Source organism: Streptomyces sp. NPDC005962, assembly GCF_040629205.1.
Classification (GTDB): Bacteria; Actinomycetota; Actinomycetes; order Streptomycetales; family Streptomycetaceae; genus Streptomyces.
In genome coordinates, this window is record NZ_JBEXVE010000026.1 from 1 (window position 1) to 54562 (window position 54562).

Here is a 54562-nt window from a genome sequence, read left to right on the forward strand (position 1 = left end):
CGCTGCCAACGGCGTTCCAGGCCCGGGCCCTGAGAACCGGTGCGTCATCGTCGCTGCTCTGACGCCAGCAGGGCGGCGTCGCCGGCGGGCCACCCGCACCTTCAGAACCTCCCAGCTGCGTACGAGTTCTTCATGTGCCACCGCGTACGGACTTATGTGATCAGCCGTCTGTTCGAACCGGCGGCGCGTCAGCGCCCTGGGCCGGGATGACGGCCTCGAACTCCTGAAGCCTTCGGGGGTCGCCGGTCTCCCCGGCGGCTTCTGCTGCGGCCTTCAGCAGGCGGGCGGCCAGTTCCGTAAAAGCCTGCAGGTCCGGGCCAGGCGCCGGGCTGCTGGTGTCGCGTACGAGCGGGTGCAGCCGCGCGACCGGCAGCGTGTCCGGCCCGGCCGCGGAGTGCCACGTCAACTCGACACTTCCTCCCGTCGCCGGTCATCGCCGACTGTGGCGGGGATGGCGTTGTCGATGAGGACGGCGGCGATGGCGGCGGCGGTGGGGAAGGCGTCGGCGTTGAGGACCCGGGTGCGGGCCGCGGCGCCGTCGATGAGCAGCGCGAGCTGCTCGCCGAGCTGTGCAGGGTCGGCGGCGCCGGCTTCGCGGGCGGTGTCGGCGAGCCGCGCGGCGACGGCTTTCTTGTAGTCGCACGCGTGCTGGGATGCGGGGTGCTGGGGGTCGTGGAGTTCGACGGCGGTGGCGATGTAGGGGCACAGGGGGGTGGTGGGGGGGATGTCGAAGGCGGCGAGGAGCCGTTCGCGGGGCGTGAGGTCGGTGCGGTCGAACACGCCGGACAGAACGGAGGGGTCGAACCGGCGCAGGTACTCGGCGACGAGTTCGTCCTTGCCGGTGAAGTGCTGGTAGGCCGTGCGCTTGGACACCTGGGCCGCCGCGCAAAGCTGGTCCATGCCGGTGCGGTTGATGCCCTGCTCGCGGAACAGCTGCTGGGACGCGCTGATGATGCGCTCGCGGGCGCCCCGGCCGCGGCGGCGGCCCGTGGGGCCCTTCTCCAACTCCGTCATGGGTCCATCGTACCGCAGCTAGGTAACGACCGGTGTACATAGTTTGCGCCCCGGCCGCCCGCCCAGTACCGTAAGCACACAGGACGGTGTACATAATGCCGTCACCCCAGGTACACACGGCCCCACCGACCTAAGGGAATGACTATGGGAAAGCTCGACGGCAAGGTCGCGGTCATCACCGGCGGCACCACCGGCATGGCGCTGGCAGGCGCGAAGCTGTTCGTCGACGAGGGAGCGCACGTCTTCATCACCGGCCGCCGCCAGGACGCCCTGGACGAGGCCGTGAAGCAGATCGGCCGCAACGTCACCGGCGTCCAGGGCGACGCCGCCGACCTGGACGACCTGGACCGCCTGTACGACACCGTCAAGCGGGAGAAGGGAAGCCTCGACGTGCTGTGGGCCAGCGCAGGCGGGGGCGAGCCCGCCCCGCTCGGCGAGATCACCGAGGCCCACTTCGACGCCGCGTTCCACCTCAACGCCCGCGGCACCCTGTTCACCGTCCAGAAGGCCCTTCCGCTCTTCAACGACGGCGGCTCCATCCTCATGACCGGCTCCAACGCCTCCCTCGGCGCCTTCCCCGGCTGGAGCGTCTACGCCGGCAGCAAGGCCGTCCAGCAGGCATGGGCCCGCGTCTGGCTCAACGAGCTCAAGGACCGCCACATCCGCGTCAACGTCCTGACCCCCGGCCAGGTCGCCACCGCCAAGCAGGAAGAACTCTTCGACGAGGCCACCAAGCGCCAGTTCGAGTCCCTCATCCCCCGCGGCCAGATGGGCCGCCCCGACGAAATCGCCACCGCCGCCCTCTTCCTCGCCTCCGACGACTCCAGCTACGTCAACGGCATGGAACTCGTCGCCGACGGCGGCACCACCGCCATCTGAACCGAACAACCACAACCAGGGCAGGACATCTCATGAGCAACATCAGCATCATCGGCACCGGGAACATGGCCCGCACCATCGGCGCGCGGGCGATAGCGGGCGGCAACACCGTCGAGGTCATGGGCCGCGATCAGTCCAAGGCCGCTGACCTGGCCAAGGCTCTCGGCGGCGGCGCCACGACGGGAGATTGGGGCACCGCCCCGGCCGGGGACATCGTCATCGTGGCCCTGTTGTACGACGGCGTCGTGCCGGTCGTCGCCCAGTACGGAGACGCTCTCGCGGGCAAGGTCATCGTCGACATCAGCAATCCCTTCAACTCCACGTTCGACGGGCTGGCCCACCGCGAGGAGACCTCGATCGCGCAGGAAGTCGCCAAGGCGGCCCCGGCCAGCGCCGGCGTGGTGAAGGCGTTCAACACCGTCTTCCGCCATGTCCTGGAGAAGGGGCGGCCCGATGTCTTCATCGCTGGTGACAATGCGCAGGCCAAGGCAAGTGTGGAGGCGTTCATCGAGAGCCTCGGGCTGCGCCCGCTGGACGTCGGCGGCCTGAAAATGGCGCACTGGCTGGAAGGAGCGGGCGTGGTCACGGTGGGCCTCGCCAACCACGGGGTGGGGAACTTGGACTTCGCCCTCGGCATCACCGAACTTCCCGTCTGAGTAAACGGTTGACGGATCACCGAAAGGACTCGCCAAGTGAGCCCGTGGCGAGTCGGTGGGGTAGCGGTCCTGCACGTATCCGGACGGGCTGCTCGTCAGTCGTTGAATCCGCTCAGAGCGTGTCGCCCAATGCCAGGCATTTCGACTTCTGGGGAATTCCCCGGACCGCTCGGTTCAGGTCGACCGCCGCGTCTCCGCCCTTGGGGCCGTCGCCGTCGACGGTTACTTCGACGGCGGGGTCGCGGCCGTATGTCGTGAGGACCTGCACACCGTCCTGTGCGCGTTTCTCGTCCAGGACCCAGTCGACGCCGTTGACGGTTACGCAGAGGTTGGTCGTCGGCCTCGGTACGGTGACGCCGCAGCGCAGCGTGACGGAGCCGTCGCCCCAGGCGGCGACGGCGTCGCCGGTGACCTTGTCGCGCTGCCTGTGGAGGACGGTTTCGGGGGCCCGGGAAATGACGTCCGCGCATCGCGGATTGTCGGCAAAGGGGCCGGGTTCCACGGAAACCTTCGAAAAGAAGAGGAAATACGAGGTGACCGCGGCCGCGATTCCCGCCGCGACGCACACCCCGGCGATAAGGCGGGCCCTTTTACTCCATGATCTGAACCGCATCGGACCCACTTAACTCATCCCATCGACACTCTGGCTCGCACCCTACCGTTACGACCCGGTCCGGCCTTCAGGGGTCACCCGGTAGTGATCGGCCTCCTCGGAGTACATCCGCCAGTGGAAGCGCACACGCAGGTCGTCCTCCCCGAGGCGGTAGGTGAAGCCGCCCAGCATGCCGCCCACCTTGAAGGCGATCTCCACGGCCGGTCCCTCCGTGAGGGGGACCAGCGGCGGCAGCAGGTGTTCGATCTGCTCGAAGCAGCTGCCCGCCGTCTCCCGCAGTAGTGCGTGGAAGTGGTGTTCCAGCATCTCGGGAGGGGACGGGAGGCGCCGCACCGCGACCGGTTCCAGGAGCTCCAGGAGATGCGTATGCCCCCGGTCCCGCGCGACATCCACAGCTCGCCGCCCGTCCAGGGCGCGCTGGGTGCGCCAGGCGCCGTGGGCGATCAGCCGGGAGACGACGGGGAACTCGGCGCCGTGCCAGGCCGCCTGGTGCAGTGGGGTGAAACCGCTGCGGCGCCCGGGCCGGGGGAAGTTGACCCACCCCGGCCGCTTCTCCAGCTCCTTGAACAGCCCGCTCCAGTCGGCGTCCCGGGCCGTGTCCGAGAAGCGGTCCCGCTCCTTCCGGTACCACTGGCTGAGGCGTTCGCGGTCGGCTATGCCGTCCCACTCCATCCTGGTCACGTCAGCACGCGCCTACGTGGTCCGGTAGGCGCGGAGGAAGGTCCGGACTCCCTCGACGACGAGTGGCCGGACGCGGGTGTCCTCCGCGGCGTTCGCGGAGCCGAGCCGGTCCAGGGCGACGCCGAAGGTCAGCGCGATGAACTGGTCGGCCGCGAGACGGGGGTCGGGGACGTCGAGCAGCCCGGCCGCGGCGAAGGCGGCGAACCGCTCGGCGAGTGCCTCGTCGGGGGTGTTGGCCATGGAGTTGTAGCCCCGGTGCGGCAGGTGGCCGGATTCCGCGCGGACCAGTCGTTGCAGCGTCGCGTACTCCGCCGAGTCGAGCATGTCGGTCGAGATGCGCATCGAGAACGTGACCAGGGCGTCCTCAAGATCGGCAGTCTCGGTGAGGCCGGTGAGGGTGTCGTCGAGGGTGCGCCGGATCGTGGTGATCAGTGACTGGCCGACGGCGTCGACGACTGCTTTCAGCAGCGTCTGCTTGTCACCGAAGTAGTCGTAGACCGTCCGCTTGGACACCTCGGCCCTGGCGGCGACCGCGTCGACGCTGGACCGGTCGAAGCCGTCGGCGAGGAACAGTTCCCGGGCCGCCGAGAGGATGGCGGCCCGCTTCCGCGTGGACCCCTCGCGCAGTGTCTTCGTGGGCGGCGTGTTCGTGGTCGGCATGGGGACATCGTAGCCGTCTTTCTACCTACACTGCACGGTGTAGTGTAATACTGACCCGGACGGAAAGGACGTCTCCATGACCGCAACTCTGATTCCCTCGGTCCGCATCGGGAAGGCCGCTGTCGCCGCCCTCGGCATGCTGGCAGTCGCCACCGGTGCCCTGGAGTCGGTGGTGACGCCGACGCTCCCGCTCCTCCAGCGCGAGCTGGACATGAGCCCCGCCGAAGGGGCGTTACTCAGCATCATGCTGCTCATCACCGGCGCGCTCATCACACCGGTCGCGGGCAAGTTCGGCGACCGCTACGGCGGAAAACGGGTCCTGATCCGGCTGATGGCCGTGGTCTCGGCCGGTGGCCTGGTGTCCTCCCTGGCACCGAACCTGCCGGTGCTGCTGCTCGGTCAGGTGCTGCAGGGGGCGATGGTGGGCGCGCTGCCCCTGTCGTTCATCGTGGTGCGCAAACACCTCCCCGAGGGAGAGTCGAAGGTGGCCATCGGGGTGGTCAGCGGAATGTTCGTGGGCGGCGGGATGGCCGGAACGCTGGCCGCCGGGCCCGTGGCGGAACAGCTGTCCCGGCACTGGATGTTCGCGCTGCCGACGTTCGCGGTCATCGGGTCCACCCTGCTGGTGAACAGGCTGATGCCGCATGATCCGCCGGGGCGGCCGGACGACACCGGGGTCGACTGGCCCGGCCTGGCCCTCCTGAGCGGGACGCTGGTCACGCTCATGCTCGTGCTCGCCCTGGCGCCCGACCTCGGCTCGCAGCCACTCGTACTCGGCGCCCTCGTCGTGGTGCTGGCCGCCTTCGTGACCGGATGGATCGCCGTCGAGCGCCGTGCGGCCTCGCCGATGGTCGATCTGAACATGCTGGCACGGCCCGCGGTGTGGAAGTCGTGTGTGCTGACGTTCGTGATCTGCGTCGGGACCTCGTTCGCGGTCTATCTCGTCCCGCAGCTGTTGGCGGTGCCCACCGACGCGTACGGATTCGGGGCCAGCGCCACCGCGATCGGCTTCTTCCTGCTGCCCGGCGCCGTGGCCGCGTCGCTGGCCGGGCCGATCGGTGGGATCGGGGCACGGCGGTTCGGCTCGCGTGCCGTGGTCACCGCCGGGGTCGTCATGATGGCCGCCGCCCTGCTCGCCCTTGCGGCCGTGCACACCGAGGTCTGGCACCTCGTCCTCGGCAAGATGTTCATCGCGCTGGCCAACGGCCTGTGCGTGACGGCGATGGTGACCGGCACCGCCACCTCCGTCGATCAAGGCGACACCGGCATCGCCACCAGCCTGGTCCTGGTGACGCGCGTGCTCGGCTTCGCCGTGGGGGCGCAGGTCAGTGGGGCCATGCTCACCGCCGCGACCCCTTCCGGGTCGGATGTCCCGGCCGAATCGGCCTTCGTCACCGGCTTCGTCATAGCCGCCGTCGTCACATCGCTGTCCCTGCTCGTCACCCGCACCATGAGTAAAGGAGTCAAGGAATGACCCACATCAGTCCGTCGAGACGCTCGGTCCTGATATCGGGGGCCAGCATCGCGGGGCCCGCCCTCGCGTTCTGGCTGAACCGCTACGGGTTCGCGGTCACGGTCGTCGAGAAGGCGAGCGCGCTGCGTGGCGGTGGGTACCCCATCGACGTGCGCGGCACGGCACTCGATGTCGTCCGGAGGATGGGAATCCTGCCGCGGCTGCGGGACGCGCACATCGACCTGCGCCGACTGACCTTCCTCGACGGGGACGGCGGCAAGGTGGCCTCGGTCGACCCGCACGCCCTCACCGGCGGTGTCGCGGGACGGGACTTGGAGGTACGGCGCGGGGATCTGGCCAGTGCTCTCCACGCGGCGGTCCGTGACGACGTGGAGTTCTTGTTCGACGACTCCATCGACACCCTCGACCAGACGTCCGGCCACGGGGTCGACGTCACCTTTCGCGGGGGCGGCACGCGCACGTTCGACATGGTGGTCGGCGCGGACGGTCTCCACTCACGTACCCGCGAGTTCCTCTTCGGCCCCGAAGAGCAGTTCCACCGGTACCTCGGCTACTGCTTCGCCGGGTTCACCATGCGCAACACCTTCGGGCTCTCCCACGAGCTCATGATGTGGAACACCCCGGGCAGGGCCGCGGCGCTCTACGCCGTGGGGGACAACGACGACGTGCACGCCTTCCTGAACTTCGCCCGCCCGGAACCGCCGTTCGGCGCGTTCCGGAACCCGGATGCCCAACGGGACCTGGTCGCCGAGGTCTTCGCCGACGCGGGATGGGAGGTCCCGGGCATGCTCGCCGCCCTGCGCGACGCGGACGACCTGTTCTTCGACGGGGTCAGCCAGATCCGCATGCCCCGCTGGTCCAGCGGCAGGGTCGCGCTGGTGGGCGACGCCGCGTACGCGCCCTCGTTCCTCACCGGGCAGGGCTCCAGCCTCGCGCTCGTCGGCGCGTACATGCTCGCCGGTTCGCTGGCCGACCGGGACCACGCCGCGGGCTTCGCCGCCTACGAAGACCACACCCGCGAGTTCGTGACCCTGAACCAGGACCAGGTCGGCGAGGGCGACGCCACGCTCTTCCCGACCACCGCCCGGGCCCTGGAGTGGCGCAATGAGATGCTGCGCAACCTCAGCGCCATGCCCCCCACTTCCGGGGAGGGACGATCGGCTCATTCGGCCCTCACCCTGCCCGAATTCACGCCCGAAGGCCTGCCCGAAGGCACGCCCATGAGGTGAGCCCGCGCACGGGCATACGCGGGGCCCCGGGGTCAGGCCGGTTCGGCGGCTTTGGCCCGGTCGAGGGCCACGTTGAGGACGACCAGCAGCGCGTCGCGCACCGAGACCGTCTCGCGGGCGTCGAAGACGGTCAGCGGGATGTGCTCGGAGACGTCCAGCGCCCAGCGGACCTCGTCCAGGTCGTGCTGGATCTCGCCGTCGAAGGCGTTGACCGCGACGGCGAAGGGGATGTCCTTGTGCTCGAAGTAGTCGACGGCCGCGTAGCAGTCGTCCAGGCGGCGGGTGTCGACGATGACGAGGCCACCGAGGGCGCCTTCGACCACGTCGTCCCACATGAAGCCGAACCGGTCCTGGCCCGGCGTGCCGAACAGGTACAGCTTGAGGGTCGGGTCGATGGTGATGACGCCGAAGTCCAGGGCGACCGTCGTGGTGGTCTTCCCGGGGGTGTGGGTGAGGTCGTCGACCCCCGCCGCGACCTCCGTGATGGCGGCCTCCGTGGTCAGCGGGCGGATCTCGGAGATGGCGCCCACCGCCGTGGTCTTGCCGACTCCGAAGCCGCCCGCGATGACCAGTTTGACCGGCAGCGGAGGTCGTTCGGGCTCAGCTGCTGTCGCGGAGTGTGCCCCGTGAGTCGGGGACGGACCGGAGACCATCGATAACCCTTCGCAGTACGGAGATGTCCTGGACTGTCCTGGCGTCCGGCACGTGCACGGCCAGGTGTCCGGCGGTGCACAGGTCCTCCGCCAGGACCCGGACCACGTTGAGGTGCAGCCGGAGGCGGGCGGACAGTTCCGCCACCGACTGCGGACGTCGGCAGGCGGCGACGATGTCGTGGTGTTCGAAGGTGAGCGCGCGCAGGGCGGAGAGCCCGTCCGACGTCGCCACGACCTGGGCCTCGACCGGGAGCGGGGGCGTGGTGCCGCCGCCGCCCGCCACCCGGCCCGCGGTGAGCAGGAACGGCCGGATCGCGGAGGCGCGGGCGGCCGGTTGCGGTTCTGCTTCCGGTTGCGGTTCTGCTTCCGGTTCCGGTCCGGGTCCGAGTTCCGGTTCGGGGCCGGGTTCCGGTGAGGCCGGGTCCGGGCTCGTGTCCATGGCCGCGTCGTCCGTCTCGTCCGTCTCGTGCGGCTCTGGTTCACCGGTGTCCATCACACGCCCCCCTTCTGAGTGCCCGCATGCGTCAGATGATGGAGGCGCCGGCGCTCTTCTTCAGCTCCAGCACGAGCTGGGGGGTGAGCGCGGCCCCGGCCCGGTTGGCGAAGAGGGTCATCTCGTAGGCGATGTTGCCCAGCTTCGCCTCCTTCGACGTCACCACGCCGAGGACGGCGCCGCAGCCGATGGCCGACACCAGCACATGGCCGCCCTCCAGGTCGATGATGACCTTGTTGAGGCCGCCCAGGCCGTAGTTGCCGGAGGCACCGGCGGCAAGGCTCGTGACGCCGGAGACGATCGCGGCGAGCCGTTCGGAGTCGGCCTGTTCGCGCAGCTCCGATACGGCGATCAGCAGCCCGTCGGAGGACACGGCGATGGCGTCGACGACACCGGCGGTGTGGGTGGCGAACCGGTCGAGCAGCCAGGTGAAGTCGGCCGCGGCTGCTCGCAGATCGGTGGGTTCCTGCCCAGCGGAACCACTCTTACCTGTCGGCGTGGTCACTGCCCGACTCCTTCCGGGGTTGCTGATGCGGCAATGGCGTGGGTTCGGTAGGGGTGGTGGCGCTGTCAGTGGCACTGTCCTGCTGTGCCCTGCGTACGGCGGCCTCGAACTCGTCGAGTTCGGACCGGACGGCATCGGCGTCCACGGGCGCGCGGACTTCCCCGGTGCCCCGGTCGGCCGGGGGCGTGGTCTTGTCGAGCGTCGCACCCCGTACCCGCCGTCGCAGCGGGCGGGAGGCGGACGCGGCGGACGGCTTCTCCGCGGTGGACGACGACTTCGGGGCGGGGGATGGTTCCGGTGCGGCGGAGGGGGTCTGCGTGGCGGAAAGGGTCCGCGTGGCAGAGGGAGTCCGCGTGGCAGATCGGGGCTGCTCGGCGGGTGTTGGCGTCTCGGCGGCCGTGGTCTCCGGGGAGTCCGCGCCCTTGCGGTGCGGGATGCGCCGGGGCAGGCCACCGGGTTCCGCCGGGGGCGCCGAGCGGCGTTCGGGCGCCGTGGCGGGTTTCCGTACGGGCAGCGGCGTGGCACGGGCCGGTGCGGACGAGGACGGGGACGAGGGCGAGGACGAGCCGGAAGGCGAACGCCCGGACGGCTGCGCCGGGGTGCGGGCCAGCTCCGTGACCACCGGCGACGGCGCGGGAGCGGCGTCCCCGGGGTTCGTCGCCATCAGCAGCGGGTCGGGAATCCACACGGTGGCGGTGACGCCGCCGCCGGGCGTACGGCTCAGGGCGACCCGGATGCCCCAGCGCCGGGCGAGGCTTCCGACGACGAAGAGGCCGAGCACCTTGGTGGGGACGAGGTCGAGCCGTTCGCGGCGGATGAGCCGGGCGTTCTCCTCTTCGAGGCGTTCGGCGCCCATGCCCAGGCCGTGGTCGATGACCTCGATCAGCGCGCCGCCGTCCGCGGTGATGTCGGTGCCGGGCCGGACGACGACCTCGACGGGGGTGTCGGACGGGGAGAACGCGACCGCGTTCTCCAGCAGTTCGGCGACCATCAGCGTCAGGTCGCCGATGATGTCGGGCGCGACGGTGACCACGGTCTCCGAGCGCAGCGAGACCCGCTGGAAGCCCTCGATGCGGCCGAGGCTCGCCCGGATGACGTTGGCGAGGGCGGTCGGCTGGGCGTCCAGCTCGGCTTCCCGGATTCCGGCGAGCAGCATCAGGCTGTCGGCGTTGCGCTGGAGGCGTACGGCGATGTGGTCGATGCGGTAGAGCCGCTCCAGGACGTCGGGCGCGGTCTCCTCGCGTTCGACGGCGTCGATCAGCGTGAGCTGGCGGGTGGTGAGGTTGCTGACCCGGCGTCCGACGTTGCCGAACATCTCGCCGACGTTGCGGCGGCTGAGCACCTGCCGCTCCAGCAGCGCCGCGGCGGTGATTTGGACCTGGTTGAACGCCTCGGCCAGGCCGCCGATCTCGTCGCGCACCGGTACCGGGATGGGCCGCGGCCGCAGCGGGGTGCTGTCGGGCGACTCGTCGTCCTCGACGCGGGCGAGTTCCTCCCCCGCCACCTCGACGACCTGGTGGGCGGCGCCGGTCAGGGCCGCCAGGGGGCGTACGACCGAGCGGCGGACCAGGACGGAGAAGCCGAGCCAGGCGGCGAAGCCGAGGACGGCGAGGCCGAGCAGGGCCACCGCCTTGTGCAGGGCGTCCTGGGAGAGGCTGTCGGCGCGGTCGGCGATCTGGTCGGTCAGCGTGCGGGTGATGTCGAGGCGAGTGGCGGCCTGCCCGGTGCCCGCGTCGATCGCTTTGCGCAGCGCCTCCGGTGACTGGCCCTGGAGGGAACTGGGGTCGATCTGCAGCTCCGCGAACTTGGCGTCGAAGCCGTACTCCTCGGCACTCCGCTCGATGCCGCTCAGCCGCAGGACCTGGTCGGGGGCGGCGATTCTGCCGAAACGTTCCGTCTGCTCTTCGTAGATCCGGTGGGCACCGGCCGCGCGGGTGTACTCGGTGAGCGCGTTGGCGTCCCGGGTCTGGGCCGAGAACACCCCGCTCTCGAAGGCCGCGTGGGCGGCGTCGGCGCGCAGCACCGTGTCCAGCAGCTCGACCACCGAGGACGACGAGGAGCCGGAGAGGCGGTCGAGGCCGATGCCGTCGATCAGATAGCCGACCGCGTTGGCGTACGCGGGGTCGATACCGGCGGCGGTGACCGAGCCCCGCTCGACCTTGTCCCGCAGCACACCGAGGCCGTGGACGTAGTCCAGGGCCCGCCGCTCGTCCTTCGTCAGCCCCGCGCCGAACGCGGTACGCACGGCGGTGACCTGACCGTCGGTGGCCCGCTGCATCTGGCGGTAGTCCACGGTCGACGGCAGGTCGGCGCCGGGCCGGGCCACCTCCTGCTCCACCGCCAGCAGCAGCGCCTGCCGCTGCTCGGCCTGGATGTCGTTGATCAGCCGCGTGACCTGCTCGCTGTCGCGCACCAGTTGCGCGGTCCGGTCGGCGTCCTGTGCCTGCCCCACCTCGCCGTACGCGCCGACGCCCAGCAGCACACCGACGACCACGACGGGCACGGCCACCAGGACGTTGAGCTTCCGCCGGAACGGCCACCGGTCGAGGAGGGCTTCCGTGCGCAGCAGGGCGTCCGCTTTCCGACGGAACCAGGGCTCCCGCGGGGCGCGCCCGGACGAGTCCGGTTCGCGTGGCGGGTTCTCTGTGTCCACAGACACCCGGGCCTCCTTCGATGTGCTCCTGAGCGGTGACCGAGGTGTCGTTGTTGCCGACCGCCGACGACCGGGGAGCGTGACGCCGGCGACGACCGCGCCCGCATGCGAGCGACTAGTTTGCGCCACACGTCCAACCGGCGGTGAACATTACCGGCTGTGCGCGGGCATGCAAGACATCCACCGGCAACGGTTACCGAAGATCCACGGTTGTCAGGTTTGGGCCACCGTCCCGTCGCCTCCCGCTTGCCCCAGGGGCTGCCCCGCGGGGCGTGGCCACCCGTAACCTGTCTCCTCCACCCTGGCTCGAATTCTCTGTGCCCCGCGAGGAGACCCGTGCACGCCACCCGCAAGTCGGTCCTGACAGCCGCCGCGTTCCTGGCCGTGGCCACCACCGGCTGCGAGCCCGGTTCCGGCACCGCCGCCACGCACGCGCGCTCCGAGAAGCCCGGCTGCCCGGCCACCCTCGCCAAGGCCAAGCGAGCGGTCGCGAAGGCCGAGGACGTCGACACCCCGTGGAAGGGCCCCACGACCGGGCCGAAGGCGCGTCACGGGAAGAGCATCGTCTTCATCCCCCACACCATCACCAACCCCGGGCCCGCCGGGGTCGCGCAGGGTGTCCAGGAAGCCGCCAAGCGGCTTGGCTGGAACGCTCGCACCATCAACGGCCAGGGCACGCCGAGCGGCATCCGGTCCGCCTTCAAGAAGGCCCTTGACCTCAAGCCGGACGGCATCGTCATCGGCGGCTTCGACCCCGCAACCGTCGCGGACGAGGCCGAGAAGGCCAGGGCCGCGGGCATTCAGCTGATCGGCTGGCACGCCGCCCCCTCGCCCGGCCCCAGTAAGAAGCCGGAACTCTTCACCAACGTCACCTCCCGGGTCGAGGACGTCGCGAAGATCAGCGCCGACTGGATGATCGCCCGGTCGGGCGGCCGCGCGGGCGTCGTCCTGTTCACCGACGCCACGGTGCCCTTCGCGAAGCGCAAGTCGGACCTGATCAAGAAGCAGCTCGCCACCTGCTCCGACGTCAAGCTGCTGAGCTACCAGAACATCCCCATACCCGACGTCAACCGCCGCGCCATCGGGGCGGTCCGCTCGCTGCTGTCCCGCTTCGGCGACAAGTGGACGTACTCCGCCGCCATCAACGACCTGTACTTCGGCCACACCGCCCCCGCCCTGCGCGCCGCGGGCAAGGACGGCGCGGGCGCCCCGTACACCATCGGCGCCGGTGACGGCGACCCGTCGGCCTTCGAGCGCATCAACAGCAGGCAGCACCAGTCCGCCACCGTGCCCGAGCCGCTGTCCGAGCAGGGCTGGCAGATCGTCGATGAGTTCAACCGCGCCTTCGCGGGCAGCCCAGCCAGCGGATACGTCGCCCCCGTCCACATCACCACCGCCGCCAACAGCGGCGGCGCCCTGTCGTGGGACTCCGAGGGCTACCGGCAGGCGTACCGCCAGATCTGGGGCGATTGAACCGGCCGCGTACAGCGGCGTACAACCGCGTACAGCCCGTCAGTCGCCCTTGCCGGGGAACCGGTTCCAGCTGCGCCCGCCGTCCTGTGACCGCCACAGCCCCTCGCCGTCGATGTGGTCGTAGCTGGGGATGCCGGAGTCGGCGATGCCGTAGAGGGTGTTCCCGAGAGGGAAGACCGAGGTGAGGTCGGCGGGCTCGGTGATCTTGTGGAAGGAACGGTTGGCGGGGGTGTCGGCGACCAGGGGGGTCGCGTCGTCGCCCTCGACGAGGACGCGGCCGTCATCGAGCACCCGCACCTCGATCTCGCTGAGGCCCGGCTTGAACTCGTTCAGCGGCAGTTGGTCCGAATTGCGCAGTGTCCGCCAGCTCTTCCCGTCGTCCGTCGTCACGAAGAGCCCGGAGAAGAGGGTGTCGTCCCGGCCGATGGGCTTCTCCAGGGGGACGGCCGCGGTGCCGCCATGGGCGTCGATGTCCTCGCCCAGAAGCCGGTCCGGGAGCTCCTGCGACCGCTGGGGGCGGCCGTCCTCCCGGCGCGTCACCCGGTACGGCTCGGAACCCTCCGGCTGCCGGACTCCCCAGGCGGTGCCCCGCTCGTCGAAGTCGGTGAAGGTGAGGTCCCGGGTCGTGGGCACACCCGTCGCGGGCGCCACGGTGTGGGTCGAGGTCCGCAGCAGCTTTTTCCTGCCGTCGACCAGCACATCACCGCGCCCGAAGGCGAGGGGCTTCTTCGACGACCGCACGGCGTGCCGTTCGCCCCGTACGTCGAGGAAGAACCCGTCCTTGACGGAGGGGAGGAAGACGAAGCCGTCCGGCACCGCGTAGAAGGGGCCCGGATCATCCGTTTCGTCTTCCGCCACCATGTGCTCCGCGTGCTCGGCGACGATGCCGCCGTCCGGGCCGTACAGCCGCCAGGCGTTGGCGGCGGGGCCTTCGTCGTCCTCCACGGAGGTGGCGTTGTAGCGCAGCAGCATGGAGCCGTCATCGCTGCGCAGGGCCTTGTACGGGGCTCCGGCGACGTCGATGACGTCGCGGGCGCGCGGCGTCTCGTCCTCGATGACCCGGGTGTATCTCGTCTCGCGGTCGGCCGCGGTCTGCGGCGATCCGCAGGAGGCCAGCGCCGGTGTCAGGAGCGAGACCAGAACGAGAGCGGCCCCGGAGGCCGTTCGGCGGAGCATCAATTGAATCCTACCCTCCCTGGAGGGAGGGGATTCCTGGCTCAGGCCGCCTCCTGGAGCAGCGCTCCAGGAGGTCTTCCGCCATCAGCACCAGCCGGGTTGAGACCAGCCCGGACGAGCATCACGCGTGCGGAGTTCTTGTCCCGTGGGGACACGGTTCCGCACATGGCGCAGGTGTAGGTGCGTTCACCCAGCGGCAGGCGATGCTTGGCTCTCGCATCGCAGTGCGCGCAGTCCATCGTGGTGTACGCGGGGTGTACAAGGCGGATGTCCCGCCCATGCTTGCGGCCCATCACCACCAGAGCGGCCTTGGTGGCGCCGATGGCGGCATCAGCGGCCTTGCGGGCCATGGTGGTCCTGGAAAGGAACTTCGGACGGAAGTCCTCGACAGCGATAGCGTCGTGGTCGCGGACAACCTTCTTGGCCCACTTACAGCCCCTGTCCTCGCGCTGCCTGGCGGCCTTCTTGTACGCCCTCGCCCGCAGTTTCTTCGCCTCGCGGTAGCCCTTCGACGCCGGTTGCCCCTTCTTCGGCCTGCGGCGGGCCATCATCCGGTCGTACCGGGTCAGCTTCGCCTGGGCCTTCCTGCCGTACCCGGCGTGCGGCAGGTCGTACGCGTCGGACGTGGTGGTCGCGGTCTCCCTCACACCCCAGTCGACACCGAGTACGCGACCCGTCTCCCGCATGGGCTGTACCTGGGCGGGCACAACGAAGGAGCAGTACCAGTGCCCGAGGCTGTCCCGGTACACACGCACCGAGGACGGCTCACTGGGCAGTTCCCGCGACCACACCACCACCACGACGATGCTGCCCGCCAGGTGCAACCGGCCATCCTTCAACCGGAACCCGCGCCGGGTGTAGTTGAGGCTCGGCAGTGCCTCGCGCCTGGATTTCCACTTCGGCATCCCGGCCCGGCGCGCCACGGGCAGGCCGGCGCGGATGTCCTTATGCGCCTTGGCGCGGGAACGGCCGAAGTCACGGATGATCTGCTGCTGAGGAACCGAGGAGCCCTCACGCAGCCATGGCATCGCCTGCCTGGCTTCGGTCAGCATCCTGTCGAGCTGAGCCGGGCCGCACGTGGCCTTCTGACCGGTGGACTTGTTGTGCAGGTAAACGGCCTGAGACTTTGCGACACATTCGTTCCACACCCACCGGCACCGGCCCCACTCCGCCACCAGACCGGTGCGAGCGGTGGACGACACGCGCAGCCGGTAGGTGTACCGGGCATGCCCACCCTCCGCAGCCATCCCCACGTGTGCCATCCCGCCCCCTCACAGCCCCGGCCAGGACGACATGCCGTCCCGAACCCTCTGAAGGACCATACGTACGACAGCAGCACACACATCCCCAGATCCCACGGCCGCCACCCCGACCAGCGAACAAAGGCACACGTGTTCGCATTATCTCGGCGATACCGACAGCAATACGAGCGTTCCGCGCCCTGAACCGGATGCGGCGACACTCCGCATCGCGACACCCGGATGCGATTCCTCCCCGGCGTGAATGCCGGGGCCTCCTCGCAAGAAACAGGTGATGGGGCGGAATTCCGTTTGGTATCCGGCGGACCGCCGGTCCTACAGTCCGTGGCATGGACTGGTTCGAACGGGTCGGCAATCTGCGGCAGTGGACGAACAACGGGGTGCGCGCACCGCACAAGCCGCTGCTGATGCTGTACGCCCTGGGGCGGTTCCAGCAGGGCCCCGACCAGGCGCTCCGCTACTCGGACATCGAGCGGGACCTGAAGGATCTGCTGCGCGACTACGGACCGCCCCGCGACACCTCGCCCTCGTATCCCTTCCACCACCTCACCAATGACGGGGTGTGGGAGGTGCGCACGGACGACGGGGGCTCCAGCCCCGGCGCGAGGGTCGGGGAGTTGCGGGCGAGCGGCGCGGAGGGGCGGCTGGTGGCGGGGCTGCGGTCCGCGCTGTCCAGGGAGCCGGAGCTGCTCGGACGGCTGGCGCACGTACTCCTGGACACCCACTTTCCGCCCTCGCTCCACCCCGACATCGCCGCCGCCGTCGGGCTCGGCCTGGAGTCGGCGGACGGCGCGGTGCGGACGACCGTGACGGCGCGCGACCGGCGGCGCGCGGCCGAGCTGCGGCGGCAGGTGCTGGTCGCCTACGAGTACCGGTGCGCGTTCTGCGGGTTCGACGGGGCGATCGGCCGGGTGCCGGTGGGGCTGGAGGCCGCGCACGTGCGGTGGTGGGCGTTCCGGGGCGCGGACGACCTCTCCAACGCGCTGTGCTTGTGCTCCCTGCACCACAAGCTGTTCGACAGAGGGGTGCTGGGGCTGGACGGCGGCCGGCGCATCATCGTCTCCCGGGAGTTCGTCGGCCGCGGTGCGGCGGCCCGGACGCAGGTGCTCGACCTGGTGGACCGTTCGCTCATCGGGCCGCAGGGCGGCAGCGCGCCGGTCGCCGCGGAGAACGTCGACTGGCATACGGAGCAGGTCTTCCGTGGCAAGGCGCGGGTGGCTTGAGGGGGAGAATCGTTCCCATGCGCCACTCCCCCACCGCACGTACGCGGCCCGCCGTCGCGTTAACTCTCGCCGTCCTGGCCGTCGCGGCGCTGCCCGCGTGCGGTGCGTCCGCCGCGAAGGGCGCGGAAGCGCCTGACGTGAAGTTGCCGCCGGTCGGCGCCGATTGGGACTACCAGATCGGAGGCGCCTACCCGCCGCCCAAGGGCGTCGAGATCGTGGCCCGTGACCGCGCGGACGATCCGGCGCCCGGCCTGTACAACGTCTGTTACGTCAACGCCTTTCAGACCCAGCCGGACGAGAAGTGGCCGTCCCGTCTGCTGCTGCACGACACGAAGGGCGAGGTCGTGGGCGACCCCGAGTGGGACGGGGAGTCGGTGCTCGACATCACCACGGCGGCGAAGCGCGAGGAGGCGGCCGAGAGGGTCGGGGCGTGGTTCGAGAGTTGCGCCGACAAGGGGTTCGACGCCGTCGAGCCCGACAACCTCGACACCTTCACCCGCTGGCCCGACCTGCTGACCGCCGACCAGGCCACGGCGTATGTGTCCCTGCTGTCGAAGCGCGCCCACGAACTGGGGCTCGCGATCGCGCAGAAGAACACCGGGCCGCTCGCCGCGCGCCGCGCGAAGACGGGGCTGGACTTCGCGGTCGTCGAGGAGTGCGGCCGGTACGACGAGTGCGGGGAGTTCGCGAAGGCGTACCAGGACCGGGTGGTGGTCGTCGAGTACGAGGACAAGGGGATGGCGAAGGCGTGCGACGGCTTCGGCGACCGGCTGTCCGTCGTACGGCGCGACGTGGACGTCTCCACTCCGGATGACGACGGCTACGTCCGCGAGGTCTGCTGAGGGCGCCCTCTGCCGGGGGCGCTCTGCTGACGGCTCCTCTGCTGACAGCACATCTGCCACGGGCAGAGAAACCTGTCCCGGCGGCGCCCTCGGGCCGACAGTGAAGTGACCGCGGCGAAGGCCGCCGCGGGTCACCACGGTCACCACGGGAGGCCCGATGCGAGCACCCCTTTCCCTCCACAGCCCGCGCGCCGAGGAGGGCGATACGCCGCCCTCGCGCTTCGACGACCACCTGGCCGCGCAACTCCTCACCCAGCGCATCGTCTTCCTCGGCACACAGGTCGACGAGGTCTCCGCGAACCGGGTCTGCGCCCAGCTGCTCCTGCTGTCGGCGGAGGACCCGCGGACCGACATCAGCCTCTACATCAACAGCCCGGGCGGCTCGGTGACGGCCGGGCTGGCGATCTACGACACGATGCGGCTGATCCCCAACGACGTCGCGACCCTCGCCATGGGGTTCGCCGCGAGCATGGGGCAGTTCCTGCTCACGGTCGGGACGGCGGGCAAGCGGCACGCGCTGCCCAACGCGCGGATCATGATGCACCAGCCGTCGGCGGGCATCGGCGGGACGACCGCCGACATCGCGATCCAGGCCGAGAACCTGGAGTTCACCAAGAAGGCCATCGAGCGCATCACCGCCGAGCACACCGGCCAGAGCGAGGAGACGATCTCCCGCGACGGCGACCGGGACCGGTGGTTCACCGCCGGGCAGGCGAAGGAGTACGGGATGGTCGACCACATCGTGGAGTCGCTGAGCGATGTGCGGCCGGGCGCCCCGCGACGACGGATGGGGATCTGAGGACATGAGCCAGTACACGATTCCGACCGTCGTCGAACGCACCACGCAGGGCGAGCGCGCGTACGACATCTACAGCCGGCTGCTGTCGGAGCGCATCATCTTCCTGGGCACGGAGATCGACGACGGCGTCGCCAACGTCGTCATCGCACAGCTCCTCCACCTGGAGTCGTCCGGCCCGGAGCAGGAGATCGCGATCTACATCAACTCGCCGGGCGGCTCGTACACCTCGCTCATGGCGATCTACGACACGATGACGTTCGTGACCGCGCCGATCTCGACGTTCTGCGTCGGCCAGGCGGCCTCGACGGCGGCGGTGCTGCTCGCCGGGGGCGATCCCGGGCGGCGCTTCGTCCTCGAACACTCCCGGGTCCTGCTGGGCCAGCCCGCGACCGGCGGGGCGCGCGGCACGGTGTCGGACCTCAGCCTCCAGGCCAAGGAGATGCTGCGCATCCGCTCCCAGGTCGAGGAGGTACTGTCCCGTCACACCCCGCACGACGTGGCGACGCTGCGCGCGGACATGGACCGCGACAAGGTGTTCACGGCGGCGGAGGCGGTGACGTACGGGCTGGCCGACGAGGTGCTGTCCCGGCGGCTGGTCCACGCCGCCTGACGCCTCAGGCGGCGAGCCGCAGCCGGGCCTCGCCCTGGTGGGAGTTGAGCCGCGCCTGCGGGGAGGCGGCGGCGCCGGAGCTGACCGCCCGGACCGCCGACCTCGCCCCCGTCAGCCGGATGATCTCGGCCTGGGCCAGCGCGAGCAGATCGGCCAGCCCCAGCCCGAGGGCGCGAGCGGCGGCCGCGAGGACTTCCGACGAAGCCTCCTTGCGGCCCCGCTCCAGCTCGGAGAGGTACGGCATCGAGATCCGCGCCGCGTCGGCGACGTCCTTGAGCGTCCGCCGCTGCGCCCGCCGCTCCCGCCGCAGCACGTCCCCGACGACGTCCCGCCAGAGGGGTTCCCGGCCGGTGGGGACGGGGCGCAGGGGGATGACGCGGGCTGGGTTCGGCGCGTGGCTGCTCATCCCCTCAGGGTAGAAGCGCCCCGCCCGCCCGTCAGCCAACTCCGCTCTGCCTGCGGCGAAAAAGCCCTTGACGGCGCGCACCCCGTAGCGAGACGATACGTCTCGTTCCGGTGAATCCGTCGCGTCGAGAGGACCACCCCATGCACCACACCGCCTACGTCGAAGCCGCCCCCGGTGTGCGGCTCTGGACCGAGCAGCGGGGGCCCGAGGGCGCTCCGGCGCTGCTGCTGATCATGGGTGCCCAGGCCTCCGGGCTGGGGTGGCCCGAGGAGCTGGTGGACGCGCTGGCCGAGCGCCACCGCGTCATCCGCTACGACCACCGCGACACCGGCCGCTCCACGTGGTCGTACGACAAGGACCCCTACCGGATCGCCGACCTGGCCGAGGACGTGGTCGCGGTGCTGGACGGGCTGGGGGTCGGGCGGGCGCATCTCGTCGGGATGTCGCTGGGCGGACTGCTCGCCCAGATCGTCCTCTCCGATCACCCCGAGCGGGTGCTGAGCGCCACGCTCCTGGGCACCAGCGCGTGCAGCACCACCCCCTACGTCGCGCCCGACGGGACCAGCATCCCCGTCGAGGAGCTGCCCGGGGTGGACCCGCGGATTCTGGAGGAGTGGGCGCGGCCGGTGGAGGACCACGGACTGGAGGCCGAACTCGACCGCCGCGTCCGGCACTGGAAGCTGCTGGGCGGGGACGAGATCCCCTTCGACGCCGACTGGTTCCGGGAGCTGGAGCGCCGGATCATCGAGCACACCGGGCGTTACGACGCCTCCGGCGCGCATGCCCGCGCCGATCAGTCGGGGCTGGTGCGCACCGAGGCCCTCGCCGCGAACGAGGTGCCCACCCTCGTCGTATCGCCCACCGCCGACCCGGTGTTCCCACTGCCGCACGCGCGGCATCTGGCCCAGGTCATCGGCGGCGCCCGGCTCGTGGAGATCCCGGGCATGGGCCACGCCCTGCCCCGCCGGGTGCTGGACCCGCTCGCCGACGCGATCCTGGCGCACACCCTCAAGGTGTCCTGAGCATCGCACCGTGGACCGGTCCGCGGGTCCTGCGCGATGCTGGGCCGCGTCTCGGCCGCCACCCTCAGGGAGCTGCATGTTCACCACCCGGCCCACCCTCCAGGGCACGTACGGCATGGTGTCGTCCACGCACTGGCTCGCCTCGCAGTCCGCCATGGCCGTCCTGGAGGACGGTGGCAACGCGTTCGACGCGGCCGTCGCCGCCGGGTTCGTGCTGCACGTCGTCGAGCCGCACCTCAACGGGCCCGCCGGGGAGGTGCCGGTCATCCTCGCCCCGGCGGGTTCCCCGCCCACCGTGCTGTGCGGGCAGGGCCCGGCGCCCGCCGGGGCCGGCATCGACCACTACACCGGGCTCGGCCTCGACCTGGTGCCCGGCACGGGCCCGCTGGCCGCGGCCGTCCCCGGCGCGTTCGACGCCTGGATGCTGCTGCTGCGCGACCACGGAACGCGGCACCTCGCCGACGTGCTGCGGTACGCGATCGGCTACGCCGAGCACGGACATCCCGCGGTCGAGCGGGTCGGCGAGACGGTCGAGACCGTGCGGGAGCTGTTCGAGACGGAGTGGACGTCCTCCGCCGAGCTGTATCTGCCGGGCGGCCGGTCGCCCGTCCCCGGGCGGCTGCTCACCAACCCCGCCCTGGCCGCCACCTGGCGGCGGCTCGTCGCCGAGGCGGAGGCGGCCGGTCCGGGGCGGGAGGCGCAGATCGACGCGGCCCGCCGGGTGTGGCGCGAGGGCTTCATCGCCGAGGAGCTGGCCGCCGCGGCGGCCCGGCCCGCCCTGGACTCCTCCGGCGAACGCCACGCGGGCACGCTCACCGGCGACGACCTCGCCGGGTTCGCCGCCACGTACGAGGACCCCGTCCGGTACACCTGGAACGGCTGGACCGTGTGCAAGCCCGGCCCCTGGAGCCAGGGCCCGGTCTTCCTCCAGCAACTCGCCCTGCTGCCGGACGGCCTGACCGCCGCCGACCTGGGCACGCCCGGCCTGCTGCACACCCTCATCGAGGGCAGCAAGCTGGCCATGGCCGACCGCGAGGCCTGGTACGGGGACGCCTCGGACGTACCGCTCGCCGATCTGCTCTCCCGCCCGTACGCGGAGGGGCGGCGGGCGCTGGTGGGCGAGGACGCCTCGTACGCGCTGCGCCCGGGGCACCCCGGAGGCCGCGAACCCCGGCTGAGCAAGCAGGCGCTGGCCGCCGCCGCCCGCGCGGCGTCCGGGGCCGCCGGACCGTCCGCCACGCCCGGCGGCGGGGAACCGACCGTGGGCGGCGCGCCGACCGTGGGCGGGGAACCGCCCGTCGGCGGGGAACCGACCGTCGGCGGGGACGGTGTGACGCGAGGCGACACCTGCCACCTCGACGTCGTCGACCGCTGGGGCAACATGGTCGCCGCCACCCCCAGCGGCGGCTGGCTCCAGTCCAACCCCGTCATCCCCGCGCTCGGCTTCCCGCTCGGCACCCGGCTCCAGATGGCCTGGCTCGACCCCGGCCTGCCGAACTCCCTGACCCCCGGCCGCCGCCCGCGCACCACCCTCACCCCCTCGCTCGCGCTGCGCGGCGACACCCCGGTCCTCGCCTTCGGCACCCCGGGCGGCGACCAGCAGGACCAGTGGAGCCTGCACTTCTTCCTGAACGTCGCGCTGCGCGGCCCCGTACGCTCCGGGCTCGACCTCCAGGGCGCGATCGACGCCCCCAACTGGCACCAGGAGAGCTTCCCCGGCTCCTTCCACCCCCGCACGATGACGGCGGGCCGGGTGGTCGTGGAGTCACGGATCGGCGAGACGGCGGTGGCGGAACTGCGGCGGCGCGGCCACGACGTGGTGGTGGGCGGGCCATGGTCGGAGGGACGGCTGTGCGCGGTGGGCCGCGACCCGGAGACGGGCGTACTCCTGGCCGCCGCCAACCCCCGCGGCGCCCAGGGCTACGCGACGGGCCGCTGACCCGCGCCGTTGGTCCGCGCTGTTAGTCCGCGCCGTACCCGTGGGGGTCCTCCGTGCGGAGCTTGTCGGCGCGTTGGACCGGGTCGTAGTCCGGGCCCACGCCCTCCACGAGGATCACATCCCCCTCGATGTGGTCCGTCCGCAGCGGCAGGATGTCCTGGTACGCGGGCGACGCGTACCAGGCCCGCCCCTGCTCCATGTCCGGGAACTCGATCACAACCGCGCTGCCGGCCACTCCCCCTCGGCCACCTCCAACGCGCCCCCGTGGACGACGAAGCGGCCGGCAGGTCCTCAGTCCGTGAGGCCCAGGTCCTCGCGCATGATCCGGCGCATCGTCGACAGGCGGGGTTCGGCGTCCTTCAGTTGGAGCAGGGCGACCGCGGCGGTCTCGCCCTCGCGTTCCAGGCCGCGGTCGATGCGCTTGGCCATCGCGTCGATTCCGGCGAGGACCGTGTTCAGGTCGCGGGACGCGGTGAGGACCGCCTCGGGGACGATCATCTGGGCCTCGGCGTAGCGGTCCCGGTAGTCGCGCCGGGCCTCCTCCAGGCGGTCGCGGTCGTCGTCGTTGTAGACGCCGTCGCGGATGCGGTGCAGCGCGTCCTTGAGGAGGGTGTGGAACTGCCGGGAGGCGCGGTTCATGGCGGTGTAGGCGGCCCGGCGCTCCTCGAAACGGCGGCGGCGGTCCTCGGTCAGGGCCGCCTCCGCGCGCTGACGCACCGTCAACCGCTGGTGCAGCAGGGGCGCGAGGAGCGTGCCGAGGACACCGACGACGGCGGTGATCATGGCGGCTATGACGGCGGACACCGTACGAAGGGTAGCGGCCGCCGAAATGGGCCTCACCCGCGCCGGACCAGGGGCACTAAGGTGCGGTTTCATGGCAGTTCCGCCCCCCGAGCCTTCCCAGCCCTCCCAGCCCTCCCAGCCCTCCGACGCGCGAGCCGGACGCGCCGACGACATACTCGCCCTCGCCCGGCTCTCCGCCCGGCGCGGGGCGGTGCGGGCCATGCTCGGCTGGCTCACCCGGCGCACCGGGGGCCCTGCCCTGCTCGTCGGCACCGACGGGTCCGTGCTGGCCACGGCGGACGACCCGCCGCCGCCCGCGTCGCTGCGGCGGCTCGCCGCCGAGGCGGCCGTCGCGCTGCACCGCCGCGGCGCACCGTCCGGGGTGCTCGGCGGGGGCGGGGCGCGCCCCGTCCACCTGGTCTCGCTGGTCGCGCTCGGGCCCGCGGAACCCCGGGCCCCGGCGCCGTATCTGGCCGTCGTCGCGCCCTCCGCGCCGCGCTGCGAGGTGCTGCTCGCCGACGCCTCCCGCACCCTGGGCCTGTGCTGGCGGGCCGAGGAGGCCGAACGGGCGCGCCGCCGCGTCGAGTCGGCCGAGGCGCACAGCCGGGAGGCGGTGCTGCATCTGCTCATGGTCGGCAGCCTGCCCGCGGCGCAGCGGATCGCCGCCGCGCTGCGCCCGGCGCTGCCCGCCGTGCTCCAGGTGTATGTGATCGAGTGCCCCGTCGACCGGCGGCGCGAGATCGCGGAGCGCATTCATGACGCGGTGCGCGGCCGGGCGTGGGTCGTGCCGTGTCCGGTGCGGCCCAACCACCTCATCTCGCTGGTCCCGTCCCGGGGGGAGCCGGTCGCGCCGGACGGCGAGCCGCTGGACCGGCTGATCACCCGGCAGGAGCCTCAGTGCCGGGTCGGGGTGAGCGCGGAGATCGCGCTACGGGACACCCCGGTCGGCTACGAGCAGGCGTTCCACGCCCTGGCGGTGGCCCGTAACGCCCCGCAGCGCTCCGCCGGTTTCGGCGGGCACAGCGATGTGACGGTGCTGGCCAGCCCGGAGGGGCACGCCTGGGCGAGCGGGCTGCTGGCGCCGTGTCTGGAGTACGCGCCGACCCGCCGCGCCGACCCCGGCCCGGCGGAGCTGCTCGGCACCCTCGGCTCCTGGCTCAGCTTCGGCAGCGCGGCCAGCCGCCACCTCAAGATCCACCGCAATACGCTGGCCGCGCGGGTGCGCCACCTCGACGGCCTGCTCGGTGCGGACGTCAGCCACAGCCTGGCCGCCCAGTCGGCCGCGTGGCTCGCGCTGCGGCTGCACCAGGCGCCGCGCGGCACGGCCCCGGCCGGGCACCCGGCCACCCTCGACGGTCTGCTGTCCGTGCCCACCGCCGCGCTCTGGGCGCGGGCCCAGCTGCGGCCGCTGGAGCAGGCGAAGCTGACGGCCGGTCCCGAGACGGTACGGGCCTGGCTGCGCGCCGACGCGCGGCTGCCCGCGGCCGCCTCCGCCCTCGGGATCTCGCTGCCCGGTGCGCGCAAGCGGCTGTCCAGGGCCGAGGACGCGCTCGGGCGGTCGCTGCTGAGCGCGCCGAGCGCGAAGCACGAACTGTGGCTGGCGATGCGGGCGCTGGGCGACCTGTGAGCCGCCCGCTCACCGGTCACCGGTGAGCGGTCACCGTTCGAACGGCAACCGGGTGGCGCGGTCACTGTGCAGTTCGTTCCTCGCCGCCCCGGCCGCCCGCGCCTACTGTCCTCGGTGAGCCCGGCGGCCGCTCCGGAGCCCGTCCTGCCTCCCTCCCCCGCGCCGGTCCCGCGATCCGGCCCGGCCCGTCGGGCCACCCACCGCCGCGGCCTCCCCGGCCTCCTCCGATCCGGGGCCGGACGCCACGCGACCACGGGGGTGCCGCGTGGCGTCCCGGCCCTGTCCCGGGGCGGTCCGGCCCCTCAGCCGATCACCTCGATCGCGCAGCGCGCCACGGTGCAGCGGCTCAGCCGGGCGTCGCCGGTGATCAGCGGCGCCCGGTACGCCTCGGCGGCGGCGATGTACGCGGCGTCGTAGCCGGAGACGTTGCCGCGCAGTTCCCACATCCGTATGAGCAGCGGCTGGACGCCGATCGCCTCGATCGACGCTCCCGTCAGGGCCGCCACGGCGTCCTCGGCACGGGCCGGGCTGATCTTCCCGCCGAGGAACCGGCCGCGTACGGCGTGGAAGGTCTCCACGACGAGATGGCTGGGCGCGGCCCAGTGCGGGTCCTGTGCGAGACGCGCGCGGGCCGACTTACCGGCGGCCCCGTCCCCCGTGAGCGCCTCGGTGAGCACGCTCGCGTCCACGATGATCACGTGGCCGCCCCCGGGCCGTCCGGGGCGGGACCGAGCTGGGTATCACGCACGGCACGCTCCGCGTCCCGCTCGCGCACGGTGTCCGCCATGGTGCTCGCGGCACCATCGTCGCGGTCCTCGAACCGCTGCAGCAGCGCGACGTTGCCCGCCCGTTCCGCCTCGCTCTTGACCAGTTCCAGGAGGTATCCCTGGAGCGACTGGCCGAGCTGACGCGCCCGGTCGGCCAGTATGTCGCGCACCTCGTCCGGCACGTCTCTAATCTGCAGAGCCACCATGCATGCATTTTCCATGCACGGTGGCTCCACGGGCAAGCCGGTTCCCTGGGAACGCGACCGTCACCACCCCGGAAGCGCCGTCACGCCCCCTCCTCACGACCCCAGAATCGTCGTCAGGAACTCGCCCGTCCACGCCAGCAGCTCCCGCCCCACCACCGGCTTTCCGCCGATGCGGGCCGTCGCCGGCCTGGGCACCAGGACCTGCTGGGTGGCGGGCTTGAGGATCGCCCGCGGGTGGAGCCGCTTCAGGCGCAGCTCCTGGGACTCGCGCAGCTCCACCGGCCCGAAGCGGATGTTGGAGCCCTGGAGGGTGATGTCGCCGACGCCGCAGGAGCGGGCCAGCAGGCGCAGGCCCGCGACCAGGAGCAGGTTCTCCACCGGCTCGGGCAGCGGCCCGTAGCGGTCGGTCAGCTCCTCGCGGACGGCGCGGATGTCGTCCTCGCCGTTGGCCGAGGCGATGGCGCGGTACGCCTGGAGGCGCAGCCGCTCGCCCGGCGCGTAGTCGTGCGGGACGTGCGCGTCGACCGGGAGCTCGATCTTGACCTCCAGCGGCGCCTCCTCCTCCTCGGCGCCCTCGATCGCCGCCCGGTAGTCGGCGACGGCCTCGCCGACCATCCGTACGTACAGGTCGAAGCCGACGCCCGCGATGTGGCCGGACTGCTCGCCGCCGAGCAGATTGCCCGCGCCGCGGATCTCCAGGTCCTTCATCGCCACGTACATGCCCGCGCCCATCTCGGTGTGCTGGGCGATGGTGGCCAGCCGCTCGTGGGCGGTCTCGGTGAGCGGCTTCTCCGGCGGGTAGAGGAAGTACGCGTATCCGCGCTCGCGCCCCCGCCCGACCCGGCCGCGCAGCTGGTGCAGCTGGGAGAGGCCGAAGTTGTCGCCGCGCTCGACGATGAGCGTGTTGGCGTTGGAGATGTCGATGCCGGACTCGACGATCGTCGTCGAGACCAGGACGTCGAACTTCTTCTCCCAGAAGTCGACCACGACCTGCTCCAGGGCGCCCTCCGACATCTGCCCGTGGGCGGTGGCGATGCGCGCCTCGGGGACGATCTCCCGGAGCCGGGCCGTGGCCCGGTCGATGGACTCGACCCGGTTGTGGATGTAGAAGACCTGGCCCTCGCGCAGCAGCTCACGGCGGATGGCCGCGCCGATCTGCTTCTGCTCGTACGGCCCGACGAAGGTCAGCACCGGGTGGCGCTCCTCCGGCGGGGTGGTGATCGTGGACATCTCGCGGATGCCGGTGACCGCCATCTCCAGGGTGCGCGGGATGGGCGTCGCGGACATGGTCAGCACGTCCACGTTGGCGCGGAGCTTCTTCAGCTGCTCCTTGTGCTCCACGCCGAAGCGCTGCTCCTCGTCGACGATGACCAGGCCCAGGTTCTTGAACTTGGTCTCGGAGGAGAACAGCCGGTGGGTGCCGATGACGACGTCCACCGAGCCCTCCCGCAGCCCCTCCAGGACGGCCTTCGCCTCGGTGTCCGTCTGGAACCGGGACAGCGCCTTGACCACGACCGGGAACTGCCCGTAGCGGTCGCCGAAGGTGCCCATGTGCTGCTGGACGAGCAGCGTCGTCGGCACCAGGACCGCGACCTGCTTGCCGTCCTGGACCGCCTTGAACGCGGCGCGCACCGCGATCTCGGTCTTGCCGTAGCCGACGTCGCCGCAGATCAGCCGGTCCATCGGGACCGACTTCTCCATGTCCTCCTTGACCTCGCCGATGGTGGTGAGCTGGTCGGGGGTCTCCGCGTACGGGAACGCGTCCTCCAGCTCGCGCTGCCAGGGCGTATCGGGGCCGAAGGCGTGGCCGGGGGCGGCCATCCGGGCCGAGTACAGCTTGATCAGATCGGCCGCGATCTCCTTGACGGCCTTCTTGGCGCGCGCCTTGGTCTTCGTCCAGTCGGCGCCGCCGAGCCGGTGCAGGGTCGGGGCCTCGCCGCCCACGTACTTGGTGATCTGCTCCAGCTGGTCGGTCGGGATGTAGAGCCGGTCGCCGGGCTGGCCGCGCTTGGCCGGGGCGTACTCGACGACCAGATACTCGCGGGTCGCGCCCTGCACGGTGCGCTGCACCATCTCGATGTAGCGGCCGACGCCGTGCTGCTCGTGGACGATGAAGTCGCCCGCCTCCAGGGAGAGCGGGTCGATCGTCTTACGGCGGCGCGCGGGCATCCGCGCGCCCTCCTTGCCCGCCGCCTTCTGCCCGGACAGGTCCGTCTCGGTGAGGACGGCCAGCTTCAGACCGGGGTCGACGAAGCCGAAGTCGATGGAACCGCACGCCACGTGCACCACGGACGGCTTGATCTCGCCGAGGTCCGCGTCGAGCCGCGCCGCGATCCCCTCACCGCTGAGCACCTCGACGGTCCGGGACGCCGGGCCGTGTGCCTCGGTGACGTACACCGCGCGCCAGCCCTCGGCGAGCCAGCCCTTGGTGTCGGCCAGCGCGCGGGCGGTGTCGCCCCGGTACGTCTCGGGGGCGTGCATGCCGAGCGTGAGGGTGTCCCCCGCCGCGTCAGCGGCAAGTGTCTCCGTCAGCTCCGCGTCGGCCGCGAAGGGGCTCACCGACCACCACATCATGCCCAGCTCGCGCGCCCGGTCCCGGACGTCCGCCAGCCCCCACAGCGAGGCCGCACCGACGTCGATCGGCGCCTCGCCACCACCGGCCGTGGCCGCCCACGACGCGTGGAGGAACTCCTGCGACGTGGCCACGAGGTCGGCCGACCGGGTCCGCACCCGCTCCGGGTCGCAGACCACCGTCATGCTGCCCGCGGGCAGCACGTCCAGCAGCAGTTCCATGTCGTCGACGAGCACCGGGGCCAGGGACTCCATGCCCTCGACCGCGATCCCCTCGGCGATCTTGCCCAGCAGCTCGCCCAGCTCCGGATGGGCCTCGGCGAGGGCCCGGGCCCGCTCCCGTACGTCCTCGGTCAGCAGCAGCTCACGGCAGGGCGGGGCCCACAGCCCGTGCTCGGCGACCTCCAGGGAACGCTGGTCCGCGACCTTGAAGTAGCGGATCTCCTCGATGTCGTCGCCCCAGAACTCGATCCGCAGCGGATGCTCCTCCGTCGGCGGAAAGACATCCAGGATGCCGCCGCGCACGGCGAACTCGCCGCGCTTCTCGACCAGCTCCACCCGGGAGTACGCGGCGGCCGCGAGCCCGTCCACGATCTCCCCCAGATCGGCGCTCCGCCCGGCCCGCAGACTCACCGGCTCCAGCTCGCCGAGCCCCTTGACCTGCGGCTGCAGCACCGAGCGCACCGGCGCGACCACGATCGACACCGGCCCCGCGGCCGGATCGTCCGGGCTCGGATGCGCGAGCCGCCGCAGCACGGCGAGCCGACGGCCCACCGTGTCCGACCGCGGCGAGAGCCGCTCGTGCGGCAGCGTCTCCCACGACGGATACTCCACCACCCCGTCCGGCGGCAGCAGCGACCGCAGCGCGGCCGCCAGATCCTCGGCCTCCCGGCCGGTGGCGGTCACCGCCAGCACGGGCCGCCCGGCGGAGCGCGCCAGCGCGGCGAGCGCGAAGGGCCGGGCGGCGGGCGGGCCGACCAGATCCACATGGGGCCGGTTTCCGTCGGTGGCGCCGCGCACCGCCTCGGCGAGCGCGGGGTCCCGTACGACGGCGTCGAGCAGGCCGGTGAGGCTCATAAAGGGGTATTCCATCCCGGAGACGGACAACGCGAACGACCCGACACGTCACACGGGCCGGGGGTCTTCCAGAGTACGGCCCCGCGCGGACATCCTCCGCCGGGTGCGGTTTGTCCGGTCATACGGCGCCGAGCGCCGATCCCCGCCTTCCGCGTACGCCGGAGTACGCCACGCCCGCATCTGGCCCAGCTCAGCGCGCGGGTGGGGGCGGGTTGTGAACAGACTGATGGACATGGCAGAGCGAGAGCGGCGCGCGTCCGGCGCCGAGACGGGCCGCGGCAGGACGCGGGAGCGGGAACGCGAGCCCGGGCCCGAGCAGGCGGCCGGGCACGCCTGCGAACGGCTCGCCGCGCTGATCACCCATCCCACCGAGGGGGTGTCGGCGGTGCGCCGCACCGAGGACGGCTGGCGGGTGAGCGTGGACGTGCTGGAGGTCGAGCGCATCCCCGACACGACGAGCCTGCTGGCCACGTACGAGGTGGACCTCGACCAGCGGGGCGAACTGCGCGAGTACCGGAGGGTCCGCCGCTACCGGCGCGGTGCGTCCGACGACTGCTGAGCCGACGACCGCTGAGTGGGACGACTGCTGAAAGGACCGCTCGACCATGGCCCCCACCACCTACACCGAGGAAGTCGTCTGCGTTCCGCGGGCGGGCACCCTGTACGACGTCATGGAGCTGATCCTCGACCGCGGCATGGTGATCGACGTGTTCATCAGGGTCTCCCTGGTCGGCATCGAGATCCTGAAGATCGACGCCCGGATCGTCGTCGCGAGCGTGGACACCTACCTCCGCTTCGCCGAGGCCTGCAACCGCGTGGACCTCGAACACGACCGCACCAGCCGCACCGTGCCCGAGCTGTTCGGCGCGGGCGGCGGGGGCGGCACCGGGGCGGGTTCCGTAGCCCAGGGCCTCGGCAAGCGGAAGGTCAAGAAGGCGGTCGGCGCCGTGGAGGACAAGGTCAAGCAGGCCGTCGGCGGCGGTGACGAGGACGAACCGGAAGAGGAGTCCCGGCCCCGGCGCCGCACCGGCGGCACCGCGCCCCGCACCCGCCGCCGCTCCGAGTCCGAGGAGGACTGACCTATGGCCGAGAGCGCCGCGACCGCCGCGCCCCGCAGCGTGTACGTCTACGGCGTCGTCCACGCCCGCCGCGTCCTCCCGCCCGGCCGCACCGGCGTCGGCGAACACCCCGCCCCGCTGCGTACGCTGCGCGCCGGTGAGCTGGCCGCCGTCGTCAGCGACGCCCCACAGGGGCTGCGCGCCAAGCGGCGCGACCTCCTCGCCCACCAGGAACTGGCGCTCGCGCTCGCGGCGGACGGCCCGGTGCTGCCCATGCGCTTCGGGATGGTCGCGCCCGACGAGGCGGTGGTGCGGCGCCAGCTGGTGTCCTCGCACGGCGACTGCCTCGCCGCCCTCCACCGGGTCGACGGCCGGGTCGAGATGAACGTCAAGGCGGTCCCCGCCCAGGGCGATCTGCGGTCGCTCGTCCAGGAGGACCCCGAGGTCGCCCGGCTGCGCACGGCCGCCCGCCGCAACCCCGGCTACGAGGCCAGCCTGCGACTCGGCGAGGCCGTGGCCCGGGGCCTGACCCGCCGCGCCACGGCCACCGCCACCGCCGTGCTGGCCGAGCTGTCGGCGGTGGCGGACGAACGGGTCGCCGGGCCGGAGGTGCCGGGGTGCGTGCTCAACGCCTCCTTCCTCCTCGCCCGCGACGAACTGCGGCGCTTCCGCACCGTCGTGGAGCGCCTGGCGTCCGAGCACGGCGGCCATGTCGAGCTGCGGCTGACCGGGCCGCTGCCCTGCTACAGCTTCGTGGAGCCCGCATGGGCGTGCTGAGCGAGATCGCGCTGCTCCCGCTGGCGCCCGTACGGGGCGTGGTGTGGGTCGCGGACCGCCTGCGGGACGCCGCCGAGCGGGAAACGTGCCACCCGTCCGTGGTCCGGGCCCGGCTCGCCGCCCTGAACGAGGCCCTGGAGTCCGGGGCGATCAGCGCGGAGGAGTTCGACCGCGAAGAGGACCGCCTGCTCGACCTGCTGGAACGAGGGACGACGCGCCGTGACTGAACGCGATCTGCTGTGCACTCCGCCCCCGACCACCGGCCCGCCCACCTCCGACCTGGCCGAGATCCTTGAACGCGTCCTCGACAAGGGCATCGTCATCGCCGGGGACATCAAGATCGACCTGCTGGACATCGAACTCCTCACCATCCGGCTGCGGCTGTTCGTCGCGTCCGTGGACACCGCCCGCAAGGCCGGGATCGACTGGTGGGAGACCGATCCCGCGCTGTCCTCGCGCGCCCGGCGGGACGCCCTCGCGGAGGAGAACGAGCGGCTGCGGGAGCGCCTCGACGCCTTCGAGTCCGGCGAACTGACCGCCGCGGCCCCGGCGGGAGGCGACGGCGCGTGACCGCCACCCTCGCCCTCGCTGAGGAGAACGCGCGGCTCAGGGGGCGGCTGGCCGAGTCCGCCGAGCCGGCCCCCGTACCCCAAAGGGGGAACAGCCGATGACCGTCCTCACCTACGCGTACGCCGTCTGCCACCCGTACGACGGCCCCGCGCCGACGGGGTTGACCGGACTCGACCCGGGCAGCCCCGTCCGCACCCTCCCCGTGGGCCCGCTCACCGCCGTCGTCCAGGACGTACCGGCCGCCGACTACGCCGAAGAGGCCCTGCGGCGGCGGCTGTCCGACCGCGCCGAACTCGAACGCTGCGCCCGCGCCCACCACGAGGTGATCACGGCCGTCTCGTCCGTCACCGCGACCGTCCCCCTCCCCCTCGCCACCCTCTACCGAGGCGACGCGCGGGTCCGCGAGGCGCTGCGCTCGAAACAGAACGACTTCCTCACCGCCCTCGACCGGCTCGCGAACCGCTCCGAATGGGGCGTCAAGGTCTACGCCCCCGCCGCGCCCGCCACCCCCGCGCCGGACCCCGCCCCGCTGACCGGCCGCGCCTACCTGGACCGCGTACGCAACCGCCACCAGGGCCGCGAACAGCGCCAGAACGCGGCCCTCCAGGCGGCCGAGCGCGTGGACTCCGTCGTCCAGAGCCTGGCCGTGGCCACCCGCCGCCTACGTCCCCACGGCCCCGAGGTGACCGGCCCTCACCGCACCCACATCCTCAACGCGGCCTACCTCCTCGACGCCGCCCGGACCCGCGAACTCCGCGCCGCCCTGACGTCGCTGCGCGGCGACGAGCCCGCCGTCGAGATCGAGCTGTCCGGCCCGTGGGCCCCGTACTCCTTCGCCGACGCCTTCGCCGACGCCGGGACCGCCCCATGACGACCACCCCCGCCTGGGGCACCGTCCCCGCCGAATCCCTGGGCCCGGTCGGCGTACCCCTGGTCGACCTCCTCGACCGCGTGCTCGCCGCCGGGGTCGTGGTCAGCGGCGACCTGGTCATCGCGATCGCCGAGGTCCCCCTCATCCGGCTCTCCCTGCACGCCCTGCTGTCCTCCGTCAACGAACGCGTCCCCGCCCCCTGGACCGACGGCGGCCCGCTGTGACCGACACCCGTGTCAACCTCGACACCGAGGCGATGGGCCGCGACCTGGTCGCCCTCGTCCTGACGGTGGTCGAACTCCTCCGCCAGCTGATGGAACGCCAGGCTTTGCGCCGCATCGACACGGGCGACCTCACCGACGACCAGGTCGACCGCATCGGCACGACGCTGATGCACCTGGACCAGCGGATGACCGAACTCTGCGACCAGCACGGCCTGAGCCTGGAAGACCTCAACCTGGACCTGGGCCCACTGGGCACCCTCCTCCCCCGCGACTAGGCCGCTTCGTCAACCGTTGATGTACGTGGGGGTGAAGGTGACAGGGAGGCTGGACGGGGCTCGGCACCACAGAGAGTCAATCCACTCCAGCTCCTCGGGCTCGACCGCCAGGGTCAGATCCGGAACCCGGTCGAGCAGCACCTCGATCGCCATCTCCGCGATGGTCTTGGCCAGTTCGGGCGCGCCCAACGGGCATCCATAGTCGCCGCCGGTGAAGGACAGATACGCGTTGTTCCCGGCGAAGCCCGCCGTGGTGTCGGGCCACAGCAGCGGGTCCATGTTCGCGGCGGCGAGGCTGAGGACGAGGAGGTCACCGGCGCGGATGCGCTGACCTCCGAGCATGGTGTCCCGAATGGCGAAGCGCCCGATGACGTTCGGGACGGGGGAGTCCGCCCACAGCACCTCGGTCATGGCCTCGCCGATACTCCTTCGGCCGCCCGCGAGGGTCACGGCGAACCGGGTGTCGGTGAGCATCAGCCGGACGGTGGTGCCGATCCAGTACGACGTGGCGGGCAAGCCCGCGACCATCATCACCATGATGTCTCCGACCAACTGCTCGTCGGTGAGATCTGGGGAGTTCTGGACGAACCGGGAGGTGATGTCCAGGCCCGGCGCATCGCGCTTGGCTGCCACCAGCCGCGCCACGATCTCGGCGGCCCGCTGCTGGGCCGCGATGGCGTCCTCGCTGGCGTCAAGGCTTGCCGTCAGGGCCTGCGCCAAGTCCTCGAGCTGGTGCTCGGGCAGGCCGAACATCGTGCCCATGGCGAGGGCGGGCACCGAGTAGACGTAGTCGAACACCAGGTCCGCCTTGCCGCTGCCGGCGAACTTGTCGATCAGACCGTCGGCGAAGCGCTCGCAGTGCGCACGCAACTCGGAGGGATCGACGATGGAGAGAGCGTCGCTGACGGCCGCCGAGCGCCGCCGGTGCTCGTCCCCCTCCGTGTAATGGATCATGGGGCTGTAGGCGACCCAAGGCATGAGGGACCAGTCGGGCGGAACCTCGTCCCAGCGGTTCCAGCGGCGGGGGTCACGGCCGTAAGTCTGGGTGTCGCCGAGGATCTGGCGCGTCTCGCGGTAGCCGAGGACGAGCCACGCGGGGATGTCGGCCTCGAGCAGGACCGGGGCGACCTGCCCGTGGTCGCGCCTCATCCGCTGGTAGCTCTCGGTCGGATCCCGCAGAAACCGCGGCCCGTACAACGGGGAGGCGCCGCCGTGGGCGGGGCAGCCGGGAGGCGGCACCGAGCCCGTACCATCGGGCGCGTCCTGAGGGTCCGGAATGTCCTGCGGGTCCTGGAGATTCGTCACGAGGTCTTCCTTGGAGCGGTGGATCAGCGCGGCCGCTGGTACGGCGAGGCGCACAGGCTAACCGTGGGCCCCGATCGGACCAACCGCCAGAACGTCATCCGTTCCACAACTATGCAGGTCGCTGCCAGTCCTGTGGTCGTCAGGCCGCTTCGGCCGCGTCGAAGGTGGCGGCGCGCGACGGCGTGAGCCACACCAGCCGCGCGGTGACGCCGTCCATCCGCGCGAAGTGCCAGGTGGCCCGTTCGGGCGAGGGCAAGCTGAACCGTCGCGTCCCGTCGACGCTGATCACGTCCACCCGCCCGTCCTCGTACGCGAGCCCCCACGCCGCGACTTCGGCGTCCCGCCAGCCGTCATCCAGAGCGAATTCCTGGACGACGGCGAAGAGTCGGGGTGCGGTGTCGAGGACGAGCGAGCGCACTTCCTGGGAAGTCTCCCGTCAGAAGGTGGAGTTGGTCCGGGCACTCATGTCGCAGCAGGGCAATCAGCCCGTACCAGCAGGTGATTGACACCGTAGCCATCGCATTGGACTACAGTCCATCACTCGACTTCTTTGCAGTCCAACACCACCCGATCGGGTGATACGCGAGAACAAGGAGAATGGGCACGATGGCCCGGACCAAACTCCCGCCCACCGTGCGGCAACGACGCCTCGGCGCGGAGCTGCGCCGCCTCCGCGAGAACGCGGAACTGTCGGCCACGCAGGCCGGGGAGCTGTTCGGCGCCACGCAGTCACGCATCAGCAACATCGAGGCAGGCGGCTACGCGGTGAGCGCCGACCGCGTGCGAGCCCTGGCTCGCCTCTACGGCTGCACGGATGAGGCGCTGATCGAGGCACTCACGCAGATGACCGGCGGCCGGACCCGAGGCTGGTGGGAGGAGTACCGCGAGATCCTGCCCGCTGGCATGCTCGATCTCGCCGAGCTGGAGCACCACACCCATGCGATGCGGGTGGCGTCCGTCATTCACATGCCCGGCCTTCTCCAGACGCGTGTCCATGCCCACGCGGTCATCAGCGCGGTGGAACCGCCACTCGCTCCGTATGAGGTCGAGCACCGGGTATCGCACCGAATCAAGCGGCAGGCCGTTCTCCACGGGGACCGGCCCACGCCTTTGGCCGCGACAATCCACGAGGCAGCCCTACGCATGGAATTCGGCGGCGCGAGCGTAGCCCGTGCGCAGCTGGAATACCTGCTCACCATGAGCGAGGAAGAGCACATCACCCTGCTGGTGATCCCCTTCGAGGCAGGCGCTTTCCCCAACTCCGGCCAGGGGATCATCTACCTGTGTGGGGAGGTACCTCAGATGGACACCGTGCAGCTCGATACCGACCACGGCTCCGAGTACCTGGACACGCCGCCTCAACTGACCCGCTATCGCAGCACACTGGACCGCATGGAATCCCTCGCACTGGAGCCTGCGAAGTCCCGCGACGTGATCCACCGCATCGCGCAGACTCTCTGACTAAGGTACGTCTGTGCCCACTTACGCCTGGCAGAAGTCGTCGCACAGCGGCAACGCGGCCAACTGCGTCTACGTACGTAACGACCGCGACGGCACCCTCCGACTCCGCGAGAGCGACGAACCCAGGATCGCACTCGCAGCCAGTCCTGCCGCATTCGGCACCTTCATACGTGCGGCTAAGGCAGGCGAGTTCGACTCCCTCGCCCACCCAACCGCCTCGACCTGACCAAGGAGCGCGCATGGCCACCACGCACAACTGGCGCAAGTCCTCGTACAGCGGGAACGCGGGCAACTGCGTCTACGTACGCGGCGACCGCGACGGCACCCTCCGACTCCGCGAGAGCGACGTGCCCGACACCATCCTCGCCACCCACCCCACCGCCTTCGGCGCCTTCATACGCGCCGCCAAGGCAGGCAAGCTCGACCGTCTCATCAGCTGATCCGCAAACGGGACACCTCGTCACCCTCGACCGTGAGCCACGTGCCGTCCCCAGCGCGAGCGGATTACGGCAGCGCACGAAGCTGTGCGGCCTCGTGGCGGAGCGCCGCCACGGTGGCCGTCACCTCGGGAGAGCGGTCGCGAACCGTGACGGCGACCGTGGCTCGGCCGAGCCAGGCGGGGTCATCGACGTGGACGGTACGGACACCGGTGGGGACCGCCGCGGCGGCGAGTTCGGGCAGTACGGCAATGCCAAGACCGGCGGCGACAAGACCCAGGCGGGTGGGCCATTCGCGGGCGGCGTAGGCGATCCGTGGGTGGTCGAGGGTTGGCCAGGCGCCGAACTGCGGGTCGTCGCGGAGGCCCTTGCCGATGATCCAGGCTTCATCTCTCAGCTCGGCCACCGGGATGGTTCCACGACCGGCGAACCGGTGGTTCGCGGGCACGGCGAGCAGGAGCCCGCCTTCCAGGAGCAGGTCGCGGGTCAGTCGCTCGAAATCGTAGGTGGGCAGGTCCGGCCCCACGCCGATCACCGCGACGTCGATGCGGTGAGCGCGGAGCTGGCGCAGCTGCGTGGGCGAGGACGCCTCGCTGAACTCGACGATCAGGCCCGGATGGTCGTTTCGGAGGCGGGCCAATGCCCTGGGGACGAGCACGGCGGCGGCCGAGGGGAACGCGGCGATGGCGACTCGTCCGGTGAGGTGGTCCCGCAGCCCGGCGAGGTCCGTGCTGACGGCATCGATCTCGTTGAGGGCCGTCGCGGCTCGGCGGGCGAGCATCATGCCCGCAGGGGAAGGGGCGACCCCGCGGGCGCCCCGGACGAACAGCGGTGTGCCCGCGGCGGCTTCCATCGCCGCCACCTGACGGGACACCGCTGACTGCGTGTATCCGAGCGCGTCGGCCGCGGCGGTGAATGATCCGGTGTCGACGACGGCCTGAATGACGCGCAGGCCGGTGAGGGTGAAGTCGGCCATGCCGCCATACTGACACATTCCGAAACCGCATGTCTTCTATGCAAGACACTCGCTGGTGGAATACCTCGACCGGCAGCACGATGGAGGAGCAGCACAGCAAGCAACCCATAGGGAGCACCAGACATGGCGAAGACATGGTTCATCACGGGCAGCTCGAGGGGGTTCGGCCGCGAGTGGACGGAGGCCGCGCTCGAACGCGGCGATCACGTCGTGGCGACAGCTCGGGATGTCGGCCAGCTCACCCCTTTGGCCGAGCGGTACGGCGACGCGGTATTGCCGCTTCGGCTCGACGTCACCGACCGTGCGGCCGTCCATGCGGCAGTGCGGCGGGCACACTCGCATTTCGGTTCGCTGGACATCGCGATCAACAATGCCGGCTACGGACATTTCGGCATGGTCGAGGAGCTGGACGAGGACGAACTCCGGACTCAGATGGAGACCAACTTCTTCGGCGCGGTATGGGTCACGCAGGCCGTTCTGCCCCTCATGCGGGCCCAACGATCGGGAAGGATCTTGCAGGTGACCAGCGAGGGCGGCGTACGCGCCTTCCCCGGCATCGGTGCCTACCACGCCTCCAAATGGGCTCTCGAGGGATTGTCGGAGTCCCTGGCGCAAGAAGTGGCAGCCTTCGGCATCCACATCACCAACGTCGAGCCCGGCCCCTACGCCACCGACTGGCTGGCCCGCGGGGCACAGCACAGTGAGCAGCACCCGGACTACACCGAAGTCCACGCGGCCACCGCGCCAGATTTCGAGGTCGGCGACCCGCGCGCCACCCGCGACGCGATCCTTCAGATCGTCGATGCGGACCAGCCCCCGCTGAGGATCTTCCTCGGCAAGTCCTTCACCGACGTCGCCGCGCTCTACGAGGAGCGCCTGAGCACCTGGCGCCAGTGGCAGCCGGTGTCCCTGGCCGCCTTCGGTTGAGCGGGCCGAAGGCGGCGAGCCGTTTGTGAGCGCGAGCCGGTCCGCCCCCGTGTGCGGACCCGCTCCTCGTGGGGCGGGGCTCAGGCGTTCTCGACGACCATCAGAGTGTTGCCGTCCGCGTCGCGGAAGCTGAACATCGGTGGGACCGGGGCGCCCCATCGCTGGACCTCCGGGTCGGTGTCGACGCCGCGTGAGCGCAGCGTGGCGTGGTCGGCGTCGATGTCCTCGGAGGTGAGGATGAGCCCGGTCTCCTGGCCCGCCGGGTGCCCCTCACGCGGGGTGACGAGGGCGATGCCGGTCGGGGCGTCCGCCGGGCCGACCTCGATCCAGCGCATTCCGTCGCCGAAGGGGATGTCGGCGCGCTTCTCGAAGCCGAGCGTGCCCACGTAGAAGTCCAGCGCCCGGTCCTGGTCGGCGACGGTGACGGCGACCCGGCCGATTTCGGTGAGCCGGGTGCCCTTCGCGGTGTCGGTCATGGTGACCTCCGTAAGTGGTGATGGCTTATGCCGTTATGACCTGGGGGCGGCGCGGAACTCATCGGTCCGGGGCCGCTTGACCTTCGAGCCGCTTGAAGGCCGAGCATGGCGCCCATGGACGACGACGAGCCCCTGATGGGCATCGGCACCTTCGCCCGCCGGGTCGGGCTGGCGCCGAGCGCGCTGCGGTTCTACGACGACTGCGCCGTACTGCGGCCCGCCCGGGTCGACGCGGCCACCGGATACCGGTACTACGCCCCGGAGCAGGCACCCCGCGCCGCGCTGCTGCGGCGGCTGCGGGAGGCCGGGCTGCCGCTGATCGACGCGTCGGCCGTGCTGGACGGGCCGCCCGAGGAGGCCCGCGCGGTGCTGCGGGACCAGCTGCGGCGGACCCGGGAATCGGCGACTGCCGCCCGCGCGGCGATCGAGGACGTGCTGCGCGAGCTGCCGGGCGGGGTGCGCCGCGCCGAGGCCCGGGTCGGCGGCGCCGAGCTGGCGGGCGCGGTGCGGCAGGTGGGTTCGGCGGTGGCGGTGGGCGCGGTGCGGGAGGAGTTCCCGGTGCTGGGCCGGGTGCTGATCGAGCTGGCCGAGCAGGAGCTGCGGCTGGTGGCCACCGACCGCTACCGGCTGTCCGTACGGGCCCTGCGGCCGCTCGCGATCGGCGGCGAGCCGTGCGGGCTGACCGTCGGCATCGAGGAGCTGCGGGACCTCGCGGGCTGGGCCCGGGGGCTGCCGGAGGTCGCGATCGAGGTCGAGGGGGCGGAGGTGCGTGTACGGGGTGGCGGCGAGGAGCGGGTGCTGCCCGTCGCGGACGAGGCGTTCCCCGCGTACCGCATGGTGCTGGACGGCCTCGCCCCCGCCCGGCACCGGATCATCGCCGATCGCGCGGCGCTGTGCGCGGCCGTGGCGGAGCGGGGCGGCGACGGGCCGGTCGTGCTGCGGACGGGGGATGGCGTGCTGACGGTCGAGGGCGGCCCTGAGCTGCCCGCCGTCCCGCACGACGCCCGGCTGGGCGCAGCAGGCAGCAGCACGGCAGGCGACTCCACCGCGCGGACCACCACCGCAGAGGACACCGCCACAGGAGGCACCGCCACGCGCAGCATTGCCACAGGCGGCACCGCCACGCGGGACACCCCGCTGCCCGCCGCCGCAGGCGGCAATCCGCGGCCGACCGCTGCGGACAGCGGCGCACCGCCAGCCGACGCAGGCAGCAACTCGCTGCCGACCGCAGGGGGCACCGCCGATGGCGGCTACCCGCTGCCCATCGCCGCGGATGGCGCCCCACCACCCGCCGTCGCGGAAAGTGGCTCGCTGCCCGCCCTCTGCATCGGGCCGCCGCTGCGGATCGCCTTCGAACCCGCCGTTCTGCTGCCCGCGCTGGAGGCGGGCGTGGGGCCCGATGTGCTGCTGGATGTCGCCTCGGCCGCCGAGCCCGTCGTCGTTCGCTCCGCCGACCAGGGGAGTTTCACCACCCTGGTCATGCCCGTCCATAGCCCATAGGAGAAGCCCGTGGACCCCGACAACCCCGTCGTCCGGCTGTGTGTGCAGGGCATGGCCGCCGAGGCCGAGGGGCGGGCCGACGACGCCCGTGCCCGCTTCCGGCAGGCGTGGGACGCCGCCACCGACGACTACGAACACTGCGTGGCCGCGCACTACCTGGCCCGGCACCAGCCCACCCCCGAGGAGACGCTGCGCTGGAACCAGGAGTGCCTGGACCGCGCCGACGCGGTCGGCGACGACCGGGTGCGCGGCTTCTACGCGTCGCTGCACGTCAACATGGGCTCGGCGTACCGGGCACTCGGTGACTCAGACGCTGCCCACCGGCACTTCGTACGGGCCGCCGCGCGCATCGGCGACGTACCGGCGGGGAGCTACGCGGACTGGACCCGGTTCGGGATCGCCGACGGGCTGGGTACGACCCGCGAAGGCGGGCCGCTCGCCGCGCTGGTGGGGCGGCTGTGCGCACGCGGTGAACTGCGGGCGCTCGCGGTGGTGCTGCCGCCGTACGTCGGTGACCTCGGCACGGACGAGGACCGGGAGCGGCTGGTCACCGCGTTGCGCATGGTGCACGCCGCCCGGTGGCTGGAGGCCGGGGAGCAGGAGGCGCTGGGCGCGGTGATCGACGAACTGATCAGCGGTTGACGAAGGCGAGGCTCTTCTCGTCGTAGCGGGTTCCGGCCACCTGGTCGGCCGGGGCGGCGGCGTCGATCGCGGCCAGGTCGGCGGCGGACAGCTCGACCGCGACCGCGGCGAGGTTCTCCTCCAGGTACTTCTCGCGGCGGGTGCCCGGGATCGGCACCACGTCGTCGCCCCGGTGCTGCACCCAGGCGAGGGCGAGCTGACCGGCGGTGACGCCCTTCTGCCGGGCCAGTTCGTCGAGCTTGTCGACGATGGCGAGGTTCTGTTCGAGGTTGCCGTCGGAGAAGCGGGGCTGGGTGCGGCGCATGTCCGTTTCCGGCAGGTTCTCGACCGAGGTGTAGCGGCCGGTCAGGAAGCCACGGCCGAGCGGGGAGAACGGGACGAGGCCGATGCCGAGTTCGCGGCAGACCGGGGCGGTCTCCTGCTCCAGGTCCCGGGTCCACAGCGACCATTCGCTCTGCAGCGCCGCGATGGGGTGCACCGCGTGGGCGCGGCGGATCGTCGCGGCGCTCGCCTCGGACAGCCCGAGGTGGCGCACCTTGCCCGCCCGGACCAGCTCGGCCATCGCGCCGACGGTCTCCTCGATCGGGACCTCGGGGTCGACGCGGTGCTGGTAGTAGAGGTCGATGTGGTCGACGCCGAGGCGGCGCAGCGACGCGTCGCAGGCCTGGCGGACGTAGGCGGCGTCGCCCCGGATCGCGGTGGGCTCACCCAGCCGGTTGGCGAAACCGAACTTGGTGGCCACGACGGCCTGCTCGCGGCGGCGCCCGGCCAGGGCCCGGCCGAGCAGTTCCTCGTTGTGGCCGAAGCCGTAGAAGTCGGAGGTGTCCAGCAGGGTGACGCCGAGGTCGAGCGCGCGGTGGATGGTGGCTATCGACTGGGCGTCGTCCGAGTCGCCGTAGCCGTGGCTCATCCCCATGAGCCCCAGGCCCTGTGCGCCGACGGTGAGTTCGCCCAGGTGGCGGGTGGGAAGATCGGACATCGTGGTGCCTCCTTCGCGGTCGTGACGATCACGCTAGGAGTTGGAGTGCACTCCAAGTCAACCGGTGAAAAACCGCTGGCCAGGGGTGCGCCCCCGGCTGCCAGAATCGCCCGCATGACGCACACGACGTACGAGGACGAAGAGCCCATGACGGTCGTCGCCGCCGCGATCGTCCAGCGGGGGCGGCTGCTGGTCGTGAGCAAGAAGGCGGCTCCCGAGGTCTTCTATCTGCCCGGCGGGAAGCCGGACCCGGGCGAGGGCCCGCTGGAGACCCTCGCCCGGGAGCTGGACGAGGAGCTGGGCGTGGCCCCGCTGGAGCCGCGGCTGCTGGCCGAGGTCGAGGGGGTGGCGGTCCTGGAGAAGGTGCCGATGCGGCTGACCGTGTTCGAGGCCCGGATCGACCGGGAGCCCCACCCGGCGGCCGAACTTGCCGCTATGCGCTGGATAGCGGGCGGCGAGAGTGACATCCGGCTGGCGTCGGCTATCCGGAACCACGTGGTGCCGCTGCTGCGATCCGGGGGCGCGCTCGCGGCGGCGTGAGGCGGGCTGCGGGCCGCCCGACTGCGGCGTACCAGACCAGGGCCGCACATATGAAGGCCGTCGCCGCGGAGACCAGTGACCTTGTGAGGGTGTCGTTCCGTGCGCCGGAAACGAGGGCGACGGCCAGTGCCAACGTCAGGATGATCACGGGCAGCGCACGGGGGCTCCGTGTGGCGCCTGGCGCGGCGGCTGGCGGCAGCAGCCAGGTCGCGAGGCCGTAACAGGCACAGGCCAACAGTGTGGCTCCCAGCACTTCGCTGGGCCGGTGGCCGCCCATGGTCGCGCTGGCGGCAGCGATGCAGGCGAGCCACAGCACACCGGCCGTGGCGACGTAGGGGCGGATGCGGGGGGAAACCACGAGGACGGCGGCGAGGGTCAGCGCGGCGGGGATGGCCGTGTGCCCGCTGGGGAAACCCTGATCAAGGAGATTCTCGGGCGCGCCCACCAGATCGGGGCGGGGCAGGATGGTCGATTTGAGCACCTCCTTGCCTCCGGTCGTGAGAATGACGACCCCGAGCGCCGCGCACCCCTGCCGCCAGCACCGCCGCACCAGGGTGAGGACCACGATGACGGCCAGGCCCGCCATCAGGGTGGGCTTGGCGCTCAATTCCATCGGCGGCAGGGGCGTCGAGCCGTAGGCCGCTCCTGACAGGGGGTAGATCCATGCTTCTTCGCCGCCCTGTTTACCGAGATCAAACAGGGCGTTCTCAACTCGTTGCCCCCACGGGGTGCAGATGGCGAGCAGGTAGACCGTCAGGAACCCCAGGGTGTGCAGCAGAGCCGGCATCCACGGCCGTGTCGTACGCGACGGGCTGGGGTCGTCGGGGGCCTGCCTTGAGGCCCCCGGACGGTGCGCGGGCAGAGTCGGAGAATCGTGCTGAGTCATCGATCAGTTTCTTCCGTCCGGGGGGAGTTCGGTCACGCACGTCTTGTGGCACGACGTGGACCGCCGGGCTCGGCCGGCCCACCGGGGGTCCGCTCCTACTCGACGAGTGCCTGCCCCTGTCGGCGCTGGGCGGTGATCGCCAGGGCGGGGAGGGGTGCGATCAGCAGGAGGAGGACGACCAGGTCCGGAAGGGACTGCATGAACGCGTCCGGCTGGACGACGATCGCCTGCGTGCGGACGATCGCGACCGCCGCGACGGGGATCAGCCACCGGTAGTCGCCGGTGGCCGCCGTCGCGACCCACGCGCCGAGCAGCGCGGTGGCTTCGAGGACGAACAAGCCGCGCTGGAAAGCCGGACTGACGGAGATGATGTGCAGGTCCCCGGCCATGGACATGGCGAGCACGACAGGGGCCAGCCAGCGGTACGAGCGGCGTCGCAGGCGGCTGGGACGGCAGAGCGCCAGCACGGCGCACGCGGCGCACAGTGCCCCCGAGAGCACCAGGTCACGGGCCGTTATCGGGGCGCCAAGACCGTAGTAGCTCAAGCCCGCCTTGCCCTCGTCGCCGAAGAGGGTGCGGCCGTGGGTCGTGGCGCCGGCCCAGATCATGGCTGCCGCGGCCGGCAGCGCGATCCACGGTCTGCCACGCAGCAGAGCGATCAGGCAGCCCAGCGGGAGCAGCCCGTAGGGCAGCAGCCGTATCCGCGTGGGACCTTCGGCCCACGGATACCAGCCGGAGAAGTGGAAGGCGATGGCGTGCTGTCCGGGGTCGATGCGCAGTGCCCAGTGCCACACGTCCTGCAGGTACGGAACCAGCGCCAGCGCTGCGAGGGCCAGGGCGGCCAGGTGGGTGCCGTCCAGCCACCACGGCCGGGCCGCGTCGTCGACGACGGCACGGGCGCGGGCCTGCACCCCGGCACACGCCAAGGCGGCAACTTCCCGCGGCGGGGGCCAGGAACGGCCGGGATACGCCTCGGCCAGGCAGGTCAGCAGCTCCTCTCCCTGCCGGGCACGGTAGGACTTGGGATAGGCCGCAAGCAGCAGGCGGTTCATGCCGGGGCCGCTCCGGCATCCCGCGAGCGTCCGATGACGACGGCCGCCGCCTGCTGCATCCGCAGCGCCTCCCGGCCGAGTGCCTCGGTGCCGTCCTCAGTGAGCCGGTAGTAGCGCCGCGCCCGCCCGTCCACGATCTCCTCATGGTCGGCGACCAGCAGCCCGGCCCGCTCCATCCGCTCCAGCGCACCGTAGAGAGTGCCGACAGCGATCCGGAGCCGCCCGTCGGTGGCCTGCTCGGCAGCCTTGATGATGCCGTAACCGTGCAACGGTCCATCCATGAGCGCGGCAAGGATGAAGTACTGCGGTTCCGTCAAGGACGGATTCTGTCGCGTCATACTTCAAGCATATATCGAGCTACGAAATATATCTGCCAGCCCTGGGTGGTCACCGGCAGCGCCTCCACGCCCGCGGCGAGCTGCGGGGCTGAGGCACGCTCGCGGTGTGAGGCGGGCCTCGGGACCCCGGCCGAGGGGACGACGCCCCCGGTCGTCGACTCCGACCTGCCGTCTGGGCCCCCGCCGCCACGCCGCGGGACCGGGGGCCGCAGGCCGCAGGGCCGCCCGCGCGGCACTCGCACGGCAAAAGACCGGCCCGGTGCGCTCCCCCGTCGCGCACCGGGCCGGTCATGCCGCCCCTCCCCCCAATGAAAGGGGCAGCGGCCTCTCCCCCGCTTCTTCTCCCCGGTCAGTCCGTCGCGATGGCGTTGAGGATGTTCATCCGCGCCGCCCGGAACGCCGGGATCAGGGCCGCGATCAGACCCACCACGGCCGACCCGATGAAGACCGTGATGATGGTCGGCCAGGGGATCTCCAGGGTCTTCAGACCCTCCAGCGCGAGCAGCTTCTGCGCCGTCGCGCCCCAGCCCATACCCAGGCCCAGACCGAGCAGCGCGCCGAAGAGCGCGATCACGACGGACTCCAGCCGGATCATGCGCCGCATCTGGCGCCGGGAGAGGCCGATGGCGCGCATCAGGCCGATTTCCCGGGTGCGTTCGACGACCGACAGGGCGAGGGTGTTCACCACGCCGAGGATGGCGACGATGATCGCGAGCGCCAGCAGCCCGTAGACCAGGTTGAGCAGCTGGCCGATCTGGTCCTTCATCTCCTGCTTGTAGTCGGTCTGATCCTTGACCTTCACCGACGGGTAGGGGTGGAGCTTGGACTTGAGGGAGGCGTAGGCCGCGTCCTCCTGGCCGTCCTTGGCCTGCGCCAGCATCATGACGTTCGTCGGCATCAGCGTGGCGGGCAGATAGCGCTCGACGGTGGTGATGTTGAGGTACAGCGCGCCCTTGTCGAAGCTGACGTCATCCGAGGTGATCGCGGCGACCGTGAGCTTCGCGGTCTTGCCGACCTTCTTGCCGTCCGGGAAGGCGACGGTCAGGGTGGAGCCCTTCTTCACCTTGTGGTCCTTGGCGAAGCCCTCCGGCACGGAAATGGCGTCCTTGCCGTACGCGTCGGCCAGGTTGCCCGCGACGACCGGGGTGCGCAGGTCGTCCGCGTACGTCGGGTCGGCGGCGGTCAGGTCTTTCCCGACCGTCTTGCCGTCCGGGAGAGTGAGCTCGGCGTCCGGGATGCTCTTGACGTCGCTGACGTGGGTCAGGTCCTTGGCCCGGTGCACCGCCTGTTCGGCCTGCTTGGTGATCGGCTGCGCCCCGGCCTGGATGATGAAGTCCGCGCCCACCGACTTGTCCAGCTCCTCGGTGGCCGAGGCGACCATCGAGGAGCCCACCACCGACAGGCAGGCGACCAGCGCGAGGCCGATCATCAGGGCCGCGCCGGTGGCGCCGGTGCGCCGCGGGTTGCGCAGCGCGTTGCGCTCGGCCAGCCGTCCGACCGGCCCGAACATGCGCAGCACCACGGTGGCCAGGGCCCGGACCACCAGACCGGCCAGCAGCGGGCCGATGACGATGAAGCCGATGAGGGTCAGCACCACGCCGAGGCCCAGGAACAGCGAGCCGTCGACCGCCTTGTCCGCGGTGCCCGCGACGACGAGGGCCGCCGCGCCGCCCGCGGTGAGCAGGGTGCCGATCACGCCCCGGATCACTCCGGCCCGGGTGTCCGCCGGGGTGCCCGCGTCGCGCAGGGCCGCCATCGGGGAGATCTTCCCGGCCCGGCGGGCGGGGATGTAGGCGGCGATGACGGTGACGACGATGCCGATGGTGAGGCCGACGATGGGCGTGGTGGGCTTCACCGTCAGCTGGTCGGTGCTCAGGTGCAGACCGGCGTTGCCCATGAGCTTCATCAGGCCGACCGCGAGCCCGACACCGCCGAGGACGCCGAGGATCGAGCCGACGACACCGAGCAGCAGCGCCTCGATCAGCACCGACCGGTTGATCTGCTTACGGCTCGACCCGATGGCGCGCATCAGGCCGATCTCTCGGGTGCGCTGGGCGACCAGCATGGAGAAGGTGTTGACGATCAGGAAGATGCCGACCAGGACGGCGATACCGGCGAAGCCGAGCATCGCGTACTTCATGACGTCCAGGAACGAGCCGATGTCGTCCTCGGACTCCTTGCTGGCCTCTGCCTTCGTCTGCACCTTGACGCCGGTGCCCAGGTCCGCGACGACGCTCTTCTTGAGCTGGTCGTTGCTGACGCCGGGCTGGGCGGTGAGCGAGTAGCTGGAGTACGCCCCCGGGGCGCCGAGCAGCTTGCGCTGGGCGGTGGCGGTGTCCATGTAGACGATCGTGGCGCCCGGGTTGGTCACCTGGAACGTGGCGATGCCGACGATCTTCGCGCGGAACTCGCCGGGGATGGCGATGGTCCGCAGCTCGTCGCCGAGCTTCAGCTTCTTGTTCTTGGCGGTGTCGCCGTCGATCATCACCTCGGTCGGGCCGCGCGGCGCATGGCCGGAGGTGAGCTTCACCGAACGGTGCTCAGTGCTGTCCCAGTTGGTGGCGATGGTCGGGGCGCCGGAGTCCGGGCCGATGCTGTTGTCGTTCCGGTCGGTCACCGTGACCGACTCGCTGGTGACGTCACCGATCACCGACTTGACGCCGTCGACCTGCTTCAGCTTCGCCAGCTCCGCACCGGGCAGGGTACGGACCCGGCCCTGCCGGGTGTCCTGGCCACTGGCCCCCTTCGGGCTGATCGTGACGTCGGACGCCGTGCTCGCGAAGAGCTTGTCGAACGTGGCGTTGGTGGTGTCCGTGAAGACGAGCGTGCCGCAGACGAACGCCACGGACAGCAGGACGGCGATCGCGGACAGCGCCATCCGTCCCTTGTGGGCCAGGAAGTTGCGCAGGGAGGTCTTGAGAACGGTCATGACACCCGTCCACGGGCGTCGAAGTGCTTCATCCGCTCAAGCACGAGGTCGGCGGTCGGGTTGTACATCTCGTCGACGATCCGGCCGTCGGCCAGGTACAGCACCCGGTCGGCGTAGGAGGCGGCGACCGGGTCGTGGGTGACCATCACGATCGTCTGCCCCAGCTCGTCCACGGACCGCTTGAGGAAGCCCAGCACCTCGGCACCGGCCCGGGAGTCCAGGTTCCCGGTCGGCTCGTCACCGAAGATGATCTCGGGACGGGCGGCCAGGGCGCGGGCCACCGCGACGCGCTGCTGCTGACCGCCGGACAGCTGGTTCGGACGGTGCTTCAGCCGGTCGCTCAAGCCCACCGTCTGCACCACCCGGTCCAGCCAGCCCCGGTCGGGCTTACGGCCCGCGATGTCCATCGGCAGCGTGATGTTCTCGATCGCGTTGAGCGTCGGCAGCAGGTTGAACGCCTGGAAGATGAAGCCGATCCGGTCCCGGCGCAGCTGCGTGAGCTTCTTGTCCTTGAGCCCGGTGATCTCGGTCTCGTCGATGAAGATCTGCCCCGAGGACACGGTGTCGAGACCCGCGAGGCAGTGCATCAGCGTCGACTTGCCGGAGCCGGACGGGCCCATGATCGCGGTGTACTGGCTGCGGGCGATGTCCACGTCGACGTGGTCCAGCGCGACGACCCGGGTCTCGCCGGAGCCGTACGCCTTGACCACCTGGCGCGCCCGGGCGGCAACGGCCGTATGTCCTCCGCTGCCCCCGGTCTTGGGAATCGATACGGCCGTTGTCACGGTGTTCTCCTCTTTATCGTCTATGTCGGACCCGGACCGGTCACACGTATCCGATGATCCGCTTGAACTGGTGGTTCAGCCTCCCGGAAGCCGACGGCCGGGACGATGAGGCTCGTCGCCGTCTTCGGGTGGGGCCAGCCCTACCCCCCCCTCGGTCCTGCTGGCCGTAACCACAGTAAAGAGCGGTACGCCCCGCCTCGTCCTTCCCCGGGACGAACCCGGGGTAGGAGGAACGGCGGCCGGTCCCCTAGGGGAGTAGACCCTGGGGTGGAGCGCGTCTCGGGGTCGGCCCCGCGCCCGGGCGTACCGGAGGGCGGAGGTCCGCCGCCTCAGCAGCCCCGATGCGTTCTTCCCCTGCCCGGAGGCTCCATGGAATGGTGGGTCGTACAAGCAATCGCACAAGCAGTCGTATAAGAACTGGACACCAGAGCCGGGGCGAGCGGTCGGCGGAGGGAGTGCGTCACGGTGGGCGGCACCGCAGAAGGGCCTGACGCGGACTCCATATCCCCCCTCCCAGAGGCAACCCCCGAGGAGGACCCACCGCCCGCCACGCCCCGCGGCCGCCGTCCCGTCGTCGCCGCGCTGATGCTGGCCATGGCGCTGACCGCGCTCGACTCCACCATCATCTCGACCGCCGTGCCGCAGATCGTCGGCGATCTCGGCGGCTTCTCCGTCTTCTCCTGGCTGTTCTCCGGCTATCTGCTCGCCGTCACCGTGACCCTGCCGGTGTACGGGAAGCTCTCCGACACCTTCGGCCGCAAGCCCGTCCTGGTGGCGGGCACCATCGTCTTCCTCATCGGGTCGCTGCTGTGCGCCGGAGCCTGGAACATGGCCTCCCTCATCGCCTTCCGCGTCGTCCAGGGGCTGGGCGGCGGAGCGCTCCAGGGCACCATCCAGGTGGTCGCCGCCGACCTCTACCCGCTCAGGGAACGCCCCAAGATCCAGGCCCGGCTCTCCTCCGTATGGGCCCTGTCCTCGGTGACGGGACCGGCGCTCGGCGGCCTGCTCGCCGGATACGCCGACTGGCGCTGGATCTTCCTCATCAACCTGCCGATCGGGGCGCTCGCCCTCACCCTGATCGTGCGCCACCTGCACGAACCGGCGCGGCCCCGGGCGGCCCGGCCCCGTATCGACTGGGCGGGCGCCCTCGCCATCTTCGTCTGCGGCGGGCTGCTGCTGACCGCGCTCGTCCAGGGCGGAGTGGCCTGGGGCTGGCTCTCCGCGCCCTCCCTCACGCTGCTCACGGCCAGCGCCGGATGCGCGGCGCTGACCGTATGGATCGAACGGCGCGCCGCCGAACCGATCATCCCCGGCTGGGTGTGGCGGCGGCGCACCATCTCGGCGGTCAACCTCGCACTCGGCGCGCTCGGGCTCCTCATGATCGCCCCGACCGTGTTCCTGCCCACCTACGCCCAGTCGGTGCTGGGCCTCGGGCCGATCCCCGCCGGGTTCGTGCTGTCCGTGATGACGCTGAGCTGGCCCATCTCGGCCGCGCTGAGCAACCGCGTCTACAACCGCGTCGGTTTCCGGAACTGCTCCATGATCGGCATCGGCGCCGCCGCGCTCATCCTGGCCGCCTTCCCCCTCCTCCCCTACCCCGGCGCCGCCTGGCAGCCCGCGCTGATCATGCTGCTGCTCGGCGCCGCGCTCGGGCTCTTCCAGCTTCCGCTGATCATCGGCGTGCAGTCGTCCGTCGACTGGGAGGAGCGCGGGACCGCCACCGCCTCGATCCTGTTCTGCCGCCAGGTCGGCCAGTCCGTCGGCGCGGCCCTGTTCGGGGCCATCGCCAACGCGACCCTCGCGGCCCGGCTCGCCGCCGCGCCGCCCGGTATCCGCGACGGCCTCCCGGACGACCTCGACTCGATCTCCCACGCCCTCGACCGCCCCGGCGCCCTCAGCGCCCAGGCCGCCGACTATCTGCGGCGCGCCGTGGACACCGCCGTCGACCACGTCTACCTGGGCTCCGCCTCCGCCGCGGTCCTCGCCCTGCTGGCCCTGCTGTTCCTCGCCCCACGCCGCTTTCCGGTGCGCGGCGAACCGGGAGGCGCCGGACCGACCGACGCCGCCGACCCGCGGACGGCGAACCCCGCCCGGGAGAGCTGACCCGGAGCGGGGTTCGGTTCCGCGCGCGGTTCCGCGCGCGGCGGGCGGTCAGTTCTCGGGGTGCGGAGCGGCGTCCTCCGCGACCGGCTTGCCGGTCAGGGCCGCCAGGCTGCCGCGCACATGCTCCAGATGCGCCTTCAGCTCCTCGCGCCGCTCCACGTGTTCGCGCAGCGTCCGCTCCGTCTCCCGGGCCAGCCGCTCCTCGCGGGCCCGGGCCTGTGCGACGATCTCCGCCGCCTGCGCCTGGGCGTCCTCCTGCCGCAGCCGCGCCGCCTGATCCGCCATCGCGTACTCCCGCTTGGCGTCCGCCAGCCGCGCCTGGGCGTGCTCCTCCATCCGGACCAGCCGCGCGGTCATCGCCGCGTCGCGCTCGACCAGCTCATGACCGGCCGCCTCCCACCGGTCCGACTGCTCCCGCTCCTGCTCGGCGAGGAGCGCGGCGGTCCGTCCGCGCATCTCCTTCAGCGCGGCCAGGGCCTCGCCGCGCCACTCCTTGACGTCCCGGCGCGAGACCGCGCGCACTTCCTCCACCTGCGCCTGAGCCGCCTCCAGGGCGCTGCGCCCCGACGCCTCGGCGGCCTCCCGCACCCGCTCGGCCTCATCCCGGGCGGCGTCCCGGACGACCCGGGCGGCGGCCTGCGCGGCATCCCACTCCTCCTGCGCCGACGCCTCGGCCGCGGCCCGCAGACAGCCCACCTCCTCCTCGGCCGCCATCAGGATCAGCTGCGCGCGATCGCCCAGAGATTCGTACGTCTGGGGGGCCAGCTGGACGATCACCTCACGCAGCCGTTCGGCGTCGGCGGCCAGCTCGTTGGCGAGAACGGTGAGGCGTGCGGCGCGTTCCCACGCCGCGTCGCGCCCCTCGGACAGCTCCGCCACATAGCGGTCGACCTGCACGGGACGGTAACCGCGGCCCCGTCCGCCGACGGTGAAGCCATGACGTGACACCGATGCGCCCATCCTTGGAACCCCTTTGTCCGGTAGGCAACGCGCTCCGGCGCACATCTTGATGGATAGGGTCTTATCGCCCATAACGCGACACTCCGCCCATCTCCCCGGCCGGGGCCCGCCCGGGTACCACAACGACAAGGCGCCCGCCCCCGTCACGGGGGTCGGGCGCCTCGATGGGGCACGCGCGCTCAGCGCACTCCGGCAGGGATCAGAGCAGACCGTCCCACATCTGCTCCAGCAGCACGGACCACCAGTTGTCCGGCGCGGACAGCGCGGCCGGGTCCAGACCGGCGAGCTGCGTCTGGAAGTCGACCGTCCAGCGGCCCGCCTGGTCCGGCGTCAGCCCGTACCGCAGCCGCCACATATGGCCCAGCAGCCCCATGCAGCGCACGAACTCCGGCAGACCGGTGTTGACGAACTGCGCCGGAACCGGCTGCGGCGTCGCCTCCAGCGGCACCGCCACGATGTGCGCCGTGCCGTACTGCACACACAGCTGACGGCCGAAGTCGCTGCCCATCACCAGGTACGACCCCGCGTCGGCCGCGGGCTGTACGCCGCGCTCCGCCGCCAGTTCGGCCAGTGTCGGCACCGGGCGCCCCTGCTGCGCCTGAGCCCAGAAGAACGGGCCGAAGTCCGCCGGAAGCCCCGCCCACACCAGCGTCTGCGCCACCACGTCCGGTACGCCCTGCCGCGACACCGCGCGCTGGTCGAAGCGGACGATGCCCTGCGGCCCGAACGCCTGGCCCAGCTCGTGCGCCAGCCCCTCCGGCGGCACCGGCGGAATCGGCTGCACCTGGCTGGGGTGCGGCAGCGGCACCCGGTTGGGCGCCGGGCGGGCCGGGCCGTCCGCCACCTGGTGCAGCTCGCCCTGGTGCTCGATCAGATGCCGCACACCCTGCTGCCGGGTCGCGTGGTCCCGCCCGTACGGCGCGGTGTGGCTGATCCGCACCTGCGGCCACGACTCGCGGATCATCCGCGCGCAGTAGCCGCCCGGCAGATCACACGACTCCAGCTCGGTGTGGAGCTCCAGCACCTGCTGCGGCGGCACGTTCATCGCCCGCAGCTCGTGCAGGATCTGCCACTCCGGATGCGGGGTGCCCGGCGCCGAACGGCGGATCAGCTGCTGCTCGGAGCCGTCCTGCGCGCGGTAGCGGAGGACGGCCATATAGCCGGGGCCGACCGTCGGCACCCCGGCGGGCGGCGGCGGATACGCGTACCCGCCACCGGGTCCGGGCGGCATACCGGGCGGCGGCGTCCCGGGCGGTGCCACCCCGTGCGGCGGGGTGATGCCGGGCACCGGCGGACCGGCGGGCGGCGGCATGTGGGGCGCGCCGGGTGCGCCGGGCGCTCCGGGCGGCGGCGGGGTCTGGCCGCCCGCCAGCATCGTCGCGGCCGCGTGTACGCCACCGCCGGGTGCGCCGGGAGCGCCCGGGGCACCGGGTGCGCCCGGGAAGGGGCCCGGCGGGGGCGGCGGGGTGTGCGGACCACCCGCACCGGGGACACCGGGAGGGCCGGGCGGGTGCGGGCCGGATGGCCCAGCCCCCGCACCGGGAGCCCCCGGCGGGCCGGGCGGCGGCGGAAAGCCGGAGGCGCCGGGGCCGGGCGGCGGCGTTGGGTTGCCCGACAGCATCGTCGCCGCCGCGTGCATACCGCCGCCGGGAGCGCCGGGCGCGCCCGGGGCGGACGGAGGCGGCGGGGTCTGGCCGGGAGCGCCCGGAGCGCCGGGCGTACCGGGCGCGCCCGGACCACCGGACAGCATCGTCGCCGCCGCGTGCACCCCACCGCCGGGAGTACCGGGGGCGGGAGGCGGCGGCGGGGTCTGCGGACCGCTCTGCGCGTTGGGGGGACCCGGGGTGCCGCCACCTGTGCCGCCGCCTGTGCTGTCGGCGTCGAGCTGCGAGACCAGTTGCGTCGGTACGTACCCCCCGGCCGGAGCGCCCGGGGAGCCGGGGCCGGACGGGCTCGGCGGCGGAGGCGTGGACGCCCCCGCGCCCGGCCGGGCGCCGGGCGTACCCGGCGCACCGGGCGGCGGCGGGGTCGCCGGACCGCCCGGCTTGCCCGCCTTGTGGGTGGCAGCGTCCGCGATGTCGGCCGCGCCGGAGGGCGCGTCGGAACGGCCCGCCGGGCCCGGGAAGTCGAACGGCGGGGAGAGCGCGGTGGGCGGCAGCGCGCTGCCCGCCGACATCAGCTCGGTCTTGGCGTCCGGCCGCACCCCCGGGGCCGGGGTGTCCTCGTCGTCCGAGCCGGCGAGCGGCGGGGCGAACACCGTGGCGGGCGGGGCGACCGAGCGGTCGCCGTCGTCACTCGCGGAGTTGGCGTCGGCCCACGGCGTGCCACGGCCGGGCGTGTAGGAACTCTTCGGCGTCTCGCCGGAAGCCGAAGCCGAAGCGGAATCGGGCGCCGGGGCGGGCGGCGGGGCCCACGGGCTGCCGCCCCCGGGCGCCGGGGCGGGCGGCGGGGCGGCCGCGTCGACGCGCGGTCGCGCGACCCCGTCCGACGGCCAGTCGTCCGCATCGCTGTTCCGCCGTGGCGGCGCCACGCCCTCGGACGCCCAGTCGTCCACCGGCGCGGACGCCGGAGAGGCGGCGGGCGCGGGGGGTGCCGACGCGTCGGTGCGCGGCGGTGCCACCCCGTCCGACGGCCAGTCGTCCACCGATCCCGGCGGGGACGGGGGCATGGGAGTCGACGCGGGCGCATCGGTGCGCGGCGGCCTCGCCCCACCCGACGACGGCCAGTCGTCCACCGGCTTCGGCGCGGGCACCGCGTCGCGCGGCTCGCCACCACCGGGCGGCGGAGGCTGACCGTTACGCCAACCCTCATCAGCCGAACCGGACGCCGCACCGTCCGACGGCCAGTCGTCCACCGGTCCCGGCGTGGGGACCTCATCGCGCGGCGGCCTGGTCGGACCGTTGTCCCGGCCCTCACCGGACGAACCGGAAGCCGAACCGGAAGCAGAATCGGAGGCGGGCGCACCGTCACCGCTCATCGCGTCCGCCGCCTCCTGGAGCCACTCCGGCGGAGTCAGCAGGAAGGACGTCACATTGAGGTCGATGCGTTGCTGCCGCCCACCGGTGGCTTCCTGGGCGTGGTCGTCGTTCGCCCCGTACTCCTCCTCGTACCGGCGGATCACCTCACCCACCGGCAGCCCGGGCCACAGCGTGGTCTCCCCGCTGTCCCGCGCGATCACCAGCCGGGCGCCGTCCACGGGCG

General features: G+C 72.0%; 56 protein-coding genes and 1 pseudogene (1 of these 57 cut by a window edge). 28 read left to right on the plus strand and 29 right to left on the minus strand.

Annotated elements, in window-relative coordinates:
* Nucleotides 1-160 precede the first annotated feature (160 nt).
* Nucleotides 161-406, minus strand: a complete 246-nt coding sequence (locus ABZ370_RS32650) for a hypothetical protein (protein ID WP_358628149.1) — start codon at nucleotides 404-406, stop codon at nucleotides 161-163.
* Nucleotides 403-1014 (minus strand): helix-turn-helix domain-containing protein, encoded by a 612-nt coding sequence (locus tag ABZ370_RS32655; RefSeq protein ID WP_358628152.1) that lies wholly within the window; start codon nucleotides 1012-1014, stop codon nucleotides 403-405. The genes ABZ370_RS32650 and ABZ370_RS32655 overlap by 4 nt, the downstream gene beginning before the upstream one ends.
* Nucleotides 1015-1158: 144 nt before the next feature.
* Here ABZ370_RS32655 and ABZ370_RS32660 point away from each other — a divergent pair, with 144 nt between their 5' ends.
* Together ABZ370_RS32660 and ABZ370_RS32665 are read left to right on the plus strand one after the other, a co-directional pair.
* On the plus strand, nucleotides 1159-1893 hold the full coding sequence (locus ABZ370_RS32660) for an SDR family oxidoreductase (protein WP_358628155.1): 735 nt from the start codon (nucleotides 1159-1161) through the stop codon (nucleotides 1891-1893).
* 32 nt (nucleotides 1894-1925) lie between these two features.
* Entirely contained in the window at nucleotides 1926-2549 is a 624-nt protein-coding gene (locus ABZ370_RS32665; protein ID WP_358628158.1) for an NAD(P)-binding domain-containing protein, read from the plus strand.
* Between the two features lie 112 nt (nucleotides 2550-2661).
* On the opposite strand, the gene ABZ370_RS32670 is transcribed toward ABZ370_RS32665, so the two are convergent.
* The 3 genes from ABZ370_RS32670 to ABZ370_RS32680 are packed head-to-tail and all read right to left on the minus strand — an operon-like array spanning nucleotide 2662 to nucleotide 4503.
* Nucleotides 2662-3162 carry a DUF3515 domain-containing protein gene (locus ABZ370_RS32670; protein ID WP_358628505.1) on the minus strand — a complete coding sequence of 167 codons (501 nt, stop codon included), beginning with the start codon at nucleotides 3160-3162 and terminating at the stop codon, nucleotides 2662-2664.
* 48 nt (nucleotides 3163-3210) lie between these two features.
* On the minus strand, nucleotides 3211-3834 hold the full coding sequence (locus ABZ370_RS32675; RefSeq protein WP_358628508.1) for an ankyrin repeat domain-containing protein: 624 nt from the start codon (nucleotides 3832-3834) through the stop codon (nucleotides 3211-3213).
* A 21-nt stretch (nucleotides 3835-3855) separates the two neighbouring features.
* Nucleotides 3856-4503 carry a TetR/AcrR family transcriptional regulator gene (locus ABZ370_RS32680; protein WP_358628161.1) on the minus strand — a complete coding sequence of 216 codons (648 nt, stop codon included), beginning with the start codon at nucleotides 4501-4503 and terminating at the stop codon, nucleotides 3856-3858.
* A gap of 76 nt (nucleotides 4504-4579) precedes the next feature.
* Between ABZ370_RS32680 and ABZ370_RS32685 the strand changes: the two genes are divergently transcribed.
* Complete coding sequence (locus ABZ370_RS32685; protein WP_358628164.1) at nucleotides 4580-5977, plus strand: MFS transporter; 1398 nt, start codon at nucleotides 4580-4582, stop codon at nucleotides 5975-5977.
* On the plus strand, nucleotides 5974-7206 hold the full coding sequence (locus tag ABZ370_RS32690; RefSeq protein WP_358628166.1) for an FAD-dependent monooxygenase: 1233 nt from the start codon (nucleotides 5974-5976) through the stop codon (nucleotides 7204-7206). Before ABZ370_RS32685 ends, ABZ370_RS32690 begins: the two co-directional genes overlap by 4 nt.
* Nucleotides 7207-7238: 32 nt before the next feature.
* Here the strand turns inward: ABZ370_RS32690 and ABZ370_RS32695 are convergent, their stop codons facing one another.
* The 4 genes from ABZ370_RS32695 to ABZ370_RS32710 form a co-directional block, all read right to left on the minus strand.
* The gene (locus ABZ370_RS32695) at nucleotides 7239-7859 is read right to left on the minus strand and encodes an ATP/GTP-binding protein (protein ID WP_358628169.1); all 621 of its coding nucleotides are present in this window, start codon (nucleotides 7857-7859) and stop codon (nucleotides 7239-7241) included.
* Nucleotides 7807-8298 carry a DUF742 domain-containing protein gene (locus tag ABZ370_RS32700; RefSeq protein WP_358628511.1) on the minus strand — a complete coding sequence of 164 codons (492 nt, stop codon included), beginning with the start codon at nucleotides 8296-8298 and terminating at the stop codon, nucleotides 7807-7809. The genes ABZ370_RS32695 and ABZ370_RS32700 overlap by 53 nt, the downstream gene beginning before the upstream one ends.
* A gap of 85 nt (nucleotides 8299-8383) precedes the next feature.
* On the minus strand, nucleotides 8384-8857 hold the full coding sequence (locus ABZ370_RS32705) for a roadblock/LC7 domain-containing protein (protein WP_358628172.1): 474 nt from the start codon (nucleotides 8855-8857) through the stop codon (nucleotides 8384-8386).
* A complete protein-coding gene (locus tag ABZ370_RS32710) occupies nucleotides 8838-11516 on the minus strand; it encodes an ATP-binding protein (protein WP_358628175.1) in 2679 nt (892 codons plus the stop codon). Before ABZ370_RS32710 ends, ABZ370_RS32705 begins: the two co-directional genes overlap by 20 nt.
* Nucleotides 11517-11846: 330 nt before the next feature.
* Here ABZ370_RS32710 and ABZ370_RS32715 point away from each other — a divergent pair, with 330 nt between their 5' ends.
* The gene (locus ABZ370_RS32715) at nucleotides 11847-12983 is read left to right on the plus strand and encodes a substrate-binding domain-containing protein (RefSeq protein WP_358628178.1); all 1137 of its coding nucleotides are present in this window, start codon (nucleotides 11847-11849) and stop codon (nucleotides 12981-12983) included.
* A 39-nt stretch (nucleotides 12984-13022) separates the two neighbouring features.
* Here the strand turns inward: ABZ370_RS32715 and ABZ370_RS32720 are convergent, their stop codons facing one another.
* Together ABZ370_RS32720 and ABZ370_RS32725 are read right to left on the minus strand one after the other, a co-directional pair.
* Nucleotides 13023-14159, minus strand: a complete 1137-nt coding sequence (locus tag ABZ370_RS32720) for a hypothetical protein (protein WP_358628181.1) — start codon at nucleotides 14157-14159, stop codon at nucleotides 13023-13025.
* A 41-nt stretch (nucleotides 14160-14200) separates the two neighbouring features.
* Complete coding sequence (locus tag ABZ370_RS32725) at nucleotides 14201-15421, minus strand: transposase (protein ID WP_358628183.1); 1221 nt, start codon at nucleotides 15419-15421, stop codon at nucleotides 14201-14203.
* Nucleotides 15422-15747: 326 nt separating this feature from the next.
* On the opposite strand from ABZ370_RS32725, the gene ABZ370_RS32730 reads away from it, so the two are divergent.
* From ABZ370_RS32730 to ABZ370_RS32745, 4 genes are all read left to right on the plus strand, one after another.
* Complete coding sequence (locus tag ABZ370_RS32730; protein WP_358628185.1) at nucleotides 15748-16641, plus strand: phosphorothioated DNA-binding restriction endonuclease; 894 nt, start codon at nucleotides 15748-15750, stop codon at nucleotides 16639-16641.
* Between the two features lie 17 nt (nucleotides 16642-16658).
* Nucleotides 16659-17483 (plus strand): endo alpha-1,4 polygalactosaminidase, encoded by an 825-nt coding sequence (locus ABZ370_RS32735; RefSeq protein WP_358628188.1) that lies wholly within the window; start codon nucleotides 16659-16661, stop codon nucleotides 17481-17483.
* A 157-nt stretch (nucleotides 17484-17640) separates the two neighbouring features.
* Entirely contained in the window at nucleotides 17641-18282 is a 642-nt protein-coding gene (locus tag ABZ370_RS32740; RefSeq protein WP_358628191.1) for an ATP-dependent Clp protease proteolytic subunit, read from the plus strand.
* A 4-nt stretch (nucleotides 18283-18286) separates the two neighbouring features.
* Nucleotides 18287-18892, plus strand: coding sequence for an ATP-dependent Clp protease proteolytic subunit (locus tag ABZ370_RS32745; protein ID WP_358628194.1), 606 nt, complete (start codon nucleotides 18287-18289; stop codon nucleotides 18890-18892).
* A gap of 4 nt (nucleotides 18893-18896) precedes the next feature.
* Here the strand turns inward: ABZ370_RS32745 and ABZ370_RS32750 are convergent, their stop codons facing one another.
* The gene (locus tag ABZ370_RS32750; protein WP_358628196.1) at nucleotides 18897-19298 is read right to left on the minus strand and encodes a helix-turn-helix transcriptional regulator; all 402 of its coding nucleotides are present in this window, start codon (nucleotides 19296-19298) and stop codon (nucleotides 18897-18899) included.
* A 140-nt stretch (nucleotides 19299-19438) separates the two neighbouring features.
* Here ABZ370_RS32750 and ABZ370_RS32755 point away from each other — a divergent pair, with 140 nt between their 5' ends.
* Nucleotides 19439-20320 (plus strand): alpha/beta hydrolase, encoded by an 882-nt coding sequence (locus ABZ370_RS32755; protein ID WP_358628199.1) that lies wholly within the window; start codon nucleotides 19439-19441, stop codon nucleotides 20318-20320.
* A 76-nt stretch (nucleotides 20321-20396) separates the two neighbouring features.
* The gene (locus ABZ370_RS32760) at nucleotides 20397-22259 is read left to right on the plus strand and encodes a gamma-glutamyltransferase (protein ID WP_358628202.1); all 1863 of its coding nucleotides are present in this window, start codon (nucleotides 20397-20399) and stop codon (nucleotides 22257-22259) included.
* Between the two features lie 22 nt (nucleotides 22260-22281).
* Here the strand turns inward: ABZ370_RS32760 and ABZ370_RS32765 are convergent.
* Together ABZ370_RS32765 and ABZ370_RS32770 are read right to left on the minus strand one after the other, a co-directional pair.
* Nucleotides 22282-22541: pseudogene (locus ABZ370_RS32765) on the minus strand (DUF1330 domain-containing protein); the annotation flags it as partial.
* 9 nt (nucleotides 22542-22550) lie between these two features.
* Nucleotides 22551-23063, minus strand: coding sequence for a hypothetical protein (locus ABZ370_RS32770; RefSeq protein ID WP_358628205.1), 513 nt, complete (start codon nucleotides 23061-23063; stop codon nucleotides 22551-22553).
* A 70-nt stretch (nucleotides 23064-23133) separates the two neighbouring features.
* On the opposite strand from ABZ370_RS32770, the gene ABZ370_RS32775 reads away from it, so the two are divergent.
* A complete protein-coding gene (locus ABZ370_RS32775; RefSeq protein ID WP_358628208.1) occupies nucleotides 23134-24669 on the plus strand; it encodes a helix-turn-helix domain-containing protein in 1536 nt (511 codons plus the stop codon).
* A gap of 302 nt (nucleotides 24670-24971) precedes the next feature.
* Here the strand turns inward: ABZ370_RS32775 and ABZ370_RS32780 are convergent, their stop codons facing one another.
* From ABZ370_RS32780 to mfd, 3 genes are all read right to left on the minus strand, one after another.
* On the minus strand, nucleotides 24972-25367 hold the full coding sequence (locus ABZ370_RS32780; protein WP_358628211.1) for a type II toxin-antitoxin system VapC family toxin: 396 nt from the start codon (nucleotides 25365-25367) through the stop codon (nucleotides 24972-24974).
* Entirely contained in the window at nucleotides 25364-25642 is a 279-nt protein-coding gene (locus ABZ370_RS32785) for a hypothetical protein (protein WP_358628213.1), read from the minus strand. Before ABZ370_RS32785 ends, ABZ370_RS32780 begins: the two co-directional genes overlap by 4 nt.
* Nucleotides 25643-25735: 93 nt before the next feature.
* Nucleotides 25736-29290 (minus strand): transcription-repair coupling factor, encoded by a 3555-nt coding sequence (gene mfd / locus ABZ370_RS32790; protein ID WP_358628216.1) that lies wholly within the window; start codon nucleotides 29288-29290, stop codon nucleotides 25736-25738.
* Nucleotides 29291-29516: 226 nt separating this feature from the next.
* Here mfd and ABZ370_RS32795 point away from each other — a divergent pair, with 226 nt between their 5' ends.
* The 8 genes from ABZ370_RS32795 to ABZ370_RS32830 all read left to right on the plus strand — a co-directional run bounded on the left by ABZ370_RS32795 (nucleotide 29517) and on the right by ABZ370_RS32830 (nucleotide 33065).
* The gene (locus tag ABZ370_RS32795; RefSeq protein ID WP_358628219.1) at nucleotides 29517-29849 is read left to right on the plus strand and encodes a gas vesicle protein; all 333 of its coding nucleotides are present in this window, start codon (nucleotides 29517-29519) and stop codon (nucleotides 29847-29849) included.
* A gap of 46 nt (nucleotides 29850-29895) precedes the next feature.
* On the plus strand, nucleotides 29896-30369 hold the full coding sequence (gvpJ, locus tag ABZ370_RS32800) for a gas vesicle protein GvpJ (protein ID WP_358628222.1): 474 nt from the start codon (nucleotides 29896-29898) through the stop codon (nucleotides 30367-30369).
* Nucleotides 30370-30372: 3 nt separating this feature from the next.
* Nucleotides 30373-31125 carry a GvpL/GvpF family gas vesicle protein gene (locus ABZ370_RS32805; RefSeq protein ID WP_358628225.1) on the plus strand — a complete coding sequence of 251 codons (753 nt, stop codon included), beginning with the start codon at nucleotides 30373-30375 and terminating at the stop codon, nucleotides 31123-31125.
* Nucleotides 31113-31352, plus strand: a complete 240-nt coding sequence (locus ABZ370_RS32810) for a gas vesicle protein GvpG (protein ID WP_358628228.1) — start codon at nucleotides 31113-31115, stop codon at nucleotides 31350-31352. Before ABZ370_RS32805 ends, ABZ370_RS32810 begins: the two co-directional genes overlap by 13 nt.
* Nucleotides 31345-31695: a gas vesicle protein gene (locus tag ABZ370_RS32815; protein WP_358628231.1), complete on the plus strand. Its 351-nt coding sequence runs from the start codon at nucleotides 31345-31347 to the stop codon at nucleotides 31693-31695. Before ABZ370_RS32810 ends, ABZ370_RS32815 begins: the two co-directional genes overlap by 8 nt.
* A gap of 97 nt (nucleotides 31696-31792) precedes the next feature.
* Complete coding sequence (locus ABZ370_RS32820; protein WP_358628234.1) at nucleotides 31793-32566, plus strand: GvpL/GvpF family gas vesicle protein; 774 nt, start codon at nucleotides 31793-31795, stop codon at nucleotides 32564-32566.
* Complete coding sequence (locus ABZ370_RS32825) at nucleotides 32563-32790, plus strand: gas vesicle protein (protein WP_358628237.1); 228 nt, start codon at nucleotides 32563-32565, stop codon at nucleotides 32788-32790. The genes ABZ370_RS32820 and ABZ370_RS32825 overlap by 4 nt, the downstream gene beginning before the upstream one ends.
* The gene (locus ABZ370_RS32830; RefSeq protein WP_358628240.1) at nucleotides 32787-33065 is read left to right on the plus strand and encodes a gas vesicle protein K; all 279 of its coding nucleotides are present in this window, start codon (nucleotides 32787-32789) and stop codon (nucleotides 33063-33065) included. The genes ABZ370_RS32825 and ABZ370_RS32830 overlap by 4 nt, the downstream gene beginning before the upstream one ends.
* A 9-nt stretch (nucleotides 33066-33074) precedes the next feature.
* On the opposite strand, the gene ABZ370_RS32835 is transcribed toward ABZ370_RS32830, so the two are convergent.
* The gene (locus ABZ370_RS32835; protein ID WP_358628242.1) at nucleotides 33075-34370 is read right to left on the minus strand and encodes a cytochrome P450; all 1296 of its coding nucleotides are present in this window, start codon (nucleotides 34368-34370) and stop codon (nucleotides 33075-33077) included.
* A gap of 139 nt (nucleotides 34371-34509) precedes the next feature.
* The gene (locus ABZ370_RS32840; protein ID WP_358628245.1) at nucleotides 34510-34788 is read right to left on the minus strand and encodes a hypothetical protein; all 279 of its coding nucleotides are present in this window, start codon (nucleotides 34786-34788) and stop codon (nucleotides 34510-34512) included.
* A 188-nt stretch (nucleotides 34789-34976) separates the two neighbouring features.
* Between ABZ370_RS32840 and ABZ370_RS32845 the strand changes: the two genes are divergently transcribed.
* The 3 genes from ABZ370_RS32845 to ABZ370_RS32855 are packed head-to-tail and all read left to right on the plus strand — an operon-like array spanning nucleotide 34977 to nucleotide 36271.
* Nucleotides 34977-35831 (plus strand): helix-turn-helix transcriptional regulator, encoded by an 855-nt coding sequence (locus ABZ370_RS32845; RefSeq protein ID WP_358628248.1) that lies wholly within the window; start codon nucleotides 34977-34979, stop codon nucleotides 35829-35831.
* Between the two features lie 13 nt (nucleotides 35832-35844).
* Nucleotides 35845-36057, plus strand: coding sequence for a DUF397 domain-containing protein (locus tag ABZ370_RS32850; RefSeq protein WP_358628250.1), 213 nt, complete (start codon nucleotides 35845-35847; stop codon nucleotides 36055-36057).
* Between the two features lie 13 nt (nucleotides 36058-36070).
* The gene (locus ABZ370_RS32855) at nucleotides 36071-36271 is read left to right on the plus strand and encodes a DUF397 domain-containing protein (RefSeq protein ID WP_358628253.1); all 201 of its coding nucleotides are present in this window, start codon (nucleotides 36071-36073) and stop codon (nucleotides 36269-36271) included.
* 64 nt (nucleotides 36272-36335) lie between these two features.
* Here ABZ370_RS32855 and ABZ370_RS32860 read toward each other — a convergent pair whose 3' ends face one another.
* Nucleotides 36336-37244 (minus strand): LysR family transcriptional regulator, encoded by a 909-nt coding sequence (locus tag ABZ370_RS32860; protein ID WP_358628256.1) that lies wholly within the window; start codon nucleotides 37242-37244, stop codon nucleotides 36336-36338.
* Between the two features lie 123 nt (nucleotides 37245-37367).
* On the opposite strand from ABZ370_RS32860, the gene ABZ370_RS32865 reads away from it, so the two are divergent.
* Nucleotides 37368-38171: an SDR family NAD(P)-dependent oxidoreductase gene (locus ABZ370_RS32865; protein WP_358628259.1), complete on the plus strand. Its 804-nt coding sequence runs from the start codon at nucleotides 37368-37370 to the stop codon at nucleotides 38169-38171.
* Nucleotides 38172-38251: 80 nt separating this feature from the next.
* On the opposite strand, the gene ABZ370_RS32870 is transcribed toward ABZ370_RS32865, so the two are convergent.
* Nucleotides 38252-38647, minus strand: a complete 396-nt coding sequence (locus ABZ370_RS32870) for a VOC family protein (RefSeq protein ID WP_358628262.1) — start codon at nucleotides 38645-38647, stop codon at nucleotides 38252-38254.
* Nucleotides 38648-38761: 114 nt separating this feature from the next.
* Between ABZ370_RS32870 and ABZ370_RS32875 the strand changes: the two genes are divergently transcribed.
* The gene (locus tag ABZ370_RS32875) at nucleotides 38762-40147 is read left to right on the plus strand and encodes a MerR family transcriptional regulator (RefSeq protein WP_358628265.1); all 1386 of its coding nucleotides are present in this window, start codon (nucleotides 38762-38764) and stop codon (nucleotides 40145-40147) included.
* 9 nt (nucleotides 40148-40156) lie between these two features.
* The gene (locus tag ABZ370_RS32880; RefSeq protein ID WP_358628267.1) at nucleotides 40157-40789 is read left to right on the plus strand and encodes a hypothetical protein; all 633 of its coding nucleotides are present in this window, start codon (nucleotides 40157-40159) and stop codon (nucleotides 40787-40789) included.
* Here ABZ370_RS32880 and ABZ370_RS32885 read toward each other — a convergent pair.
* Nucleotides 40779-41768, minus strand: a complete 990-nt coding sequence (locus ABZ370_RS32885; protein ID WP_358628269.1) for an aldo/keto reductase — start codon at nucleotides 41766-41768, stop codon at nucleotides 40779-40781. The two genes, ABZ370_RS32880 and ABZ370_RS32885, sit on opposite strands and share 11 nt — an antisense overlap.
* A gap of 114 nt (nucleotides 41769-41882) precedes the next feature.
* Here ABZ370_RS32885 and ABZ370_RS32890 point away from each other — a divergent pair, with 114 nt between their 5' ends.
* Entirely contained in the window at nucleotides 41883-42308 is a 426-nt protein-coding gene (locus ABZ370_RS32890) for an NUDIX domain-containing protein (RefSeq protein WP_358628272.1), read from the plus strand.
* On the opposite strand, the gene ABZ370_RS32895 is transcribed toward ABZ370_RS32890, so the two are convergent.
* From ABZ370_RS32895 to ABZ370_RS32915, 5 genes are all read right to left on the minus strand, one after another.
* Nucleotides 42250-43194: a phosphatase PAP2 family protein gene (locus ABZ370_RS32895; protein WP_358628274.1), complete on the minus strand. Its 945-nt coding sequence runs from the start codon at nucleotides 43192-43194 to the stop codon at nucleotides 42250-42252. The genes ABZ370_RS32890 and ABZ370_RS32895 overlap by 59 nt on opposite strands.
* 95 nt (nucleotides 43195-43289) lie before the next feature.
* Nucleotides 43290-44246, minus strand: a complete 957-nt coding sequence (locus ABZ370_RS32900; protein ID WP_358628277.1) for a hypothetical protein — start codon at nucleotides 44244-44246, stop codon at nucleotides 43290-43292.
* Nucleotides 44243-44584 (minus strand): helix-turn-helix transcriptional regulator, encoded by a 342-nt coding sequence (locus ABZ370_RS32905; RefSeq protein ID WP_358628280.1) that lies wholly within the window; start codon nucleotides 44582-44584, stop codon nucleotides 44243-44245. Before ABZ370_RS32905 ends, ABZ370_RS32900 begins: the two co-directional genes overlap by 4 nt.
* 349 nt (nucleotides 44585-44933) lie before the next feature.
* Nucleotides 44934-47513, minus strand: coding sequence for an FtsX-like permease family protein (locus ABZ370_RS32910; RefSeq protein WP_358628283.1), 2580 nt, complete (start codon nucleotides 47511-47513; stop codon nucleotides 44934-44936).
* Nucleotides 47510-48298, minus strand: coding sequence for an ABC transporter ATP-binding protein (locus tag ABZ370_RS32915; RefSeq protein ID WP_358628286.1), 789 nt, complete (start codon nucleotides 48296-48298; stop codon nucleotides 47510-47512). Before ABZ370_RS32915 ends, ABZ370_RS32910 begins: the two co-directional genes overlap by 4 nt.
* A 585-nt stretch (nucleotides 48299-48883) precedes the next feature.
* Between ABZ370_RS32915 and ABZ370_RS32920 the strand changes: the two genes are divergently transcribed.
* A complete protein-coding gene (locus ABZ370_RS32920; protein ID WP_358628513.1) occupies nucleotides 48884-50401 on the plus strand; it encodes an MFS transporter in 1518 nt (505 codons plus the stop codon).
* 48 nt (nucleotides 50402-50449) lie between these two features.
* On the opposite strand, the gene ABZ370_RS32925 is transcribed toward ABZ370_RS32920, so the two are convergent.
* Complete coding sequence (locus ABZ370_RS32925) at nucleotides 50450-51361, minus strand: cellulose-binding protein (protein ID WP_358628288.1); 912 nt, start codon at nucleotides 51359-51361, stop codon at nucleotides 50450-50452.
* Between the two features lie 199 nt (nucleotides 51362-51560).
* Nucleotides 51561-54562 carry the 3' portion of an SUKH-4 family immunity protein gene (locus ABZ370_RS32930; protein ID WP_358628291.1) on the minus strand. The gene runs 151 nt beyond the window's last position, so the window shows 3002 of its 3153 coding nt (coding positions 152-3153); its start codon lies off the right edge, out of view — the gene reads right to left on this strand; the stop codon is at nucleotides 51561-51563.

Excerpts from the sequence above, each read along its gene's own strand:
- ABZ370_RS32655 (WP_358628152.1), bottom strand. The coding sequence starts at position 1,014 with ATGACGGAGTTGGAGAAGGGCCCCACGGGCCGCCGCCGCGGCCGGGGC.
- ABZ370_RS32660 (WP_358628155.1), top strand. The coding sequence starts at position 1,159 with ATGGGAAAGCTCGACGGCAAGGTCGCGGTCATCACCGGCGGCACCACC.
- ABZ370_RS32665 (WP_358628158.1), top strand. The coding sequence starts at position 1,926 with ATGAGCAACATCAGCATCATCGGCACCGGGAACATGGCCCGCACCATC.
- ABZ370_RS32670 (WP_358628505.1), bottom strand. The coding sequence starts at position 3,162 with ATGCGGTTCAGATCATGGAGTAAAAGGGCCCGCCTTATCGCCGGGGTG.
- ABZ370_RS32675 (WP_358628508.1), bottom strand. The coding sequence starts at position 3,834 with ATGGAGTGGGACGGCATAGCCGACCGCGAACGCCTCAGCCAGTGGTAC.
- ABZ370_RS32680 (WP_358628161.1), bottom strand. The coding sequence starts at position 4,503 with ATGCCGACCACGAACACGCCGCCCACGAAGACACTGCGCGAGGGGTCC.
- ABZ370_RS32685 (WP_358628164.1), top strand. The coding sequence starts at position 4,580 with ATGACCGCAACTCTGATTCCCTCGGTCCGCATCGGGAAGGCCGCTGTC.
- ABZ370_RS32690 (WP_358628166.1), top strand. The coding sequence starts at position 5,974 with ATGACCCACATCAGTCCGTCGAGACGCTCGGTCCTGATATCGGGGGCC.
- ABZ370_RS32695 (WP_358628169.1), bottom strand. The coding sequence starts at position 7,859 with ATGGTCTCCGGTCCGTCCCCGACTCACGGGGCACACTCCGCGACAGCA.
- ABZ370_RS32700 (WP_358628511.1), bottom strand. The coding sequence starts at position 8,298 with ATGGACACGAGCCCGGACCCGGCCTCACCGGAACCCGGCCCCGAACCG.
- ABZ370_RS32720 (WP_358628181.1), bottom strand. The coding sequence starts at position 14,159 with ATGCTCCGCCGAACGGCCTCCGGGGCCGCTCTCGTTCTGGTCTCGCTC.
- ABZ370_RS32725 (WP_358628183.1), bottom strand. The coding sequence starts at position 15,421 with ATGGCACACGTGGGGATGGCTGCGGAGGGTGGGCATGCCCGGTACACC.
- ABZ370_RS32730 (WP_358628185.1), top strand. The coding sequence starts at position 15,748 with ATGGACTGGTTCGAACGGGTCGGCAATCTGCGGCAGTGGACGAACAAC.
- ABZ370_RS32735 (WP_358628188.1), top strand. The coding sequence starts at position 16,659 with ATGCGCCACTCCCCCACCGCACGTACGCGGCCCGCCGTCGCGTTAACT.
- ABZ370_RS32740 (WP_358628191.1), top strand. The coding sequence starts at position 17,641 with ATGCGAGCACCCCTTTCCCTCCACAGCCCGCGCGCCGAGGAGGGCGAT.
- ABZ370_RS32745 (WP_358628194.1), top strand. The coding sequence starts at position 18,287 with ATGAGCCAGTACACGATTCCGACCGTCGTCGAACGCACCACGCAGGGC.
- ABZ370_RS32750 (WP_358628196.1), bottom strand. The coding sequence starts at position 19,298 with ATGAGCAGCCACGCGCCGAACCCAGCCCGCGTCATCCCCCTGCGCCCC.
- ABZ370_RS32755 (WP_358628199.1), top strand. The coding sequence starts at position 19,439 with ATGCACCACACCGCCTACGTCGAAGCCGCCCCCGGTGTGCGGCTCTGG.
- ABZ370_RS32760 (WP_358628202.1), top strand. The coding sequence starts at position 20,397 with ATGTTCACCACCCGGCCCACCCTCCAGGGCACGTACGGCATGGTGTCG.
- ABZ370_RS32775 (WP_358628208.1), top strand. The coding sequence starts at position 23,134 with ATGGCAGTTCCGCCCCCCGAGCCTTCCCAGCCCTCCCAGCCCTCCCAG.
- ABZ370_RS32785 (WP_358628213.1), bottom strand. The coding sequence starts at position 25,642 with ATGGTGGCTCTGCAGATTAGAGACGTGCCGGACGAGGTGCGCGACATA.
- mfd (WP_358628216.1), bottom strand. The coding sequence starts at position 29,290 with ATGAGCCTCACCGGCCTGCTCGACGCCGTCGTACGGGACCCCGCGCTC.
- ABZ370_RS32795 (WP_358628219.1), top strand. The coding sequence starts at position 29,517 with ATGGACATGGCAGAGCGAGAGCGGCGCGCGTCCGGCGCCGAGACGGGC.
- gvpJ (WP_358628222.1), top strand. The coding sequence starts at position 29,896 with ATGGCCCCCACCACCTACACCGAGGAAGTCGTCTGCGTTCCGCGGGCG.
- ABZ370_RS32805 (WP_358628225.1), top strand. The coding sequence starts at position 30,373 with ATGGCCGAGAGCGCCGCGACCGCCGCGCCCCGCAGCGTGTACGTCTAC.
- ABZ370_RS32810 (WP_358628228.1), top strand. The coding sequence starts at position 31,113 with ATGGGCGTGCTGAGCGAGATCGCGCTGCTCCCGCTGGCGCCCGTACGG.
- ABZ370_RS32820 (WP_358628234.1), top strand. The coding sequence starts at position 31,793 with ATGACCGTCCTCACCTACGCGTACGCCGTCTGCCACCCGTACGACGGC.
- ABZ370_RS32825 (WP_358628237.1), top strand. The coding sequence starts at position 32,563 with ATGACGACCACCCCCGCCTGGGGCACCGTCCCCGCCGAATCCCTGGGC.
- ABZ370_RS32845 (WP_358628248.1), top strand. The coding sequence starts at position 34,977 with ATGGCCCGGACCAAACTCCCGCCCACCGTGCGGCAACGACGCCTCGGC.
- ABZ370_RS32855 (WP_358628253.1), top strand. The coding sequence starts at position 36,071 with ATGGCCACCACGCACAACTGGCGCAAGTCCTCGTACAGCGGGAACGCG.
- ABZ370_RS32860 (WP_358628256.1), bottom strand. The coding sequence starts at position 37,244 with ATGGCCGACTTCACCCTCACCGGCCTGCGCGTCATTCAGGCCGTCGTC.
- ABZ370_RS32865 (WP_358628259.1), top strand. The coding sequence starts at position 37,368 with ATGGCGAAGACATGGTTCATCACGGGCAGCTCGAGGGGGTTCGGCCGC.
- ABZ370_RS32870 (WP_358628262.1), bottom strand. The coding sequence starts at position 38,647 with ATGACCGACACCGCGAAGGGCACCCGGCTCACCGAAATCGGCCGGGTC.
- ABZ370_RS32875 (WP_358628265.1), top strand. The coding sequence starts at position 38,762 with ATGGACGACGACGAGCCCCTGATGGGCATCGGCACCTTCGCCCGCCGG.
- ABZ370_RS32885 (WP_358628269.1), bottom strand. The coding sequence starts at position 41,768 with ATGTCCGATCTTCCCACCCGCCACCTGGGCGAACTCACCGTCGGCGCA.
- ABZ370_RS32890 (WP_358628272.1), top strand. The coding sequence starts at position 41,883 with ATGACGCACACGACGTACGAGGACGAAGAGCCCATGACGGTCGTCGCC.
- ABZ370_RS32895 (WP_358628274.1), bottom strand. The coding sequence starts at position 43,194 with ATGACTCAGCACGATTCTCCGACTCTGCCCGCGCACCGTCCGGGGGCC.
- ABZ370_RS32900 (WP_358628277.1), bottom strand. The coding sequence starts at position 44,246 with ATGAACCGCCTGCTGCTTGCGGCCTATCCCAAGTCCTACCGTGCCCGG.
- ABZ370_RS32905 (WP_358628280.1), bottom strand. The coding sequence starts at position 44,584 with ATGACGCGACAGAATCCGTCCTTGACGGAACCGCAGTACTTCATCCTT.
- ABZ370_RS32910 (WP_358628283.1), bottom strand. The coding sequence starts at position 47,513 with ATGACCGTTCTCAAGACCTCCCTGCGCAACTTCCTGGCCCACAAGGGA.
- ABZ370_RS32920 (WP_358628513.1), top strand. The coding sequence starts at position 48,884 with ATGCTGGCCATGGCGCTGACCGCGCTCGACTCCACCATCATCTCGACC.
- ABZ370_RS32925 (WP_358628288.1), bottom strand. The coding sequence starts at position 51,361 with ATGGGCGCATCGGTGTCACGTCATGGCTTCACCGTCGGCGGACGGGGC.